This window comes from Stenotrophomonas sp. 05N37, from assembly GCF_056397365.1.
Genome location: NZ_JBFTNG010000005.1, coordinates 227,007 through 282,388, shown reverse-complemented (window position 1 = coordinate 282,388; position 55,382 = coordinate 227,007). Strand labels below are relative to the sequence as shown.

At 67.4% G+C, this 55,382-nt stretch carries 50 protein-coding genes and 1 tRNA gene (2 of these 51 cut by a window edge); 29 read left to right on the top strand and 22 right to left on the bottom strand.

The genetic code is table 11. The annotated features are described in order from the left end of the window. Both AC1DGC_RS15555 and AC1DGC_RS15550 read right to left on the bottom strand, forming a co-directional pair. A protein-coding gene (locus AC1DGC_RS15555; RefSeq protein ID WP_259208865.1) for a peptide MFS transporter crosses the window boundary here: on the bottom strand, positions 1-500 show its 5' portion. The gene continues 1,003 nt to the left of window position 1, outside the view; the window shows 500 of its 1,503 coding nt (coding positions 1-500); the start codon lies at positions 498-500; the stop codon falls past the left edge of the window. Positions 501-741: 241 nt separating this feature from the next. Beyond that, on the bottom strand, positions 742-1,620 hold the full coding sequence (locus AC1DGC_RS15550; protein ID WP_259208864.1) for a tryptophan 2,3-dioxygenase: 879 nt from the start codon (positions 1,618-1,620) through the stop codon (positions 742-744). 335 nt (positions 1,621-1,955) lie between these two features. On the opposite strand from AC1DGC_RS15550, the gene pdhA reads away from it, so the two are divergent. From pdhA to AC1DGC_RS15530, 4 genes are read left to right on the top strand one after another with little or no spacing between them, the layout of a single operon-like run. Next, the gene (gene pdhA / locus AC1DGC_RS15545) at positions 1,956-3,038 is read left to right on the top strand and encodes a pyruvate dehydrogenase (acetyl-transferring) E1 component subunit alpha (protein ID WP_259208862.1); all 1,083 of its coding nucleotides are present in this window, start codon (positions 1,956-1,958) and stop codon (positions 3,036-3,038) included. Next, positions 3,031-4,098, top strand: coding sequence for an alpha-ketoacid dehydrogenase subunit beta (locus tag AC1DGC_RS15540; RefSeq protein ID WP_478048299.1), 1,068 nt, complete (start codon positions 3,031-3,033; stop codon positions 4,096-4,098). Before pdhA ends, AC1DGC_RS15540 begins: the two co-directional genes overlap by 8 nt. Position 4,099: 1 nt before the next feature. After that, entirely contained in the window at positions 4,100-4,453 is a 354-nt protein-coding gene (locus AC1DGC_RS15535; protein ID WP_259208857.1) for an SH3 domain-containing protein, read from the top strand. Continuing rightward, a complete protein-coding gene (locus AC1DGC_RS15530) occupies positions 4,450-5,844 on the top strand; it encodes a dihydrolipoamide acetyltransferase family protein (RefSeq protein ID WP_478048298.1) in 1,395 nt (464 codons plus the stop codon). Before AC1DGC_RS15535 ends, AC1DGC_RS15530 begins: the two co-directional genes overlap by 4 nt. A 247-nt stretch (positions 5,845-6,091) precedes the next feature. Here the strand turns inward: AC1DGC_RS15530 and AC1DGC_RS15525 are convergent, their stop codons facing one another. Next, on the bottom strand, positions 6,092-6,724 hold the full coding sequence (locus AC1DGC_RS15525; protein ID WP_394164773.1) for an NAD(P)H-binding protein: 633 nt from the start codon (positions 6,722-6,724) through the stop codon (positions 6,092-6,094). Positions 6,725-6,874: 150 nt separating this feature from the next. Between AC1DGC_RS15525 and AC1DGC_RS15520 the strand changes: the two genes are divergently transcribed. The 3 genes from AC1DGC_RS15520 to AC1DGC_RS15510 are packed head-to-tail and all read left to right on the top strand — an operon-like array spanning position 6,875 to position 9,677. Continuing rightward, a complete protein-coding gene (locus AC1DGC_RS15520) occupies positions 6,875-8,437 on the top strand; it encodes a GGDEF domain-containing protein (RefSeq protein ID WP_259208848.1) in 1,563 nt (520 codons plus the stop codon). Positions 8,438-8,485: 48 nt separating this feature from the next. Further along, on the top strand, positions 8,486-9,004 hold the full coding sequence (locus AC1DGC_RS15515; protein ID WP_478048297.1) for an RNA polymerase sigma factor: 519 nt from the start codon (positions 8,486-8,488) through the stop codon (positions 9,002-9,004). Positions 9,005-9,014: 10 nt separating this feature from the next. After that, positions 9,015-9,677: a hypothetical protein gene (locus tag AC1DGC_RS15510; protein WP_478048296.1), complete on the top strand. Its 663-nt coding sequence runs from the start codon at positions 9,015-9,017 to the stop codon at positions 9,675-9,677. Between the two features lie 87 nt (positions 9,678-9,764). Here the strand turns inward: AC1DGC_RS15510 and AC1DGC_RS15505 are convergent, their stop codons facing one another. After that, complete coding sequence (locus AC1DGC_RS15505) at positions 9,765-10,703, bottom strand: DUF808 domain-containing protein (protein ID WP_259208977.1); 939 nt, start codon at positions 10,701-10,703, stop codon at positions 9,765-9,767. A gap of 181 nt (positions 10,704-10,884) precedes the next feature. Between AC1DGC_RS15505 and AC1DGC_RS15500 the strand changes: the two genes are divergently transcribed. Both AC1DGC_RS15500 and AC1DGC_RS15495 read left to right on the top strand, forming a co-directional pair. Beyond that, positions 10,885-12,525, top strand: coding sequence for an ABC1 kinase family protein (locus AC1DGC_RS15500; protein ID WP_259208976.1), 1,641 nt, complete (start codon positions 10,885-10,887; stop codon positions 12,523-12,525). 265 nt (positions 12,526-12,790) lie between these two features. Further along, positions 12,791-14,893: a phosphoglycerol transferase I gene (locus tag AC1DGC_RS15495; protein ID WP_394164770.1), complete on the top strand. Its 2,103-nt coding sequence runs from the start codon at positions 12,791-12,793 to the stop codon at positions 14,891-14,893. 72 nt (positions 14,894-14,965) lie between these two features. Here AC1DGC_RS15495 and AC1DGC_RS15490 read toward each other — a convergent pair whose 3' ends face one another. Further along, positions 14,966-17,365: a DUF3772 domain-containing protein gene (locus tag AC1DGC_RS15490; protein ID WP_259208975.1), complete on the bottom strand. Its 2,400-nt coding sequence runs from the start codon at positions 17,363-17,365 to the stop codon at positions 14,966-14,968. A 1,389-nt stretch (positions 17,366-18,754) separates the two neighbouring features. Between AC1DGC_RS15490 and AC1DGC_RS15485 the strand changes: the two genes are divergently transcribed. The 4 genes from AC1DGC_RS15485 to AC1DGC_RS15470 all read left to right on the top strand — a co-directional run bounded on the left by AC1DGC_RS15485 (position 18,755) and on the right by AC1DGC_RS15470 (position 22,048). After that, a complete protein-coding gene (locus tag AC1DGC_RS15485) occupies positions 18,755-19,573 on the top strand; it encodes an HlyD family secretion protein (RefSeq protein ID WP_394164768.1) in 819 nt (272 codons plus the stop codon). 153 nt (positions 19,574-19,726) lie between these two features. Further along, a complete protein-coding gene (locus AC1DGC_RS15480) occupies positions 19,727-20,221 on the top strand; it encodes a lipocalin family protein (protein ID WP_449335444.1) in 495 nt (164 codons plus the stop codon). Positions 20,222-20,224: 3 nt separating this feature from the next. Continuing rightward, positions 20,225-21,436 (top strand): NAD(P)/FAD-dependent oxidoreductase, encoded by a 1,212-nt coding sequence (locus AC1DGC_RS15475; protein ID WP_394164766.1) that lies wholly within the window; start codon positions 20,225-20,227, stop codon positions 21,434-21,436. A 105-nt stretch (positions 21,437-21,541) separates the two neighbouring features. Continuing rightward, positions 21,542-22,048 carry a hypothetical protein gene (locus AC1DGC_RS15470; RefSeq protein WP_259208833.1) on the top strand — a complete coding sequence of 169 codons (507 nt, stop codon included), beginning with the start codon at positions 21,542-21,544 and terminating at the stop codon, positions 22,046-22,048. A gap of 74 nt (positions 22,049-22,122) precedes the next feature. Here AC1DGC_RS15470 and AC1DGC_RS15465 read toward each other — a convergent pair whose 3' ends face one another. Continuing rightward, on the bottom strand, positions 22,123-22,557 hold the full coding sequence (locus AC1DGC_RS15465; RefSeq protein WP_478048295.1) for a PepSY domain-containing protein: 435 nt from the start codon (positions 22,555-22,557) through the stop codon (positions 22,123-22,125). A 139-nt stretch (positions 22,558-22,696) separates the two neighbouring features. Here AC1DGC_RS15465 and AC1DGC_RS15460 point away from each other — a divergent pair, with 139 nt between their 5' ends. From AC1DGC_RS15460 to AC1DGC_RS15450, 3 genes are read left to right on the top strand one after another with little or no spacing between them, the layout of a single operon-like run. Further along, on the top strand, positions 22,697-22,999 hold the full coding sequence (locus AC1DGC_RS15460) for a PepSY domain-containing protein (protein ID WP_478048294.1): 303 nt from the start codon (positions 22,697-22,699) through the stop codon (positions 22,997-22,999). After that, positions 22,999-23,661, top strand: coding sequence for a response regulator transcription factor (locus AC1DGC_RS15455; protein ID WP_449335447.1), 663 nt, complete (start codon positions 22,999-23,001; stop codon positions 23,659-23,661). The genes AC1DGC_RS15460 and AC1DGC_RS15455 overlap by 1 nt, the downstream gene beginning before the upstream one ends. Beyond that, positions 23,658-24,983 (top strand): sensor histidine kinase, encoded by a 1,326-nt coding sequence (locus tag AC1DGC_RS15450; RefSeq protein WP_478048293.1) that lies wholly within the window; start codon positions 23,658-23,660, stop codon positions 24,981-24,983. Before AC1DGC_RS15455 ends, AC1DGC_RS15450 begins: the two co-directional genes overlap by 4 nt. Before the next feature lie 271 nt (positions 24,984-25,254). On the opposite strand, the gene AC1DGC_RS15445 is transcribed toward AC1DGC_RS15450, so the two are convergent. Then, entirely contained in the window at positions 25,255-25,578 is a 324-nt protein-coding gene (locus AC1DGC_RS15445) for a DUF6122 family protein (protein ID WP_259208822.1), read from the bottom strand. Between the two features lie 187 nt (positions 25,579-25,765). Continuing rightward, a complete protein-coding gene (speA, locus tag AC1DGC_RS15440; protein WP_449335449.1) occupies positions 25,766-27,655 on the bottom strand; it encodes an arginine decarboxylase in 1,890 nt (629 codons plus the stop codon). Between the two features lie 190 nt (positions 27,656-27,845). Here speA and speE point away from each other — a divergent pair, with 190 nt between their 5' ends. Next, positions 27,846-28,700 carry a polyamine aminopropyltransferase gene (gene speE, locus AC1DGC_RS15435; protein ID WP_259208819.1) on the top strand — a complete coding sequence of 285 codons (855 nt, stop codon included), beginning with the start codon at positions 27,846-27,848 and terminating at the stop codon, positions 28,698-28,700. A 1,170-nt stretch (positions 28,701-29,870) separates the two neighbouring features. On the opposite strand, the gene AC1DGC_RS15430 is transcribed toward speE, so the two are convergent. Continuing rightward, complete coding sequence (locus tag AC1DGC_RS15430; RefSeq protein WP_394164761.1) at positions 29,871-30,776, bottom strand: aspartyl/asparaginyl beta-hydroxylase domain-containing protein; 906 nt, start codon at positions 30,774-30,776, stop codon at positions 29,871-29,873. A gap of 509 nt (positions 30,777-31,285) precedes the next feature. Here AC1DGC_RS15430 and AC1DGC_RS15425 point away from each other — a divergent pair. Further along, positions 31,286-31,939 (top strand): RIO1 family regulatory kinase/ATPase domain-containing protein, encoded by a 654-nt coding sequence (locus AC1DGC_RS15425; RefSeq protein WP_259208815.1) that lies wholly within the window; start codon positions 31,286-31,288, stop codon positions 31,937-31,939. Between the two features lie 19 nt (positions 31,940-31,958). On the opposite strand, the gene AC1DGC_RS15420 is transcribed toward AC1DGC_RS15425, so the two are convergent. Further along, complete coding sequence (locus AC1DGC_RS15420; RefSeq protein ID WP_259208813.1) at positions 31,959-32,297, bottom strand: P-II family nitrogen regulator; 339 nt, start codon at positions 32,295-32,297, stop codon at positions 31,959-31,961. 125 nt (positions 32,298-32,422) lie between these two features. On the opposite strand from AC1DGC_RS15420, the gene ubiK reads away from it, so the two are divergent. Together ubiK and AC1DGC_RS15410 are read left to right on the top strand one after the other, a co-directional pair. Continuing rightward, positions 32,423-32,683 (top strand): ubiquinone biosynthesis accessory factor UbiK, encoded by a 261-nt coding sequence (gene ubiK / locus AC1DGC_RS15415; RefSeq protein ID WP_449336221.1) that lies wholly within the window; start codon positions 32,423-32,425, stop codon positions 32,681-32,683. Between the two features lie 50 nt (positions 32,684-32,733). Beyond that, positions 32,734-33,150, top strand: a complete 417-nt coding sequence (locus AC1DGC_RS15410; protein ID WP_478048292.1) for a hypothetical protein — start codon at positions 32,734-32,736, stop codon at positions 33,148-33,150. Here AC1DGC_RS15410 and yidA read toward each other — a convergent pair. Continuing rightward, positions 33,133-33,975 carry a sugar-phosphatase gene (gene yidA / locus AC1DGC_RS15405; protein WP_478048291.1) on the bottom strand — a complete coding sequence of 281 codons (843 nt, stop codon included), beginning with the start codon at positions 33,973-33,975 and terminating at the stop codon, positions 33,133-33,135. The two genes, AC1DGC_RS15410 and yidA, sit on opposite strands and share 18 nt — an antisense overlap. A 149-nt stretch (positions 33,976-34,124) precedes the next feature. Here yidA and AC1DGC_RS15400 point away from each other — a divergent pair, with 149 nt between their 5' ends. After that, a complete protein-coding gene (locus AC1DGC_RS15400) occupies positions 34,125-35,627 on the top strand; it encodes a YifB family Mg chelatase-like AAA ATPase (protein WP_478048290.1) in 1,503 nt (500 codons plus the stop codon). A 59-nt stretch (positions 35,628-35,686) separates the two neighbouring features. Here the strand turns inward: AC1DGC_RS15400 and AC1DGC_RS15395 are convergent, their stop codons facing one another. Further along, entirely contained in the window at positions 35,687-36,616 is a 930-nt protein-coding gene (locus AC1DGC_RS15395) for a beta propeller repeat protein (protein WP_478048289.1), read from the bottom strand. A 297-nt stretch (positions 36,617-36,913) separates the two neighbouring features. Beyond that, complete coding sequence (locus AC1DGC_RS15390; RefSeq protein ID WP_478048288.1) at positions 36,914-37,447, bottom strand: hypothetical protein; 534 nt, start codon at positions 37,445-37,447, stop codon at positions 36,914-36,916. Between the two features lie 149 nt (positions 37,448-37,596). Between AC1DGC_RS15390 and AC1DGC_RS15385 the strand changes: the two genes are divergently transcribed. Then, positions 37,597-38,268, top strand: a complete 672-nt coding sequence (locus AC1DGC_RS15385) for a VOC family protein (RefSeq protein ID WP_478048287.1) — start codon at positions 37,597-37,599, stop codon at positions 38,266-38,268. A 7-nt stretch (positions 38,269-38,275) separates the two neighbouring features. Here the strand turns inward: AC1DGC_RS15385 and AC1DGC_RS15380 are convergent, their stop codons facing one another. Then, positions 38,276-39,544, bottom strand: coding sequence for a TPM domain-containing protein (locus AC1DGC_RS15380; RefSeq protein ID WP_478048286.1), 1,269 nt, complete (start codon positions 39,542-39,544; stop codon positions 38,276-38,278). 151 nt (positions 39,545-39,695) lie between these two features. Then, a complete protein-coding gene (locus tag AC1DGC_RS15375; protein ID WP_259208795.1) occupies positions 39,696-39,839 on the bottom strand; it encodes a hypothetical protein in 144 nt (47 codons plus the stop codon). 301 nt (positions 39,840-40,140) lie between these two features. On the opposite strand from AC1DGC_RS15375, the gene AC1DGC_RS15370 reads away from it, so the two are divergent. After that, positions 40,141-40,632, top strand: coding sequence for a GNAT family N-acetyltransferase (locus tag AC1DGC_RS15370; RefSeq protein WP_478048285.1), 492 nt, complete (start codon positions 40,141-40,143; stop codon positions 40,630-40,632). A gap of 29 nt (positions 40,633-40,661) precedes the next feature. Here the strand turns inward: AC1DGC_RS15370 and AC1DGC_RS15365 are convergent, their stop codons facing one another. Further along, complete coding sequence (locus tag AC1DGC_RS15365; protein ID WP_478048284.1) at positions 40,662-41,546, bottom strand: LysR family transcriptional regulator; 885 nt, start codon at positions 41,544-41,546, stop codon at positions 40,662-40,664. A 167-nt stretch (positions 41,547-41,713) separates the two neighbouring features. On the opposite strand from AC1DGC_RS15365, the gene AC1DGC_RS15360 reads away from it, so the two are divergent. Further along, complete coding sequence (locus tag AC1DGC_RS15360) at positions 41,714-42,166, top strand: multidrug/biocide efflux PACE transporter (protein WP_259208788.1); 453 nt, start codon at positions 41,714-41,716, stop codon at positions 42,164-42,166. Positions 42,167-42,270: 104 nt separating this feature from the next. Here AC1DGC_RS15360 and AC1DGC_RS15355 read toward each other — a convergent pair whose 3' ends face one another. Both AC1DGC_RS15355 and AC1DGC_RS15350 read right to left on the bottom strand, forming a co-directional pair. Then, the gene (locus tag AC1DGC_RS15355; RefSeq protein ID WP_478048283.1) at positions 42,271-42,876 is read right to left on the bottom strand and encodes a DUF4304 domain-containing protein; all 606 of its coding nucleotides are present in this window, start codon (positions 42,874-42,876) and stop codon (positions 42,271-42,273) included. 117 nt (positions 42,877-42,993) lie between these two features. Continuing rightward, the gene (locus AC1DGC_RS15350; protein ID WP_478048282.1) at positions 42,994-43,932 is read right to left on the bottom strand and encodes an alpha/beta hydrolase; all 939 of its coding nucleotides are present in this window, start codon (positions 43,930-43,932) and stop codon (positions 42,994-42,996) included. Positions 43,933-44,116: 184 nt separating this feature from the next. Here AC1DGC_RS15350 and AC1DGC_RS15345 point away from each other — a divergent pair, with 184 nt between their 5' ends. Continuing rightward, positions 44,117-44,671, top strand: coding sequence for a hypothetical protein (locus tag AC1DGC_RS15345; RefSeq protein WP_449336207.1), 555 nt, complete (start codon positions 44,117-44,119; stop codon positions 44,669-44,671). Positions 44,672-45,123: 452 nt separating this feature from the next. Here AC1DGC_RS15345 and AC1DGC_RS15340 read toward each other — a convergent pair whose 3' ends face one another. Further along, entirely contained in the window at positions 45,124-45,930 is an 807-nt protein-coding gene (locus AC1DGC_RS15340) for a type I restriction enzyme HsdR N-terminal domain-containing protein (protein ID WP_259208779.1), read from the bottom strand. 631 nt (positions 45,931-46,561) lie between these two features. Between AC1DGC_RS15340 and AC1DGC_RS15335 the strand changes: the two genes are divergently transcribed. The 3 genes from AC1DGC_RS15335 (at position 46,562) to AC1DGC_RS15325 (ending at position 51,776) form a co-directional block, all read left to right on the top strand. Further along, positions 46,562-47,158: a restriction endonuclease subunit S gene (locus AC1DGC_RS15335; RefSeq protein WP_478048281.1), complete on the top strand. Its 597-nt coding sequence runs from the start codon at positions 46,562-46,564 to the stop codon at positions 47,156-47,158. Continuing rightward, positions 47,155-48,678, top strand: a complete 1,524-nt coding sequence (locus tag AC1DGC_RS15330) for an HsdM family class I SAM-dependent methyltransferase (RefSeq protein WP_478048280.1) — start codon at positions 47,155-47,157, stop codon at positions 48,676-48,678. The genes AC1DGC_RS15335 and AC1DGC_RS15330 overlap by 4 nt, the downstream gene beginning before the upstream one ends. Positions 48,679-48,905: 227 nt before the next feature. Beyond that, the gene (locus AC1DGC_RS15325; protein ID WP_478048279.1) at positions 48,906-51,776 is read left to right on the top strand and encodes a type I restriction endonuclease; all 2,871 of its coding nucleotides are present in this window, start codon (positions 48,906-48,908) and stop codon (positions 51,774-51,776) included. A gap of 45 nt (positions 51,777-51,821) precedes the next feature. On the opposite strand, the gene AC1DGC_RS15320 is transcribed toward AC1DGC_RS15325, so the two are convergent. Both AC1DGC_RS15320 and ubiA read right to left on the bottom strand, forming a co-directional pair. Beyond that, a complete protein-coding gene (locus tag AC1DGC_RS15320) occupies positions 51,822-53,213 on the bottom strand; it encodes a short-chain fatty acid transporter (RefSeq protein ID WP_394164784.1) in 1,392 nt (463 codons plus the stop codon). Between the two features lie 651 nt (positions 53,214-53,864). Beyond that, the gene (ubiA, locus tag AC1DGC_RS15315) at positions 53,865-54,758 is read right to left on the bottom strand and encodes a 4-hydroxybenzoate octaprenyltransferase (RefSeq protein ID WP_478048278.1); all 894 of its coding nucleotides are present in this window, start codon (positions 54,756-54,758) and stop codon (positions 53,865-53,867) included. 155 nt (positions 54,759-54,913) lie between these two features. On the opposite strand from ubiA, the gene AC1DGC_RS15310 reads away from it, so the two are divergent. Beyond that, positions 54,914-54,990 (top strand) — tRNA-Arg (locus AC1DGC_RS15310). Positions 54,991-55,368: 378 nt separating this feature from the next. On the opposite strand, the gene AC1DGC_RS15305 is transcribed toward AC1DGC_RS15310, so the two are convergent. After that, on the bottom strand, positions 55,369-55,382 hold the 3' portion of the coding sequence (locus AC1DGC_RS15305; protein ID WP_478048277.1) for a hypothetical protein. 529 nt of this gene lie beyond the right edge of the window; only the last 14 of its 543 coding nucleotides appear in the window; its start codon lies off the right edge, out of view; it ends in the stop codon at positions 55,369-55,371.

The following is a 55,382-nucleotide window of genomic DNA, read 5'->3' as shown; positions in this document are numbered from 1 at the left end:
TTGATGCCCATGTAGAAGATGGTGAAGCCCGAGTCGCGGCGCTCATCCTTCAGGCCGTAGAGCTTGCCGACCATGGTGGAGATGTTGGGCTTGAACAGGCCGTTGCCGATGATGATCGTGGCCAGGCCCAGCTCGAACACTTCCTTGTTCGGCATGGCCACCATGAACAGGCCGGCGGCCATGATCACCGCCCCGGTAAGGATCGAGCGCTGGTACCCCAGCACCCGGTCGGCGACGTAGCCACCGAAGATGGCCGCGGCATAGACCAGCGCCAGGTAGGCACCGTAGGTCCGGCTGGCGGCGGCCTGGCCGGCCGCGTCGCCTTCGAAGAACTGCGACACGATGTACAGCACCAGCGCCCAGCGGATGCCGTAGAACGCGAAGCGCTCCCAGAATTCGGTCATGAACAGCATCCACAGCGGGCGCGGGTGGCCCATCGTGGTCTTGAACTCCGGCAGCGCCGGATCGGGGACGGATTTCGCGGCGGCGTCTACGCTCATGCGGGATTCCTGGGTTCGGTGGAAGACATGCACGTCCGATGTGCGAAACAGCGCGGGAGAATCCCAGACCAACGGCGTTCACGTCAAATACACGCCGATTCCTGCAACTGCCGGCACGGTCGCTGAACTTGCATCTGCAACCACCGGCCGGCCCCGCCAGCGCAGCAACGGCGGGGCCTCTCGCACCGTACGGCGGATGCGCTCGACAAATATGAATAGGCTTATTCGTGCACCGGCCGGATCAGGCGTCCGGCGGCATCGGGTCGTCGTTGCGGATCGTGGTGCGCACCTGGAACAGCTCCGGGAAGAAGGTCAGCTCCAGCGCCTGGCGCAGGAACCCCACCCCGCTGGAGCCGCCGGTACCGCGCTTGAAGCCGATCACCCGCATCACCGTGCGCATGTGGCGGAAGCGCCACAGCTGGAAGGCGGTCTCCAGGTCCACCAGGTCCTCGCACAGGGCGTACTCGCGCCAGAAGCGGTCGGTGTTCTGGTAGATCCGCTCGAAGACCGGGTGCAGGGCATCGTCGGCCACGTGCGGCTGGCGCCAGTCGCGGCCGGTGTACGCGGCCGGGACCGGGTGGCCGAAGCGCGCCAGGTAGCGCAGGAATTCCTCGTACAGGCTCGGCGCGTCCAGCACCTCCTGCAGCTGCGCCTGGCCGGCCGGGTCGTGCGAGAACACCTGCAGCATCTGCGCGTTCTTGTTGCCCAGCAGGAACTCGATGTAGCGGTACTGCAGCGACTGGAAGCCCGAGGACGGGCCCAGCACGTCGCGGAAGCCCATGTACTCCGAGGGAGTCAGGGTTTCCAGCACCGACCACTGCTCGGTCAACTGGCGCAGCACCTGCTTGCTGCGCGCCAACACCTTGCGGCACTGCCAGACCTCATCGCGCTGCAGGAAGCCGATCGCCGCGCGCAGTTCGTGGGCCAGCAGCTTCAACCACAGCTCGGAGGTCTGGTGCTGGATGATGAAGAGCATCTCATCGTGGTGCGGCGGGTTGGACAGCGGCTGCTGGGCGCTGAGCAGCTGGTCCAGCCGCAGGTAGCCGCCGTAGGTCAGGCGCCCCTCCAGATCGGTGTGGATACCGGCTTCGAGGTCGCGTTGGTTCTTCTCGACGGACATGGCGTGGGCCAAATGAGGGGGTCAAAGGGTAGCGCAGAGCATGCGCTCCCGGGCGGCGGGCACCCTACGCCGCCGTGTGGTGCCAGGCCTGGCCGCGATTTCTGCGCGGGCAGGCCGCCCACGGCTGCCGCCTGACCGGCCCCGCCAGCACCCGCTCATGCCCGGTTGCAGCAACTGAATACGTTGCAGTCATTGGCATTTCGAACCCCCGATGGGGTATATCGGCGTAATGTCCACCGGGACACTTGCTGCGCCGCAGGACGGCTTTTTCGTACGCCTTCCTTAACATGGCAATTCATATCATTTGTAACTTCCTGTCGAAGGTGCAGTACGCAATGACGGTTGCCGCTGAGTTCAAGATCGAATACCTCCAGTACCTGGACACGGACGGCATGCTCGTCCGCGATGACCTGCCCGAGGCGCTGCGCGACCCGCGCGCGCTGCTGCCCATGTTCAAGCAGATGCTGTTCGTGCGCGTGTTCGACGGCAAGTCGATCGCGTTGCAGCGCACCGGCAAGCTGGGCACCTACGCCGCCTGCCTGGGCCACGAAGCCGCGCACGTGGGTATTGGCGCCTCGATGCAGAAGGACGACGTGTTCGCGCCGTCCTACCGCGAGTACGGCGCGATGTTCATGCGTGGCGTGCGCCCCCGCGACGTGCTGATGTACTGGGGCGGCGACGAGCGTGGCAACGACTACGGCGGCAACGCGGCCAAGGACTTCCCGTTCTGCGTGCCGATTTCCACCCAGTGCCTGCACGCCGCCGGCGCCGCGCTGAAGTTCAAGCTCAACAACGAGAAGCAGATCGCGGTCGCGGTGTGCGGCGATGGCGGCAGCTCCAAGACCGACTTCTACGCTGCGCTCAACTCCGCCGGTGCCTACAAGCTCCCGCTGATCCTGTGCATCGTCAACAACGGCTGGGCCATCTCGGTCCCGCGTTCGGCCCAGACCGGTGCCGAAACGCTGGCGCAGAAGGGCCTGGCCGGTGGCCTGTTCTGCCTGCAGGTGGACGGCAACGACCTGATCGCGGTGATGGCCGCCATGCTGCAGGCGCGCGAGCGCGCGCTGGCCGGCGACGGTGGCACGGTGCTGGAACTGATGACCTACCGCCTGTCCGACCACACCACCGCCGATGACGCGCGCCGCTACCGCGATGACGCCGAGGTGAAGGATGCCTGGCAGCGCGAGCCGATGCTGCGCCTGCGCAAGTACCTCACCCATGCCGGTGTGTGGAGCGAGGCGGAGGAAGCGGCGTGGACCGCCGAGTGCGGCAAGCGCGTGGACGAGGAAGTGAACCTCTACCTCAACACCCCGGTGCAGCCGGTCGAGGCGATGTTCGACTTCCTCTACGCCGATCCGCCGCAGGACCTGCTGGCCCAGCGTGCGCAGGCGATCGCCCTGGAGCAGCGCCATGGATGAGATCAAGAACGGCGCCTCCGGCGCGCAGACCAACGCCGCCGACAGCGCCGCCGTCGCGCGCGGAGAACAGAGCATGACCACCACCCCGATCACCCTCATCGAAGCCATCACCCAGGCCCTGGCCTGGGAGCTGGAGCACGACAAGTCGGTGCTGGTGCTGGGCGAGGACGTGGGCGTCAACGGCGGCGTGTTCCGCGCCACCGCCGGCCTGCAGCAGCGCTTCGGCGCCGACCGCGTCCTGGACACCCCGCTGGATGAAACCACCATCGCCGGCCTGACCATCGGCCTGGCCGCGCAGGGCATGAAGCCGGTCGCCGAAGCCCAGTTCGACGGCTTCATGTACCCGATGGTGGACCACATCATCTGCCACGCCGCGCGCCTGCGTTACCGCACCCGTGGCCGCCTGCACTGCCCGATGGTGCTGCGCGTGCCGTGGGGCGGTGGCATCCGCGCCCCGGAACACCACAGCGAAGCCAACGAATCGATCTTCACCAACGTGCCGGGCCTGCGCGTGGTGCTGCCGTCGTCCCCGCAGCGTGCCTACGGCCTGCTGCTGGCCGCGATCCGCGAGCCGGATCCGGTGATCTACATGGAGCCCAAGCGCATCTACCGCCAGTACAAGGAAGTGGTCGTCAACGACGGCGAAGCCTTGCCGCTGGACGTGTGCTTCGTGCTGCGCGATGGCACCGACGTGACCCTGGTGACCTGGGGTGCGCAGGTGAAGGAAGCGCTGGAAGCGGCCGACAAGCTGGCCGGCGAAGGCATCAGCGCCGAAGTGATCGACGTGGCCACGCTGCGCCCGCTGGACTTTGCCACCATCGCCGAATCGGTGGCCAAGACCGGCCGCTGCGTGATCGTGCAGGAAGCGCCGAAGACCGCGGGCTTCGGTGCGGAAATCGCCGCGCGCCTGGCCGAGGAATCGCTGTACGACCTGTTGGCACCGGTCGAGCGCGTCACCGGCTATGACACCCACATTCCGCTGTTCCGCCTGGAAATGAAGTACCTGCCCAGCGTGGACCGGATCGTGAGCGCGGCCAAACGCGCCATTGCGGCAGGCTGACGTGCGGGCCCGCCTCCTAGGCCCGTACCGCAGCCAGTACCCCAACCCGCTCCGGTTCCGCACCGGCCAGATCGTCGAACTCGGTGTTCGTGACGAGGAATGGCCGGCGTTTGCCTGGGTACGCACCGATGACGGGCGTGCCGGCTGGGCACCGGTGGCGTGGTTGCAGTTGCTGGACGATGGTCGCGCAGAAGCCCTGCGCGACTATGACGCCCGCGAACTGGACGTGGACAGCGGTGAACTGGTCAAACTGCATCATGAACACGGTGGCTGGTGGTGGTCCGAGCGCGCGAACGGCGCGACGGGTTGGCTGCCGGCCCGCGATCTCGAACTGCTGGAAGAGAACTGCACATGAGTGAGAACAAGAATTTCCACCTGCCCGACCTCGGCGAAGGCCTCCCCGATGCAACCATCGTGGAATGGTTCGTCAAGGTCGGCGACGTGATCGAGCTGGATGCGCCGCTGGTCTCCATGGAGACCGCCAAGGCCGTGGTTGAAGTGCCTTCCCCGTTCTCGGGCAAGGTGCTGAAGCTGGCCGGTGGCGAGGGCGACATCATCCCGACCGGCAGCGTGCTGGCCCAGTTCGAACTGGACCCGAACCTGCCGCAGCGCGCCGATGGCCAGGATACCGGCCACGGCCACGGCCACGCCGCCCCGGCCCCCACCCCGAGTACCGGCCAACCTGCGGCCGCGCACCCGGACAAGGTGGTCGCCTCCGATGACGGTGGCGAGATCGCCAAGCCCGCCGCCGAGCGCGATGACGCCGGCACCGTGGTCGGCGCGATGCAGAGCTCCAACGCCGTGCACGCCGAGCAGGCGGTTGCGGTCGGCGGGGTCAAGGCCGTGCCGGCCGTGCGTGCCACCGCGCGCAAGCTCGGCGTGGACCTCAGCCGCGTGCGTGCCACCGGCGCCGACGGCGCGGTGACCATGGCCGACGTCAAGCAGGCCGCCGCCGATGGCAGCGCGAAGATCGGTGCCGCCCCCGCGCAGGCCGCCGTTGCCGCACCCGTGGCCGCACCGGCAGCGGCTACCCGCCCGTCCGAATCGCGTACGCCGCTGTCGGCAGCCGGCCGCCCGATGCGCACGCAGCCGCCGGGCGTGGTCGCCAAGGGCCAGCCGGAACCGCTCAAGGGCGTGCGCCGCAACATGGCCCGGGTCATGGCCGACGCGCACAGCAAGGTCGTACCGACCACGCTGAACGACGACGCCGACATCCACGCCTGGGTGCCCGGCAATGACGTCACCGCGCGCCTGGTGCGCTCGATCGTGGTGGCCTGCCAGAAGGTGCCCGCCTTGAATGCCTGGTTCGACGGCGACGCGCTCACCCGCACGCTGCACAACCAGGTGGACATCGGCATCGCGGTGGACACCGACGATGGCCTGTTCGTGCCCGCCCTGCGCAATGCCGACATGCTCGACGCGCGCGGCATCCGCGAAGGCGTGAACCGCCTGCGCGAACAGGTGGAATCGCGCTCGATCGCCGCTTCCGAGCTGAGTGGCTACACCATCTCGCTGTCCAACTTCGGCATGTTCGCCGGCCGCTACGCGACCCCGGTGGTGGTGCCGCCGTGCGTGGCCATCGTCGGTGCCGGTCGCGCCCGCCACCAGATGACCCCGGTGATGGGCGGCGTGGAAGCGCACAAGGTCATCCCGCTGTCGGTCACCTTCGACCATCGCGCCGCCACCGGCGGCGAAGCGGCGCGCTTCCTGCGCGCGATGATGGATGACCTGGCGCTGGCCAGCTGATGTGGTAACTGCCGACCACGGGTCGGCAGGCAATGAGGAAGACGACAACGGCCACCGCACGGTGGCCGTTGTCGTTTGCGGACCATGGGCCGCGCTCTCGCGATGCGGCCGCAGCGATCACCGACAACGGCGGTCGATGGGATCCAACCACCCGGCGGGGTGCTTCGACGGCAGGGTCGGATCCCCATCCACCGCCCGTGACCCTCCGTCGCCCGGTAATGCGCGGAACTAAAACGGCGAGGGCGGATCAGGCCAACTGCGCCGAATCGATCACCTGCACGCCCGGACGCGGCTCCAACGCCGCCTCCAGCATCGCCGCGGTGATGTTTCCGGCCGGATTGATCCGCCAGGCGCGCGGCAGCACGGGGCCGAGCGCGCCCAGTACCACGCCGGCCAGGTGTTCGCCCGTGCGCCGCTCGGCGCGCTCGCCGCCGATCAGGCCCGGCCGTACCAGAGTCAATGACGGGTAGCCCAGGCCGCGCAGGTCCTGCTCCAGCCGGCCCTTGACCTGGTTGTAGAAGATCCGCGACTGCGCATTGGCGCCCATTGCCGAGTTCAGCACGAACGCCTGCGCGCCGTGCGCCTGGGCCAGGGTGGCCACCTGCAAGGGGTAGTCGTGGTCGATCCGGGCAAACATCTCGCGGCTGCCGGCCTGCTTGATCGTACTGCCCAGCGCGCAGACCACCGCATCCACCGCCCACCAGTCGGCGTCCACCGGCAGCGCGGCAAAGTCCACCACCGGGTTGAGCAGGACCGGATCGGCCACGGCCAGCGGCCGCCGGGTCGGGGCCACCACCGCATCGCAGCGGGCATCGTCGAGCAGCTGCTGCAGCACCTGCCCGCCGACCAGGCCGGTCGCGCCTACCAGCATCACCTTCATCGCACGCTCCTGCCTTCAGATTGCCTACCATCGTGGCATACCGGCCGTGGCGGGAGGGCGCGTTCAAGCCTGCCTGCGCCGCGCCGATACTGTTCCAACCTCCCTACCGCCCCGGCGACCGACGCCGGTCATCCGCCAAGGACCTGCCGCATGACCGACCCGCACGACGCTCCTCCCAGCCCCGGCACCGCCGTGGGCCGGCTGCTGTCGCGGCGCCAGGCCGATACCCGCGTGATCGATGCGGCGAGCGCGCAGGCGCCCGGCCCCAAGGGCGGCACCAGCGCCATGCTGCAGCGCCTGTTCGCCGGCATCGACAGCCCCGAGCCGCTGCTGGCCGCCTTCGCCAATGGCATGTCCACCCTGCCCGGCGAACTCGGCGACATGGGCCTGCGCCTGCAGTCGGCCCAGCGCAGCGCCGACTGGGTGAGCTACGGCCGGGCCATGCGCCAGCTGATCGACAAGTACATCCGCACCATCGAGCAGGACAGCCCCGACGGCCAGCCCGACAGCGTGCGCCTGCGCGAGCTGCTGCGGCATACCCTCGGGGTGACCGTGGCCAGCCTGCTGCAGAACATGCCCGAGCTGAAGGACGAGCCGGTGCAGATCGCCGCCGAGCTGCGCCATTGGCACCCCGGCCAGCCGCTGCAGCCGCTGGAACTGCGCCTGCGCGAGCTGACCCACCAGATCGGCGTGCGCAGCGATGGCTGGCAGGAACAGCAGGAGCTGCTGTTGAGCCTGTTCGACCTGCTGCTGGACAACATCGGCGAGCTGCTCGACGACAGCAGCTGGCTGCACGGCCAAGTGCATGCGGTGCGCGAACTGATCGGCGGGCCGCTGGACCGCGAGTCGGTCGAGCAGGCGCGGATCAACCTGCGTGAAGTTATCTACAAGCAGGGCCTGCTCAAGCAGGGCATCAGCGAGTCCAAGGCGGCGATGAAGCACCTGATGGGCGGCTTCATCGAACGCCTCGACGGGATGGCGGTCAGCACCGGCGAATACCACGACCGGATCAGCAGCTACGCGTTGGCGCTGCGCGAAGCGCGCAGCATCGCCGACCTCAACCAGCTGCTGCAGGACGTGCTGCAGGACACCACCCGTGTGCAGGAACAGGCACTGCAGGCGCGTGACCACCTGGGCAATGCGCGCCGCGACGTGGAACAGGCCGAGGCCCGCATCGCCGAGCTGGAGCAGGAACTGCGCGACGTCTCCGGGCTGGTCCGGACCGATCCCCTGACCGGCGCACTGAACCGGCGCGGGTTCGACGAGCTGGTGGAACGCGAGCTGGCCCGGGCCGGCCGCCACGCACACCCGCTGGCGCTGGCCCTGATCGACCTGGATGACTTCCACCAGACCAATGCCGCGCACGGCCATGCCGGCGGCGACGCAGTGCTGCGCCACCTGGTCGCGGTGTGCCAGCTGCACCTGCGCAGCACCGATGCGATCGCCCGCCTCGGCGGCGACGAGTTCGTGCTGCTGCTGCCGGAAACCCCCGGCGCGGACAGCATGTCCACCCTGTTGCGCCTGCAGCGCTCGCTGGCCCAGCGCCCGCTGCAGCTGGACGAACAGCGCGTACCGGTGCATTTCAGCGCCGGCGTGGCGCAGTGGCTGCCGGGCGAAAGCGCCGATGCGCTGCTGCGGCGTGCCGATGCGGCGCTGTATGCGGCCAAGCGGGTCGGCAAGAACCGCGTGCAGGCAGCGGACGCGCCGCCATGATCGTCGCTGCGCTGTGATATCTGCAGCGGCGGTGCGAATCATCCCGGTATGCCCATGAAGACCACCGCCGCCGACCCGCGCACCCAGTTCTCCCGCCTGCTCGAGCAGCACCGCGGGATCGTGCTGAAGATCGCGCGCGGCTACTGCGCCCACCAGGAAGACCGGCTCGACCTGATCCAGGAGATCAGCGTGCAGGCCTGGGATGCGTTCGACGGCTTCAACCCGGCCCGCGCACGCTTTTCGACCTGGCTGTACCGGGTGGCCTTGAACGTGGCGATCTCGCAACTGCGCCGCCAGCAGCTGCGCCAGCGCCACCATGCGCCGCTGGACGAGGAGGCGTTGCCGGCCGATGGGGCCGCGCCGGCCGAACAACGGCACGCCCTGCGCCAGCTGGACGCGGCGATCCACGCCCTGCCGCCGCTGGACCGGGCGCTGATGCTGCTGCACCTGGACGACTACGACCACCGCCAGATCGCCGACATCCTCGGCATCAGCAGCGCCAACGTCTCCACCCGGCTGCACCGGCTGCGCCAGCAGCTGCGCGCGCGTTTCGACCCCACCCCCTGAGGACATGCCGATGCAGACCACCGATCCGCTCAAGCAGATGTGGCAGCAGCACGCCACCCGCGGCGATGGCGAGGACGCCGCCGCGCTGGAGGCGTGGCGCCGCCACCGCCAGCACGCCGCGCAGCGCCAGTTGTCCGCTTTCGGGGCGATGCAGGTGATGCGGTTGCTGTTCTGGCTGGCGCTGGCGATCTACTGCGGCAGCATCTGGTGGCCGCGGCCACCGCTGGCGGTCATGCTCAGCGCGATGGCCCTGCATGCCTACTGCGTGGCGGTGATCATCGCCAGCGCGGCACGCTTGCACCTGCGCCGGCAGCTGCATGCCGACCAGCCGGTGCTGGACCAGTCGCGGAATCTGGCGGCGTTGCGCCTGCAGACCGCCGCCGGCGAACTGCTGCTCGGCCTGCCCTGGTGCTGGCTGTGGCTGGCGGTGCCGGTGCTGGTGGCCTGGCAGGCGTGGGGCGTGGACCTGTCGGTGTTTGCCACGCGCTGGTTGCTGATCTCGCTGGTGGCCGGAGCGGCGCTGATGACCGCCCTGCTGGTCCTGGCGCGGCGCTGGCATCGGCGCGCTCCGCAGTCGCCACGCCTGCAGCGCGCCCTCGACGCCTTGTCCGGTCGTCGCCTGGCCCGCGCGCGTGCGGAACTGGATGCAGTGCGGGCCTGGAAGGCCGGCTGACCCGCCGCGCGTGTGGATAGCGTCACCGCGCAACGGCGGCGCGCCACGACGGCCAGCGCCGCCGCGCCAGGCGCGGCGCCGCCACCCTCAATGCGCGGCTTGCTTGCCGCGCAGCTTCTGGATGCCGGTCACCGCGGCCAGCACGATCGCGCCGGCGACCACGCCGACCAGCATGTTGCCCACCGCGTTGACCAGCCAGCCCCAACGGCCTTCGCCACCAAGTTCCAGCACCAGGTGGTGCAGGGCCGGCACGTTGTGCACCAGGATGCCGCCACCCACCAGGAACATCGCCGCCGTGCCGGCCACCGACAGGAATTTCATCAGCCACGGCGCGGTCACCAGCAGCCCACGGCCGATCGCCGCCAGCGCCGCACCCTTGCGCGACAGGTACAGGCCGACGTCGTCCAGCTTCACGATACCGGCCACCAGGCCGTACACGAACACCGTCATCGCCAGGGCGATGATCACCAGCGCGGTGACCTGGTTGAGGAACGGCGACGCGGACACCACGCCGAGTGACAGCACGATGATCTCGGCCGAGAGGATGAAGTCGGTACGCACCGCGCCCTTCACCTTGTCCTTCTCCCACGCGACCATGTCCACCTTTTCATCGGCCAGCGCCTTGAGCCGCGCGGCCTTCTGCTGGGCATCTTCTTCCTGCGAATGCAGGAAGCGGTGCGCCAGCTTCTCCACGCCTTCGTAGCAGAGGAACGCGCCGCCGATCATCATCAGCGGCACCACGATCGGCACCGGGTAGCCCTTGCCGCGCAGCCAGGCCTCCAGCGCGCTGATCGCCAGCGCGGCCGGCACCAGGATCGCCTTGTTGACCAGCGAGCCCTTGGCCACCGCCCAGACCACCGGCAGTTCGCGGTTGGCGTTGACCCCGGTCACCTGCTGCGCGTTCAGCGCCAGGTCGTCGCCGAGCACGCCGGCGGTCTTCTTGGCCGCGACCTTGGTCAGGACCGACACATCGTCCAACAGCGCGGCAATGTCATCGAGCAACGCAAACAGGCTGGCACCGGCCATGGCAATCCAATAGATCAAGCGGGAGCGTGGATTCTGCCCGATCCGGGGTATGGGGCGGTAGCGGCCGGCGGATTCACCGGCCCACCACCCCCTCCCGGCGACACTGCCGGTGATCCCTTTGCTGGAGCCCTGCTTGAATACCACGCCTGTCGCCCCCGGTACGCCGTCGCTGGTCAAGGGCATGAACCGCCGCAGCCAGATCCTGCGCCTGCTGCTGCGGTACCGCCATTCGGGGGTGTTTTCGGGTATGAACCTGGATGCGCGGGCGATGCAGGACCTGCCGCCGGAGGGCAACCCGGAGCAGTTCGTCACCGACCTGGAATCGCTGGGCCCCACCTTCGTCAAGCTCGGCCAGATGCTCTCCACCCGCCCGGACATGGTGCCGGTGGAGTTCGCCACGGCGCTGGAGCGGATGCAGGAGAAGGTCGCGCCGATCCCGGTCGAGCGCATCTCCACCATCATCGAACAGGAACTGGGGGCACCGGTCTCCAAGCTGTTCGCCAGCTTCGACCCGGTGCCGCTGGGCTGCGCGTCGATCGCCCAGGTGCACCGCGCCCAGCTGCATGACGGCCGCGAGGTGGCGGTCAAGGTGCAGAAACCGGAGGTGGCCGCCCAGCTGCGCTCGGACCTGGAGGTGCTGCGCAGCTTCGCGCTGGCCGCCGACCACCTCACCCAGGTCGGCCGTCGCGTGCGCCTGCGCGACTGGCTCAACGAGTTCGCCAAGACCCTGATGCAGGAGCTGGACTACCAGGCCGAGGCCGAGAACCTGCAGCGCTTCGGCCAGCACCTCAAGCCGTTCAAGCCGCTGTGGGTGCCGCAGCCGATCTGGGACTACTGCAGCCACCGCGTGCTGACCATGGAGCTGGCCCACGGCGTGCGCGTGGACATGATCCCCGACGTGCGCCGCACCGAGCAGCCGATGGCACCCCTGGCGGCGGCGCTGATCCGCGGCTATGTCGACCAGATCTTCGTGCACGGCGAGATCCATGCCGACCCGCACCCGGGCAACCTGCGGGTCACCCCGGAGGGGCGCCTGGCGATCTTCGACCTGGGCATGGTCGCGCACATGCCGCCGCGGCTGCGCGAGCGCCTGCTCAAGCTGCTGTTCGCCGCGGTGGACGGGCGCGGCGAGGAAGTGGCCGATGAGATCATCGGCATCAGCACGCGGCTGGAATCCTTCGACGAGGAGCGCTACCTGCGCGAAACCGGGCAGATGATCGCCCGTTACGCCGCCAACACCAGCTACTCCGAAGGCCGCGTGGTGCTCGACCTGGTCCGCATCGCCACCGCCAGTGGCCTGCGCACGCCGCCGGAGCTGAGCCTGCTCGGCAAGGCCCTGCTCAACCTGGAAACCGTGTGCCGGCTGCTGTCGCCGGACCTGGATACCCGTCGTATCGTGGAGAAACAGCTGCAGCACGTGATGCGTGCGCGGCTGAAGAAATCGTTGTCGGCGGCCAACCTGGCCAGCGAGGCGATGGAGATGCAACAGCTGCTGCGCGAAGGCCCGCGCAAGATGTCCGACATCCTCGCGCTGCTGGCCGAGAACCGCCTGCAGATGAAGGTGACCGGGCTCGAAGAATCGCGGTTGATGGAGAACCTGCAGAAGATCGCCAACCGCGTGTCTGCCGGCATCGTCACCGCGGCGCTCATTCTCGCCGCGGCGATGATGATGAAGGTGGAGACAGGCTGGCACCTGTTCGGTTATCCAGCCATTGCCTTCATGCTGATGTTCATCGGGGTCTTCCTTGGCCTCGGCATCGTGCTGAGCGCCTTGATCTTCGATCGTCGCGCACGTTCGAAGGAAGAGCGCGGGCACCGCTGACGCGCAGCGCGCGCATTCACCTCCTGCATCGATTGCCGCTGCTGCGCTGCAAGAACGCGGGTCTTCCTTCACGCTCGTTTTACACCTTGAAACACGGTGTGTTGTAACGCATCGGCGGTGTCGCCAAACAAACATTTCAGTCAGGTTCGTGCATGCATGATCGGGTCATCGGCTTGTCATGCAGGTGTGGTTGGACAGCCGGTCGGATGGGAAATACGTCGTCATGGCGTCCATCACCAACTGTCCTTCGCTACCGATACCGCCGATGCTCTGGATCCTGCTGCTGTCTCTGTTGCTGCTCACCGGGTTGCTGCTCGCCTCGCGCAAGTGGATATGGTGGAAGGCCAGCCTGATGTCGCTGCTGCTGGTGCTGCTGAGTTCGTGGTGGTTGATCAACAAGCTGTCCGGCGATGGCCTCAACGCCGCCACGCTGTACCACCTCGGCGCGGACATGGAAGGGGCCGGCGTCGCCGACTTCAAGGGCTACATCGCCGCCTACATCGCGCTGCTGCTGGTCTCGCTGCTGCCGCTGGCGCTTGTTCGCGTGCAGCGCTGGCGCCGCATCGAACACGGCAAGGCGGTGTTCGGCGGGTTCATCGCGATGTGGCTGGTGGCAGTGCTGGTGAGCCCGCTGTACAGCGACGGGCAGCGGCTGTACCAGCAGACCCGTCCGGTCGATTACAGCGTCATCGCGCCGGAATACCGCGTGCCGCAACAGGCGCTGGCCAAGCCGCGCAACATCGTGTGGATCTACGGCGAGAGCCTGGAGCGCACCTACCTGGATGCGTCCACCTTCCCGGACCTGATGCCCAACCTCAACCGCCTCGCCGGCCAGGCGCTGGATGTGCGCGGCCTGGTGTCGGCCGAGGGCGGCGGCTGGACTATCGCCGGGCTGGTGTCGTCCATGTGCGGCGTGCCGCTGACCACCGCCAAGGACGACGAGAACAGCATGGGCCGCATGGGCAGTTTCCTGCCTGAGGCGGTCTGCCTGGGCGACTATCTCAAGCAGCAGGGCTATACCAACCACTACATGGGCGGCGCCAACGGGCAGTTCGCCGGCAAGGGCCAGTTCCTCGCCACGCACGGCTTCGATGCGGTCGACGACCTGGCCTGGTTCAAGCAGCAGAAGGTGGCACGCTCGCACTTCTCGCCGTGGGGCGTGCACGACGACGTGCTGCTGGACAAGGCCTACGACCGCTTCGTGCAGCTCTCCAAACAAGGCCAGCCGTTCATGCTGACCACGCTGACCATGGACACCCACCACCCGGCCGGGCACCTGCCCTCGGCGTGCAAGCGCACCCGCTACCAGAGCGAGTACGGCAACATCGGCATGCTCAACGCGCTCAAGTGCACCGATGGGCTGATCTCCAAGCTGGTCGACCGCATCCAGGCCAGCCCGTACGGCGACGACACGCTGATCGTGATCGCCTCCGACCACCTGGCCATGCCCAATGATCTCAGCCACATCCTGGCCAAGCAGAAGCGCGAGAACCTGCTGCTGTTCCTGGGCAAGGACATCGCACCGCGCCAGTTGGCCACCACCGCCGGCTCCACGCTGGATTCCGGTGCCACCCTGCTGAGCCTGATCCAGCCGGACATCAACGCCATCGGCTTCGGTCGCTCGCTGCTGGACCCCAAGCGCACCGACAGTGCCAGCGCGGCCGCGCTGCGCGACAACGGCAAGGACTATCCGCGCTACCTGGCCTTCTCACGCTCGCTGTGGCTGGGCGACAAGACCCGCCAGCTACGCATCGACGACGACAACCAGGTGGTGATCGGCCTGCAGCACGTGCAGCCGCCGGTGCTGCTGGAGTACGACAAGCAGTTCGACCTGAAGTCGGTGTACCTGGAAAACACCTCCAAGCAGTTCGACCTGGCCGACCCGGCCAACACCCTGGCCTACGTGGACCGCTGCACGGCGTTCGAGGACGGCTCGGCCGACGGTGACTGGTGCGCGATGCTGGTCAACCGCGACAAGGGCATCAAGCTGTACCGCGACGACGCCCTGCGCGACGGCTTTGCGGTGGATGGCCCGCTGGAGCCGTTCAGCGGCCCGCGCCCGAGCATCCGCCAGGCGCACATGATCACCCAGAAGGGCCGCCGCACCCGTGCCGGCCAGTACATGCTGCAGTTCGTGGCCAAGCAGTCGCCGGACCGTGGCTTCTGGATCGAGGCGGTGTCCTCGCAACGCAAGGTCGTGGTGGCCCAGCAGTGGGTGCAGCCGGATGCCGAAGGCCGCATCAGCGTGCCGTTCGGCCTGGACCATGAAGTGGACGACCTGGAGATCCGTGCGTGGTTGAACCACGCCGAGAAGCTGGCGGTGGACAACGTCGCCCTGGTCCCCTCGCGCCGCGGCAACCGCGGCTGATCGTGCGGCGCGAGTGCCGGCCAGCGGCCGGCACCCCGCGCGTGCGGTCGCGACCGATGGCCGGTCGACCGCTTACGCCTCCGGTTGCGGCGGCGCGGTGGGATCGCGGACGAGGTGGATGTCGGTCGGCGAAGACAACGCGATGCCGGCGGCGGCGAACTTCTGCAGCATGGTGAAGTACAGGTCGCTGCGTACGCCGTACACCGCGCGCGGGCCGGAGACGTAGGCGAAGCTGTTGATCGCGATCTGGCCGTTGGCGATCGAGTCGATGAACACCGACGGCGCCGGTTCGGCCAGCACCGCCACATGCTCGGCGTAGCTGTCCAGCAGGATCTGCCGCACCGAGGCCACGTCGGTACTCAGCGGCACCGAGAACTGGATCTGGATGCGGCCCTGCGCATTGCCCATCGTCATGTTGCGGATGGTCTTGGTGATCAGTTCGGAGTTGGGCACGATCAGCGTGGACTTGTCGCCCACCTGGATCTCGGTGGAGCGCACGCTGATCCGCTTGATGTCACCTTCCTGGTCACCCAGCTTGACCCAGTCGCCGATCTTGACCGGCCGCTCGGCCAGCAGGATCAGGCCGGAGACGAAGTTCTGGGTGATCGCCTGCAGGCCGAAACCAATGCCCACCGACAGCGCGCTCACCACCAGCGCCAGCTTCTCGAAGCCGATGCCCAGCGCTGTCAGGCCCCACAACACGGCTGCGATGATGCCCAGATAGCGGGTCACGGTGCTGATCGAGTTGCGCGCGCCAGCGTCCAGGTCGGTCTTGGGCAGGTAGGTGTTGGTCAGCCAGTTCTGGAAGGCCTGCATCACCGCCCACACCACCAGGAAGGCCAGCACGGCGTACACCACGCTGCTGGGCCGGAGTGTGGTGGTGCCGATGGTCAGCCCGTTGGACAGCGAGTCCATCGCGCCGAAGAACGCGTTGAGGTTGCCGAACGGCGCGGTCAACGCCAGCACCGCCAGCAGGATCACGCCGATGCGTAGCACCGCCGACAGCAGAACGCCGGCTTGCTCCACCTTGGCGTCGTTGAGCCCGGTGGTCAGCACGATGCTCTGCCCCACCCGGCTGGTGGGCGACAGCACCCACAACGACAGATCGTCGGCGAACTTGAGCAGCAGCGACGCCGCCAGCAGCACCACCGCGCCCCACACCAGCTGCTGGGCCACGAACAGCGCCAGGTTGAGGTAGCCCAGCAGCGTGGCGATCACCGCCGCGGCCACCACGATGTGGCCGGCCAGGCGTGCCAGCACGATCCAGCCACTCCTGCGCACCGGGGCCTTGGGTTGCTTGGCGCCGGCATCGGCCTGCGCGTCCAGCTTGGCCTGGGCCTCGTCGGCCTGGCGCCGGTGCAGGCGCGCCAGCGAGACCAGGATGGCAATGATCAGCGCCATGTAGGTGATCGCGATCAGCCCGTCCACCGCCACCGTGGTGATCTCGCTGGTGCGCGAAGCGCGGTTGATCTCCACCAGCAGGATGCTGAGGAAGGTCAGCCCGGCGGCGCCCCAGGCGTACTTGCGCAGGCGCCAGGCCGCGCTGTCATCCAGGCTGAGCAAGCGCCACGACGGGCGCTTGGGTACCAGCAGGCAGGCGCTCAGCGCAGTGATGAAGGCCGCCACGAAGGTGGCCACCTGGAAGTGCAGGGCCAGCTGTTCCAGCCGCGGCGGGATCGCGCCGATGTTCTCCAGCGAGGCCACCAGCACGACCGCCGCGAAGCCGGGCAGCAGCGTGCCCACCGCCAGCAGCCACACCGCCAGCCCGGAACGGCGCAGGCGCCCGTCCGGCGCGCGTTCGGAGGCCGCATAGCGGCGCCCGGCCGCACGCAGCCACAGCCGCAGCGGGAAGAACATCAGCAGGGCCAGCGCCAGCCCGGTCAATGGCGCCGCCCAGCCGTGCTCGGCGATCGCCTTGCGCGCCGTGGTTTCACCCTGGCGGTACAGCGATGCCAGCCGCCCGAGGTCGGCCGGCACATGGGTGGCGAACTGCCGCCACAGCGACGGCGACAGCGGCGAATTGACCTTGCGCGCCAGTTCTTCGCTGAACTGGCTGACCCGCATCTTCTCGATGTCCGCGCCCAGCTGCCTGGCATCGCCGGCCAGCAGCTTGGCCCGCGCGATCGCCGAGGCGATGTCGCTGCGCTGCTGGTTCAGGGTCTTGCGCTGCAACGCGATGTCGCGCGCCTCGACGGTGCCCTCGGGCACATCGCCGAGTTGCGCCACGCGTGCGTCCATCTGATCCAGTTGCGGCTGCAATGCGTTGCGTGCGGCATCGGCATCGCGCTGCACCGCCAGTGCGCGGTCGGACAGCGTCTTGAGCGTGTCGCGGGTATCGGCATCGTCCAGCGACGCCTGGATCTGCTTGAGGTCCTTGCCGGCCTGCGCCAGCTGCGCGATCGGGTCCGCATCGACCGCATCGTCGCCTTGGGCAAGCGCGACCGGTGCCATGCCCAGCCAGGCATACACCATCAATCCGGCCAGCGGCCGCAGGAAGGAGGGAAAAAGACGGGAAGACAAAGCCGGCACACCACGGGGTTCGCGCGGACCACCGCGCCTGCGCGAACTATAAACCGGGTGATGTTCAAAGAGAGTGTGGATAACCGAGGACAATCATCCCTGCCCGTGACGATCAGCAAGCTTCAACCATCCGCACCTACCGGGAAACATATCGAGACGATTTAAATTTACCAGGAGTGCGCTTCTGGATGGCAATCTGTACCAGCTATCGCAATCAATTTATAGATAGCCGCCAGCATGACGCCCAGGAACTCCGATATTTCCCCAACTCGCCTGAGCATGCTCAATATTGCGCACCTGGTCGATCGATACGCCCATTTACGTCACCGCTACGCATAGAAGTACAGACCTGAGATCTCCAGAAATTTCCACGCGACGGCCCGATATCTGTGCCCATTCAACCATGCATGGCCATTTGCGACAGAGCAACGCCCGCCACGTTCGCTTGACCAAATAAAAATTCCGCTGATAGACACGATTGAGCGCGACGCTTGACGGCAACGCGCCAGCCCCACAGCAACAAGTTGATGGGATCTATGGAGTAGCAACATTCGATAAAAGAAGGAATTTGAAAGAATGAACTAACCGTGGAAGAGGCGAATGAAGTGTCGGGAGGCGTACTCCCATACGTCGCTGTACTTGCATTTGTCTACTACGAAAGGAACGAAATCAGGGATTTCGTTGGCGGAGTACTAGATGGCTTCAATGGAACAGATTACATGAAGCCGGACTGAGCAGAATTTCCAGATGAAAGAACTAGACCAGATGGAAACCACCCTAGTCTCCGGAGGAGATGGAGAAACGTATAACTGGCGAAAAATGATTGGCGACGGACTCAAATCGGCATGGGAGTCAATGAAAGACTATGCCACGTCAGATGACTCCTCCAGAGACGTAATCGTCTAAGAGCCAGCATCCGATCCATCAGGGTGTCGGGGCCAAGCCCCGACACCCTTTGACTCAGCAGCGAGTAGACAGATGGAAGAAAACAATCAGAACCCAGACAATCGCAATGACCACTACACGATCAGAATTAGAAAACGCACATTCTGGCCCACCCTCGCGATCATCGCGTTCTGGTTCCTATGGAGCCAATGGGGCGAGATCGCCGACCTATTTGAGGCCCTGCTTGACTCAATCGGCCTATAACAAGTGCATCGATCACACTGGACGGATCAATGGCTGTACGCAACACGCCTAGCGCGCAATTTTTTTAAATGATCGCACATCCGCGGAGGGGCCCCTACTGCACTCCAATATGGTTAAAGCAACTTTAGAGGCGTGCCAGCAGAGTGCTATATCTATCAGGTAGCCGCACCTGACACGACCTTGCTATCAGGATTGGAAGATCAACGTCGAGCTCTGCGTAGAGAGCTGGCCCACATTGAGGAGGAGATACAGAGCCGAACAGAGCAGGTTCGTATCGGCCGCGAGGTGGTGCGGCGCTACCACCAGGTTGCTGATCAGCGCTACGTCAGCTTGGTTCAAGTCAGTCAACAGGAGCAGGCGGTTCTTGACCTCTTGATTGCTCAACAATCTTTGCAGCGTCAGTCAATCAGTCTGCGCAGAAATCTATCCCAATTGGAGCAAACGCTTAAAGAGCTGCCACTGCAACTGAAAGCAGCCGGCGCATCCTCCGACCGTGAATTGGCTGTACTCAACCAGGAGGCGGTAAGGATGGAGGCCGACGGGGAAGTTCTGCTCCGCGCGCCAGTTGCCGGATTGGTCGCCCATCGATTCGTTGAGGTCGGACAAGCGGTACAACCAAACCAGCCGATTCTGAGCATTCTTCCGCTTGGCTCATCACTTCACGCACAACTAATGGTTCCAAGCGCTGCAATCGGCTTCGTCAAACCGGGCGACCGCGTGCTGCTGCGCTACCAAGCATATCCGTATCAAAAATTTGGTAGCCACGAGGGCAAAGTGCTTCGAGTATCTCGCAGTGCCACCCCGCTCCCGAATAGTGCCGGCGCTAACAGTGAGCCCATGTATCGGGTTCTGGTGTCACTTCATCAGCAAAGCGTACAGGCCTACGGGCACCCGGAGGCTCTTTTGCCGGGGATGCGGCTGGAGGCGGATGTCATGGGAGAGCGTCGACGCTTGTTCGAGTGGGTGCTCGAGCCACTGTACTCAGTAACTGGGCGCACGGGCGGAGGCTAATCCGCACTTGTATCCCGCGACCACCGGTATGGCGGCGCTGGTTTCGGCCTTCTTGAGCCTGCCGGGCGTTCTCGACACCGCCATCGCCCCGGCTTCACCCGCCCGTGGCAGGGGCCCCGGCATGGTTGGGACCTCTTCCACCGCGCGCCTTCGATGAACACCCACGCCGACCTCAAAACCGTCCCCGATCTCAAGCTGCCGCGCTATCTGGGCACGTGGTACGAGATCGCCCGCCTGCCGATGAAACACGAGCCGGAGGACTGCACCGATGTGTCGGCGCATTACAGCCTGAAGGAAAACGGCCACGTGGCCGTGCTCAACCGCTGCCGGCTGGGTGACGAGATCGAGGAAGCCGAAGGCGAGGCCTGCGCGGTCGACAACGACAGCGCGCGCCTGGAAGTCAGCTTCCTGCCGCGCGGGCTGCGCTGGATTCCCTTCACCAAGGGCGACTACTGGGTGATCCAGGTCGCCCCGGACTACAGCGTCGCGCTGGTCGGCAGCCCGGACCGCAAGTTCCTCTGGCTGCTCTCGCGCACGCCGACGCTGGATGCGACCGTGCAGGAGCACTACCTGGCCCAGGCGCGCCAGCAGGGGTTCGACCTGACCCCGCTCATCCACACGCCGCATACCGGCCGGCCCACGGCCTGACCCATGGACCTGAAAAGCGGGTATCCGTTCTGGGCCATACGCAACGGCCTGATGCACGCCTTTCCGCCCCTGCAGCAGGACCTCCACTGCGAGGTGCTGGTGGTCGGTGGCGGGATCAGCGGCGCCTTGATCGCCAACGAGCTGTGCGCCCATGGCCACGACGTGGCGGTGATCGAGCAGCGCGACGTCGGCTGGGGCAGCACGGCGGCCAGCACCGCGCTGCTGCAGTACGAGATCGATACCCACATGATCGACCTTGCCCGGCAGTACGGCGAGAACGCCGCGGTGATGGCCTACCAGGCCTGCGCCGATGCGATCCCGGCGCTGCGCGCGGTCGCCGGGGCCTTCTCCGGCGTGGACTGCCAGCGCATGCAGAGCCTGTACTACGCCAGCAAGCGCGGCCACCATGCCGTGCTGCATGAGGAATTCCTGCTGCGCCAGCGGCATGGGTTCGACGTGCGCTGGCTGGAGGCCGACGAGGTGCAGGACGCGTTCGGCATCCGCGCACCCGGCGCGATCCTCAGCGCACTTGCCGCGCGCGTGGACCCGTACCGGCTGGCCTATCGGCTGCTGATGCGACTGCAGAAGCGCGGCTGCGGCGTGTACGACCGCACCGTGCTCGATACCCTCACCCCCACCAGCCGTGGGGTCACCGCGCGCACGCCCGAGGGCGTACAGATCCACTGCCGGCATGTGGTCATGGCCGCCGGGTATGCCAGCCAGCACTGGCTCAAGCCGTCGGTGGCGCGCAACCGCAGCAGCTATGCCTTCATCACCGATCCGATCGATCCCGACCAGTTGGGCCCGCTGGCGCAGACCATGCTGTGGGAGTCGGCCCGGCCGTACCTGTACCTGCGCGCCACCGGCGACCATCGCCTGCTGGTGGGCGGCGAGGACGATGCGATCGACATCCCGGCCCGGCGCGACCGCCGCGTCCAGGCCAAGGCCGGCACCCTGCTCAAGCAGGTGGCCAAATTGTTCCCGCACCTGCCGCTGCAGCCTGCCTTCTCCTGGGCCGGCACGTTCGCCGAGACCAAGGACGGCCTGCCGTTCTTCGGCGCGCACCCGCAGTGGGGGCCGCGGGTCCTGTTCGCGATGGCCTACGGCGGCAACGGCATCACCTACTCCATGATCGGCGCGGGCTTGTTGCGCGCCCAGATCGAACGCCGCCGGCATCCGCTGGCGGCGCTGTTCGGGTTCGGACGGCTGGAGTAAAGTTCCCCCAGGGTCGGTGCCATGACAGGCATCGTTCAAGCGGCCGGTGCTAGCGTCAGCGCTGTCGGCCGCACTGCCTGCCGCCAGCCCGTTCCGGAGCCCCACATGATCCGCTCGCTATCGCTGCTGCTGTGCCTGCTTGCCCCCGGCGTCGCCCTGGCCCAGTCCGCGGCCGGCGCGACCGGCCCGCAGTCGGCCACCGACCTCAACCTGGCCCTGCCGCAGGCGCCCATGCAGTACCTCGGCGATGCCTCGCTGCGCGGCGACCCGCCCGGCACCTTCTATGGCGACAAGAGCGGCCGCCGCCTGAGCGATCGCGGCGCCGCCAACGGCATCGCCGAGGTCACCGACGACAAGCTGCGGGTCAACGGCAGCCTCACCACCGGCATCGGCTATTCCAAGGAAGGCGGCAACTCGCACTACAACGCCGCCGAGATCAACCTCAACAAGAACTACACCACCGACGAGGGCAAGACCCACAACATGAACCTCAACATCCGGGTCAGCGAGGGCAAGGGCCCTGGCTTCTATGGTCCGTATGGCGGGTATGGTGGGTATGGCTACGGCCCGGGCCCGGGTTATTGGGATTATCCGCCGCGCGGCGGCTGGTAACCCGCACCCGCGGTGCATCCCGCAACGGCCGGTCTACCGGCCGTTGTCGTTTCCGCGCGCCGGGTCGGGCGCGCTCAGTCCCACCAGCCGTCCCGCTTGCTCGACAGCACCCGGCCGTCATGGCCGCTCATGCGCACGTCCACGCGCTGGTTGCGCGCGTTGCGGGCTTCCAGCGTCCAGGTCGCACCATCGCGCTCGAACGACTCGATCTGGCGGAAGCCGGCCTTCTCGGCCAGGGCCAGCACCTGCCCGGCATCCAGCAGGGCGCGGTCGCTGCGCGGGTCGAAGATCTCGCCGCTGGCCGGATCGATGATCACGTCTTCGACGCTGCCGTCGGCGCGGCGGACATCGGCTTCCCACAGGCCGTCGTCGCGCTCCAGTTCGAGCACCTGGGTGTAGCCGGCGGCGTGCAGCTTGGCCTGCACCTGGGCAGCGCCGAGTTCGGCGGCGAAGGCGGGGGCGGCCAGCAGCGTGGTGGCCAGGGTGGCGGTCAGGATCAGCTTGTTCATCAGGGGGCTCCAAAGAGGGCCGGTCGTTCCCGGCGTCGCCAGTCTGGCAAGCGCGCTTAAGCGGACCATGAGCCCGGTTGTTAGCCACTGTTTAAGCAACCGGCGTATACCGTTGGCATCCCCCATGAGCCCGTCGCGCATGCCCATCGCCCCCACCCTGCTGCTGCCTCTGCTGCTGGCGCTTACGCCACAGGCACCCGTGCACGCGCAGGAAGGCGGCAGCCGGCAGCAGGAGGCCGTGCGCCAGGCGGTGCGCCAGGGCCGGTGGGTGCCACTGCAGCAAGTGGTCGCCGACGCGTTGCGGCGCTACCCCGGCAAGCTGGTGGAGGTGGAGCTGGAGGATGGCAAGTACGAGATCGAAATCCTCGGCCCCAACGGCGTGGTGATGGAGCTGGATTACGATGCAGCCACCGGCCGCCTGCTGAAGATGGAAGAAGATTGATGCGCATCCTGCTCGCCGAAGACGACGCGCTGCTGGCCAGCCGCCTGCAGCAGCTGCTCGAAGAGGCCGGCTACCTGGTGCTGCACGCCGCCGAAGGCCGCCTTGCCGAAGAGTTGGGGCAGATCGAGGACATCGCCGCGGCGGTGGTCGACCTCGGCCTGCCCGGGCTGGACGGCCTGAGCGTGATCGAGCGCTGGCGCCAGGCCGGGCGCGGCTTTCCGGTGCTGGTGCTCACCGCGCGCGCCCGCTGGCACGACAAGCTGGCCGGCTTCGATGCCGGCGCCGACGACTACCTGACCAAACCGTTCCAGCCCGAAGAGCTGCTGCTGCGCCTGCGCGCACTGATCCGGCGCAGCGCCGGCCACGCCAGCCCGCGCCTGCAGTGCGGCCCGCTGCTGCTGGACGTCAACGCCGCGCGTGTGGAACTGGATGGCGAGCCACTGCACCTGAGCCCGCAGGAATACCGCATCCTGAGCTACTTCATGCACCACCCGGACGTGGTGATCAGCCGCTCGCGGCTGGGCGAGCACGTCTACGACGCCGGCTTCGACCCGGACTCCAACACGCTGGACGTGCTGATCGGGCGGATCCGCCGCAAGCTCGGCAGCGAGCTCATCCACACCCATCGCGGGCAGGGCTTCCGCCTGTCGGCCCAGCCATGAACACCAGTTCGCTGCGTACCCGCCTGCTGCTGGCCGGTGGCGTGGGCCTGGTGCTGGTGTCGGCGCTGGCCACCTGGTGGCTGGGGGCGATGTACGAGCGCTCGGCGCGCACCGCGATGGACCAGCGCCTGGGCAACGAGCTGATCGCCGTGCTCGCCCTGGCCGAGAGCGATGCGCAGGGCCGCCTGCAGTTGCGCCGCGACCTGTTCGACGAGCGCTACCAGCGTGTGTTCTCCGGTGCCTACTGGCAGGTACAGGACGCCCACGGCCGGCCGCTCGGCCAGTCGCGTTCGCTGTGGGACGAAACCCTGCAGCTGCCCGCGGCGCTGCACACCGGGCCCGCGCAGGGCTATGACACGCGCGGCCCACTGGATACGCCGCTGCGCGCGCTGGTCCAGCAGGTCACCCTGCCGCGCGTGCCGACGCCCTTGCGGGTGGTGGTGGCCACCGACCGCAGCGACCTGGACGCGCAGGTCAGCGCCTTCCGCCAGCGCACCGCGCTCGCCCTGGCGGTGCTGATCGCCTTGTGGTTCGCGGTGCTGGTGACCCAGGTACACTACGGCCTGCGCCCGCTGGCCGAGCTTGGCCGCATCGCCGGCCAGGTCCGCAACGGCGAGAACGTGCGCTTCCCGCAGCAGGGCCTGGTCAAGGAAGTGGCCCCGCTGGCCGCGCAGCTCAACGACCTGCTCGATCACCACCAGCGCATGGTGGTGCGCGCCCGACGCAGCGCCGAAGACCTCGCGCATGCCCTGAAGACGCCGCTGACCGTGCTGGTCACCGAGGCCGACGGCGATGGCAGCGACTGGCGCCAGACCCTGCGCAGCGAGACCGCGCGGATGCAGGCCAGCATCGAGCGCTACCTGGCCGCCGGCATCGGCGCCGACAGCCAACAGCGCACCGCCGTCGCCCCGGTGATCGATGCGCTATGCACGCTCATGCAGCGGGTGCACAACGAGCGCGGCCTGGTCTTCGCCCAGGACCCGGATGCGCAGGGGCTGTTCGCCGGCGCGCGCGAAGACCTGGAGGAGATGCTCGGCAATCTGCTGGACAACGCGGGCAAGTGGGCCGCCCACCGCGTGTCGATCCGTGTTCGCCATATCGACGCCACCTTGCGCATCGAGGTGCAGGACGATGGCCCCGGCCTGCCGGATGCCGACCTGCAGCGCGTGCTCGAACGCGGCGTGCGCCTGGACCAGCGCGCGGCCGGCAGCGGATTGGGTCTGGCGATCGTGGCGGACATCGCCGAGAGCCATGGCGGCACGTTGGTGCTGGCCAATGCCGAACCGGGACTGCGTGCGACGTTGACGTTGCCGGCAGGATGATAAAGGCCCCGTAGAGCCGACCGTTGGTCGGCTACCGCCGCCTGCGAGCGACTTGACGTTGCCGACAGGATGACAAACGTCCGGTAGAGCCGACCGTTGGTCGGCTGGCACGCACAGCGTGTCTGGTTTTTCGCCAACGGCAGCCGACCAACGGTCGGCTCTACGGGGAGCCAACGGCAGCCGACCAACGGTCGGCTCTACGGGGAGCCAACGGCAGCCGACCGACGGTCGGCTCTACGGGGAGCCAATGGCAGCCGACCAACGGTCGGCTCTACCGGGCGTGGTGCATCCACCAGCAATCCAGCGCATCGAGCACGATGTGCACGATCAGCCCGATGCCGAACAACCGCGTCTTCTTCGGCACGCACAGCCCGGCATACACGGCGATCGCCGGCGCCGTATGCAACGGATGGAAGCCGATGCTGCAGCGGTTGGGCGCGTAGATCGGATCGGCCAGCAGGTGGTCCAGGTCGATGATCCAGCCCAGCAGCAGCAGCGCCCAGGCCGACAGGAACCGCTTGCGCCAGAACATCCAGGCCAGCAACGCCGGCACCGCTGCATGCAACACGAGATGGAACACCGCCCGCGCGCTCATGCCGACGAGCAATGCCGAAGAACAACCGCCCGGTAGTGCCGAGCCATGCCCGGCACCGCCCTATGTGCCACGCCCAGCCACACGTCAGGCCACACGGGATACCCGCCCTTCCAAGCCGCTTCCCCCGCAACACGGCAGGCAACGTCGGCAACGGCACCCGCCGTCGCCTTCGTCACCTGCCCGCCCCTCACGCCAGCGGCTCGTCGGACAGGTACGTGTACCCGGTCAGCCCCGCTTCCAGCGCGTCGGACAGTTCCTGCGCACGCGCCGGCGACAGATCGGCGGCGGCCACGCGCTCGGCGTAGCTCGCGCGAAGGTCGGCCAGGCTGTAGCCCACGTAGTCCAGCATCACATCGGTGGTATCGCCGCGGCGCTGCTGGGTGATCGCGTAACCATCGGCGTCGGCCACCACTTCCACCGCGTCGGTGTCGCCGAACAGGTTGTGGATGTCGCCCAGGATTTCCTGGTAGGCCCCCACCATGAAGAACCCGATGCGATAGCTCTCACCGGACTTCAGCGCATGCAGCGGCAGCGAGGTATCCAGGCTCTCGTTCTCGACGTAGGTCTTGACCATGCCGTCCGAATCGCAGGTCATGTCGGCGATGATGCCGCGCCGCTGCGGCTGCTCGTCCAGGCGCTCGATCGGCACGATCGGGAACACCTGGTCGATCGCCCACGCATCCGGGATCGATTCGAACACGCTGAAGTTGACGAAGTACTTGTCGACCAGGCGCTCGTTCAACTCGTCCAGCGCCGGGCGATGGCTCTTCTCGTCGTAGCTCAGGCGCGCACGCACGGCATGGGCGATGGCGTAGAACAGGTCGTCGATGCGCGCACGCTGCGGCAGGTCGATCTGGCCCAGCGCGTAGCTGGACAGGCCTTCGGCATGGAAGTGCTGCGCCTCCTGGAACAGCTCCACCGCCGGGCGCTCGTCCAGCTCGGCGTGGATCTCGCGCAGGTGGCGGATCGCGGCCGGCTCGTCATCGTGCTGGTCCGGCACGCGGCCTTCCTGCGCTTCCTCTACCTCGGACACGTTGGCGATCAGCACCGCGTGGTGCGCGGTCATCGCGCGGCCACACTCGGTCACGATCCGCGGCGGGGTCAGGCCGTGCTCTTCGCAGGCATTGGCCAGCGGCTGCACGATGTTGCTGGCGTAGGAGTTCAGGCCGTAGTTGATCGAGCAGAAACTGCGCGACCGGGTGCCTTCGTAATCCACGCCCAGGCCGCCGCCCACGTCCACGTGGGTGATCTTCGCGCCCAGGCGCGAGAGCTCCACGAAGTAGCGGGTGGCTTCGCGCATGCCGTTGGCGATGTCGCGCACGTTGGAGATCTGCGAGCCCATGTGGAAATGCAGCAGGCTCAGGCAGTCGGCGTACTCGGTGTCGCGCAGCGACTTCCACAGGTCCAGCAGCTGGCGCGGCGAGAGGCCGAACTTGGCCTTGTCGCCGCCGCTGTTCTGCCACTTGCCCGCGCCCAGCGAGGCCAGGCGCATGCGCACGCCCAGGCCCGGCTTGACGTCCAGCGCCTTGGATTCCTCCAGCACCAGCTTCAGCTCGGAGGGCTTCTCGATCACGATGAAGGTCTGCAGGCCCAGCTTGCGGCCGATCAGGGCCAGGCGGATGTACTCGCGATCCTTGTAGCCGTTGCAGACGATCAGCCCGCCCGGGCGCGACAGCGCCAGCACGGCCATCAGCTCGGGCTTGCTGCCCGCTTCCAGGCCGAAGCCCTCGCCGTGGTGGCTGGCCAGGGTGCCGGCCACGCCGCGGTGCTGGTTGACCTTGATCGGGTACACGGCCGTGTAGCCGCCCGGATAGTCCCAGTCGGTCTGCGCCTGGGCGAACGCGGCCTGCAGCTTGCCCAGGCGCTGGCCCAGGATGTCCGGGAAGCGCACCAGCAGCGGCAGCTTGGCGCCGGCCGCGCGTGCGGCGTCGACAATCGTCGGCAAGGACACCACCGGGCCGTCCTGGCCAGTCGGTCTCACCACCATGTGTCCTGCCTGATCCACGTCGAAGTAGCCATCCGCCCAATGCGGAATCGAGTAGGTCTTGCGGGCTTGGTCGAGGGACCAATCGGTCATTTCAGTGGGCCTGGTTGGTAAAAAAGGGGGTGCATGATAACGCCTATATGGCGACAGCTCCGTTATCATGCGCGCCCGCGCCCGTACTCAGGCCCCCAACCTGAACAGGCCAACCCGTCCGGATGTGGCTAGTGCCACGCGGCCCCCGCCGCCCGCCCGGCTCCAACACCCCGAACAGGACTGTTTCTCCATGACTGACAACAACAACTGGTACATCGAGCACTTCGAGCGCACCGGCTCGGCCATTGGCTACCGCCTGAAGGGCAAGCTGGACGAAGTGCAGTCGCCGTTCCAGAAGATCGAGATCTTCGCGACCACCGATTGGGGCAACCTGATGACCATCGATGGCGCCATCATGCTCACCAGCAAGGACAACTTCTTCTACCACGAGATGATCAGCCACCCGGTGCTGTTCACCCACGCCGCGCCCAAGCGCGTGGTGATCATCGGTGGCGGCGACTGCGGCACCCTGCGCGAAGTGCTCAAGCACCCGGGCGTGGAGAGCGTGACCCAGTGCGACATCGACGAGCAGGTCACCGTGATGGCGCGCAAGCACTTCCCGGAGCTGTGCGAGTCCAACGATGACCCGCGCGCCGAGCTGATGTTCGACGACGGCGTGGCCTACATGGCCAACTGCCCGGCCGGCAGCGTGGACGTGGTGATCGTGGATTCGACCGATCCGGTCGGCCCGGGCGAGGGCCTGTTCAACAAGGCCTTCTACGAGAGCTGCTTCAAGGCCCTGAAGGACGACGGCATCCTGGTGCAGCAGTCCGAATCGCCGCTGATGCAGCTGGACCTGATCAACGAAATGCGCACCGAGATGGGCAAGGCCGGCTTCGGTTCGTTCAAGACCCTGCCGTTCCCGCAGCCGTGCTACCCGACCGGCTGGTGGAGCGTCACCCTGGCCCGCAAGGGCGAGAGCAGCTTCGACTTCCGCCAGGCCGATTCGGCCGCCAAGTCGTTCGACACGCTGTACTACACCGCCGCCCTGCACACCGGCGTGCTGGTGACCCCGCCGTTCGTGGCGGCGGCCCTGAAGGGCTGATCGGGTAATCGCTGCGCGGCGATGGGAGAGGGGCGTAGAGCCGAGCCATGCTCGGCTGCCTTCGGCCCGATGTAGCGCGAGCGTCGCAGCCGAGCATGGCTCGGCTCTACCTCGCCGCCAGGAAAAGACCCGCGCTGGCAACAGTGCGGGTCTTTTTTTGGGGTTCGTGCCAGCCGACGGGTCGGCACCTGCGCGCGTAGACCCGAGCCATGCTCGGCTGCCTTCGGCCGGATGTGTCACGAGCGCCTCAGCCGAGCATGGCTCGGCTCTACCTCCCAGCCAGGAAAAGACCTGCGCCGGCTACAGTGCGGGGGATTTTTCCGGGTTCGTACCAGCCGACGGGTCGGCACCTACGCGCGTAGAGCCGAGCCATGCTCGGCTGCCTTCGGCCCGATGTATCGCGAGCGCCGCAGCCGAGCATGGCTCGGCTCTACCTTGCAGCCAGGAAAAGACCCGCGCTGGCAACAGCGCGGGTTTTTTTGTTGGGGTTCGTGCCAGCCGACGGGTCGGCACCTGCGCGCGTAGAGCCGAGCCATGCTCGGCTGCCTTCGGCCGGATGTATCGCGAGCACCGCAGCCGAGCATGGCTCGGCTCTACCTCGCGGCCAGGAAAAGACCGGCGCCAGCAACAGTGCGGGGGATTTTTCCGGGTTCGTACCAGCCGACGGGTCGGCACCTACCCCTGTAGAGCCGAGCCATGCTCGGCTGCCTTCGGCCCGATGTATCGCGAGCGCCTCAGCCGAGCATGGCTCGGCTCTACCTCGCAGACAGGAAAAGACCCGCGCTGGCAACAGCGCGGGTTTTTTTGTTGGGGTTCGTGCCAGCCGACGGGTCGGCACCTCCGCGCGTAGAGCCGAGCCATGCTCGGCTGCCTTCGGCCTGATATATCGCGAGCACCGCAGCCGAGCATGGCTCGGCTCTACCTTGCAGCCAGGAAAAGACCCGCGCTGGCAACAGTGCGGGTCTTTTTTTGGGGTTCGTGCCAGCCGACGGGTCGGCACCTGCGCGCGTAGAGCCGAGCCATGCTCGGCTGCCTTCGGCCGGATGTATCGCGAGCGCCTCAGCCGAGCATGGCTCGGCTCTACCTCGCAGACAGGAAAAGACCCGCGCTGGCAACAGCGCGGGGTTTTTCTCAGGGTTCGTGCCAGCCGACGGGTCGGCACCTACGCGCTCACAGCGCCCAGATACCCGCGATCACCGCCAGCACCAGGCCCCACTTGATCACCTGGTAGGCCACCACGCTGCGCTCGCGCAGCGCCTTGGCCTTCAGGCGCACCTTGTAGACGCTGCCGAAGGCCTTGTTGACGCCGCCGGTGCGGTCGCCCGGCAGGTTCGGCGATGCCCCGCCGGCCAGCAGCGTGGACGCCACGGCGCGGTTGAACAGGCCCGGCAGGCCGAAGCGCAGCGGGCGGGCGATGTCGCAGAACAGGATCACCCGGTCGTCGGGGGTCTCGTTGTGGGCGTGGTGGATATAAGTCTCGTCGAACATCATCCACTCGCCATCGCGCCAGCTCTTCTTGATGCCGTCCACTTCGATGTAGCAGCCATCGTCGTTGGGCGTGGCCAGGCCCAGGTGCAGGCGCAGCGAACCGGCGAACGGATCGCGGTGCGGGCGCAGCTCGCTGCCCGAGGGCAGCTGCGCGAACATCGCTGCGCGCACGTCCGGCAGCGATTCCAGCAACGCGGTGGTCTTCGGGCACAGCGCCTTGGCCGACGGGTGCGACGGGCCGTACCACTTCAGGTAGAAACGCTTCCAGCCGCGGCGGAAGAACGAATTGAAGCCGGCATCGTTGAACGTGCTGGACGCGGCGATCTTGTCCGCATCGCGCAGGGCCAGGGCTTCGTCGCGGATCATCTGCCAGTTCTGGCGCAGCGGCTCCAGCTGCGGGAATTCCTTGCCCGGGTCCAGGAACGGCGTGGTCGGCACCTTGGAGAACGCGTACATGACCACGTTGATCGGGGCCATGAAGCTGGAGTGGTCCAGCAACTGGCGCGACCAGCGCGCGCGGACCTTGCCGCGGTAATGGATGTACAGCACGCAGGCGACGAACAGCACTGCCAGCACGATCTTGATCATCAGTCTTCCTCCGGCAGGGCCGGAACCGAAAGGGTGGGGGCGATGCACGGCGGAAGCCGGCACCGATACGGCGGCAGGGGGCGGGGACGTGCCGGGGAGGGGCGGCCGCCAATGTCGCAAGCAACAGCGTATGGTCCGCAGCCCCCGCGCTGGGGTCAAGCTGCGGGCCGGTCATGTTCATCCGGCCACCGTCGCTGTGCCCGGCCCCCGGACCGCGCGGCGAGGGGCCTGCGGACGCGGATGTGCCGCACGCACGCCTGGCCTGCACCGGCCGCACCGGCACGGGCTGCGCTGGCAAACGGCTGATTTTCAACGAAATACCTACGAGTGAGACGAGATTGTCCGATTCGGCATGACGAACTGTTCCACGGCCGGCTACGACATTTCTCCGACAAACTCTGGATTGGTGTACCGGCGAGTACTAAAATTAACGAAATCTTAGTAATCACCCATCAGCAGCACCGGTACGCCTGACGCATTGCGCCGACCGCCGGGTCGCAAAGACCCCTATGAACACTATCGTTGCCTCGTGTGTCGATGACACCGCCCCCGCCGAGCTGCTCAAGCGCGGCGAACGCCTGCTTGAACCCGATGTCTACCGGACCTGCCTCAACGGCCAGCCGGCGGTGGTCAAGGACTACACCCGTTATCGCGGCACGCCGCTGTCGCCGGTCGCGCGCCTGCTGGTGCGCCGCGAAGCGCGCATCCTCGAGCGCCTGAGCGGCTGGAAGCACGCGCCCGCCCTGCTCGGCACGATCGGCGGCCTGGCCCTGGGCATGGAGTTCATCCCCGGGCAGACCCTCAGTGCCGCCCAGTCGGTGGGGGTGGAGGTGTTCGAACAGCTGCAGTTCGCCCTCTCGCGCCTGCACGCGGCGGGCATCACCCATAACGACCTGCACGGCACCAACGTGATGGTCAGCGGCGGCGTGCCGGTGCTGGTGGATTTCACTTCGGCCTGGCGCAGCCCGCGCTGGCTGCCGGTGCACCCGGTCTCGCGCCAGTTGCGCCGCAGCGACATGAAGAACCTGCTGAAGATGCGCCAGCGCCTCACTGGCGAGCGCCCCAGCGCCCTGGAGGCTGCCCAGGTGGCCGACCCGCGCTGGGTGGCGGCCGTGCGCGTGGGCTGGAAGCGCTTCTACCGCTGGTTCAAGGGCCACGCCTGAGCATGGCCGGCCGGCGCGCTCAGAGCGCGTCGGCGTCCAGTTCGCCGGTGCGGATGCGCACCACGCTGCCCAGGTCGTACACGAACACCTTGCCGTCGCCGATCTTGCCGGTGCCGGCCGCCTTGACGATGGCCTCCACCACTTCCTCGACCTGGCCGTCGGTGACCGCTACCTCGATCTTCACCTTGGGCAGGAAGTCGACCACGTACTCCGCGCCCCGGTACAGCTCGGTATGGCCCTTCTGCCGCCCGAAGCCCTTGACCTCGGTCACCGTGATCCCGGTGACGCCGCGCTCGGCCAGCGCTTCGCGCACGTCGTCGAGCTTGAACGGCTTGACCACCGCCATGACCATCTTCATCCGTCTGCACTCCTGTGTTTCAGGCTGCGAGGATAACGCCTGTCCCCCGGTGAACGCGATGCGCGCGGCCCGTGCCGGCAGCGGCCGCGGGGATTATCCTTGGCGCATACCCCGCGGAGCACAGCATGATCGACCTCAACCACCTGGATGACCTGGCCCGCCGCCTGAGCGACATGGTCCCGCCGGGCCTGCGCCAGTCGCGCGAAGAGCTCCAGGCCACCTTCAAGACCGCCCTGCAGGCCGGGCTGGGCAAGCTGGACCTGGTCACCCGCGAAGAATTCGACGTGCAGCGCGCGGTGCTGCTCAAGACCCGCGAGAAGCTGGAGGCGTTGGAGAAGGTGGTGGCAGAGCTGGAAGCGCGTGGGAGCGATAGGCCGGCACCGTAAAGCAGGGTGGCGGGCGGCGCCAGCACACTAGGTGACGAAAAGGAATTCGCATGTCTGAACAAGGATCGCAGATGCTGCTGGTGGCCGGCGCCAGCATTGCCGCGGTGATCATCGCACTGTGCCTGATGCGCCTTATCCGCACTGACGATGTGGGCCTGCGCAAGATCTACCGCGTTGTGTTCTCCGCACTTGCCGCGCTGCTTGCCCCCACTCTGGTGGCAGCAGGCCATGGCGTGCTGCCCATTCCGTTCGTCGCCGGCATCCCCATCCTCGCCTACAACCTGGTCTTGTTTGCCGACATGGAGGTCTATTGGCTGGGATTGCTTGGTCTGGGTGCCGGGAAGGGCACAGGCAATGCGGTGGTCTTCACCCTGCCCAGTCTGCTGGTCTTCACCGCAGTCCTGTTTTCGCCGTGGTCACGCGCGCGGCTGCTTACCACCCGCGCGCCGTCAGACGTTCCCCGCTAGCACAAACCGCTCGATCGCCAGCGCCACGCCATCCTCGGCATTGCTCGCCGTCTCGAACCGAGCGGTCTGCTTCACCCCCTCGATTGCATTACCCATCGCCACGCTGGTGCCGGCGAACTGCAGCATGGTCAGGTCGTTCTCCTGGTCGCCCAGCGCCATCACGTTGGCGCGATCCACGCCGAGGTGTTCGGCCAGCTTCTGCAGGCTCGGGCCCTTGCCGGCACGGTGGTCGAACACCTCCAGGAAGAACGGTGCGCTTTTGAGCACCGCGAAGCGATCGGTCAGTGCGGACGGCAGCCGCGCGATGGCAGCGTCCAGCACGTCCGGCTCATCGATCATCATCAGCTTGATGAACTGCATGGCCGGGGCCATGTCTTCCACGCGCCGGTAGGACAACGGCACGTGTGACAGGTGCGAATCGGCCACCGTGTAGATGCTGATGTCCTGGTTGGGCGTGTACATGCGTCGGCCATCGAGCGCCTGGAAATGGATGCCCAGTTCACGCGCGACCCGCTCGCAGAACAGGAAGTCCTCGAAGCTCAACGGGTACTCCACCACGCGCTGGCCAGTGCCGATGTTTTCCACCACCGCACCGTTGCAGGCGATGCAGAATTCCGCATCACCCTCGATCCCCAGCTCGTCCAGGAACGGCGCAAGCCCGGACACCGGCCGGCCGCTGGCCAGCACCACCCGCACGCCCTGCGCGCGGGCGGCGGCAATGGCCTGCTTCACGCGCGGGGTGAGTCTGTGGGCGGGGTTGAGCAGGGTGCCATCCATGTCGATGGCGATGAGCTCGACCGGGGCGTGGGGGCGGTGCATATCCATGAGGTTCAACAGGGCGTACGCGTGGGGGTAGCCAGTCTAGCGGCAGCGGGCACTGGAACCTCCGACCGCAGCTGAAGGACTTGGCCTACAGACCCACACGCCGCAAGTGAGCATCATCAAGCGCTCCATCGACCCCCTCGGGAACCTGCATGAGCCTGGCGCTGGTCCACAGCCGTGCCCGCGCCGGCGTCAACGCGCCCGCCGTCCGCATCGAAGTACTGCTCTCCGGCGGGCTGCCGCACACCCAGATGGTGGGCCTGCCGGAGACCGCCGTGCGCGAATCGCGCGACCGTGTACGCGCGGCCATCGTCTGCTCGCAGTTCGAGTTTCCGCAGCGGCGCATCACCATCAACCTCGCCCCGGCCGACCTGCCCAAGGAAGGCGGCCGCTTCGACCTGGCCATCGCGCTGGGCATCCTCGCCGCCAGCGGGCAGATCGATGCGCAGGTGTTGTCGCGCTATGAATTCCTCGGCGAACTGGCGCTCACCGGCGAACTGCGCGGCGTGAACGGCGTGCTGCCGGCGGCGTTGGCCGCCGCCCGGCTCAACCGCACCCTGATCGTGCCGCCGGAGAATGCGGCCGAGGCCGGGCTGGCCGGGCACGCCGACGTCCGCGTCGCCCGCACCCTGCTGGAGGCGTGTGCCGGACTGGGCGAGCGCGTGCTGCCGCAGGCGATGCCCGCCGAGGTGGCGGCGCTGCCCATGCCCGACCTGCGCGATGTCCGCGGCCAGCCGCAGGCGCGGCGCGCGTTGGAGGTGGCCGCTGCCGGCGGCCACCATCTGCTGTTGATCGGCACGCCCGGCTGCGGCAAGACGCTGCTGGCCTCGCGGCTGCCCGGCATCCTGCCCGACGCCACCGACCTGGAAGCCCTGGAGACCGCCACGGTCGCCTCCTGCACTGGCAGCGGGATCGACACGGCACGCTGGCGACAGCGGCCCTACCGCTCGCCGCACCACACCGCCAGCGCCGTGTCGCTGGTGGGCGGCGGCGCATTTCCGCGACCGGGCGAGATTTCGCTCGCGCACAATGGCGTGCTGTTTCTCGACGAGCTGCCCGAGTGGAGCCGGCATGCGTTGGAGGTGCTGCGCGAGCCTCTGGAATCCGGCCAGGTGGTGGTCGCGCGCGCCTCGCGCACGGAAGCGTTCCCCGCGCGGTTCCAGCTGGTGGCCGCGATGAACCCCTGCCCCTGCGGCTGGGCCGGTGATCGCAGCGGGCGCTGCCGTTGTGCGCTTGAAAGCGTGCAGCGCTATCGCGGCCGGGTTTCCGGCCCCCTGCTGGACCGCATCGACCTGCACGTCGAGGTCCCTCGACTGGATCCCCATGAACTGCGCGACGACACGCCCTACGGGGAGGACAGCGAGGTCGTACGCCGCCGTGTCGTCGCCGCGCGCGACCTGCAGCTGGCACGCAGCGGCAAGCCGAATGCGCAGCTGGGTCCTACGGATCTGGCCCTGCATTGCCGGCTGGCCCCGGCCGACCGCCAGCTGCTGGAGGACGCCGTGGAGCGGCTGCAGTTGTCGGCGCGGTCGATGCACCGCATCCTGCGCGTGGCTCGGACGGTGGCGGATCTGGACCGCAGTGAGGCGATCACGACCGCGCATGTGGCCGAGGCGATCGGGTATCGGCAGTTGGATCGGGGTGGGGGCGGCTGATCCCGTGCCTGGCTACCGCGGAGAGCCAGGCCGACACAGGCGGCCCGCCCCCGCAGCGCTCACGGGCAGATGAAGCGCTCCCATGTCGCACCATCAAAGCGCAGGATCGCGTCATCGCCGACGGTCCACATTGCACCGTCAGTGGCAGAGGCGCTGTAGTAGGCCAGGTGGCCTTCCACGGGCACGTCCACCCTCGTGACCTGATCGCCCGACAGCGCCAGCAACTCCCGCTGCGCGCACAGATACAGCGTGCCCTGGAACAGGCACGCACGCTCGACACTGAGATGCTCGAATGCCGGCGCAGTCAGCATGCGCCAGCCTTCCAACCGATTGCCTCGGAACACCGTACCCGCATCGCCCGCCAGCACCACGCTGCCATCGCGCATGCACTGCACCACCCGGATCGCCAGGGTGGTGGGCGACACCAACGGGCGCCATTGCCGGCCATCCCAATGCCACAGTGCGCCACCGTCGCCGGCGGCATAGATGTCGTCCGCGCCGAATCCATCCATCGCGTTGAAGCAGCAGGTCACCTGGTCCGCCAATGGCACGTGGCAGCCGTCGTCCATCCGTCGCCAGCCGTCGGCACCGCGATAGTGCACCTGCCGCTGCGTGCCACACGCGTACAACTCGCCTGAGATTTCTTGCAGATGCATCAGGTACGCATTGGGCAGCGCCAACGTTTCATCCCAGGGTGCCTGCCCGGTGGGGTTGATCCGCAGCAGGCCACGCCGGCCCAACATGGCAAGCGCGAACGGCCGCTCGTCGGTCGCCGGCAGCAACGTGGCGCCGTAAATGATGTCGGGCAGGTCGTAAACGAAGTAGAACGTGCCATCGCGTACCACCATCACCCGGGTGATGCTGGGTTCGTGGCCCTCCACGTACAGGTGGCCCAACAGCAGCGCGACGTTGGGCGCGCCGGAGATGACATGGGTGAAATAGAGGTCGGTGTCGCGCCGGCCGTCTGGCCGGTGTCCTTCACTGCTCATGTGCATCCTTTCAAGGGCGGGTACCGCGTGGCGCATACAGTGTGCCTGGGAACAGGACATTCATTTATCCACTCTCACGTGATGGCAACAGCGCAGGCTTTCCCTTGCATCTCACGTCGGATCGCGTCGATGCCAGTCTCTTGAAGCGGGTCTGACCGGCCTGCTACACGCACGCCAATCGAGCCCAGGTTCCACATCGCACACGCAGCCCGGGCCAGCCGCGGCGAGAGCCGATCCACGCACGGACCCAACCCCACCCCTGCGCGGTGATGGGGCATCGCGTCCATCAACGCGCCCTCAGATCGCCTCATCCACCTTCCGCACCAACTGCCAGCACGGCTTCTGGGCGAAGTAGTAGGTCTGCTGGTCACTGGTATCAGGGGTGAGGATCTGTACGGCCATGCTGCCATCGGCCTCGGCGGTCACCTTCAAGTCGCGCCCCACCTTGTGCAGCGTGTTCGTGTTGGGCATCACCGGCCAGGTCACGTCGCGCAACGCGATCTTCTCGGAGACCATGCGTGGCTCTGGCTCGGCGGCCATATCCACGCTCTCGCTCACCAGGGGATCGGCGACGGACGTCTCCTGCAGCGTGATCTCACGACTGAAGTGACTCAGGAAGGTATCGAACTCCGGATGCGGGCAGGTCGGCGAGACGGCGGCGCCGGGATCGGCCGTGGCGACGGACGCAGCGGCGGCAGCTGCAGGACTCGCGGCAGGACGCGTTGCACTATCGGGCGTTGCGGTGGGCGCCGGCTGCGTTGAAGGCTGGCAGCCGGTCAATGCCAGGCCGAGTGCAAGGGCAGACAGCGGCAAGCGGGAACAAGTGTTCAACGGATCCTCCTGATCGCGTCATGGCATACCGGGCGGCACGCCAGCGGGCACAGCATAGCCAAGCTGCGCGGCGTGCACACGCCGTTGGGGCGGGTGAACAGCCCCTCGCGCCGCTGGACGCCCCGATCCCACCACTGCACCATGCACCCATGCGCATCGAACACCTGCTCCTGCCCGCTTCCGATCCGGCCGTTGCCGTGGCGTACTTCGGCGACGTCCTGCAGCTGCCGGTGGCCGATGACCACGTGCAGATCGGCTGGAGCACGCTGCAACTGGCGGACGCCGGCGCGCTGCCGGTGGGCGGCGTGCACCTGGCCTTCAACGTGCCGCACGATCGATTCAGCGAGGCGACGCGCTGGCTGGACGCGCGCGCCGAGCGCCAGCGCGATGCCGAGGGGCGCGAGCACTTCAGTTTCGAGGGCCGCTGGGAGGCGGAGTCGATCTATTTCACCGGGCCCGATGGCCTTATCCTGGAGTTGATCGCGCGCCGTCGCCTGCCCGCCTCCGGGCGCAGCGGCAGCTTCCACGGCAGCGAGATGACCTGCATCAGCGAGGTGGGCATTCCCGCGGTGTCGGTGGCCGCCACGCAGTCCCGGCTGGAGGCCGCTTTCGGCGTGGCCGCGCTGTCGCCGCCCACGCCGCACTTCACGCCGCTCGGCGACGACGAAGGGCTGCTGATCGTGGTCGATGCCAGTCGCCGCTGGTTCCCGGAGCAGCGCTCGCTGCCCAACGCCCAAGGCCTGCGCGTGCGGCTTGGGGATGTGCATGCCGGTGCGGTCGTGGAGGACGCCGCGCTGGGCTGGCACGCGCGGACCGGCTGAGCCGGCGCTACCAACTGCCGGACGCGCCACCGCCGCCGCTGCGTCCCCCGCCACCGGACCAGCTGGACGAACTGGAGGAGCTGCTGGAGGACCCGCTGCCCGAGTCGTGGTCGTCGCGCCGCCGGCGCCGCTCGCCCTTGCGCGCGCGGCGCGTTTGCGGACGTTGGTGCAATCCCATCACCAGCGCCCAGGCGATGTAGAGGAAGAAGCCGCCGGCGATCAGCATCACCGTCCCGGGGTCGTGGCCGTACTGCGCGTGAGTGCGGTGGACCAGCCAGGCGTAGACCGCCGACAGCCCGCAGAGAAACACCAGCCGCACGAAGAAACCGAGCCGGCCGGTCCGCCAGCTGTTGCGCAGCGCCGCCACCCAGAGTGAGATCAACCCCACCGCGATGGCCAGCACGGTCACCAACAGCAGGTGCAGCGCCAGGCTCGGCACCGGCTTGCCCTTCCACACGCTCACCGCGCTGGCCACCACGGCGGCAGCCAGCAGGAACGACAGCACCCAGCGCGCCCTGCGGCTGTCCACCCACAGCCACCCCAGCAGCGTGGCGATCGGAACCAGCATGCCCATGGCGATGGCCAGGGCCGCGGTCGCGCCTGGGGTGAACACCGCGCAGGCAGCCGCGGCCACGCCCACCACCGCCAGCATCTGCACCGGGCGGTGCCACCAACGGCTGACCACGCCGCGCTGCGGTGCACGGCGCGCCCAGGTGCCCAACAGGAACCCCGCCAGCAGCGCCAACCCGACGATGCTGTCACCGCGCCGCCAGTCCTGCGGCATCCGCACCACGCCGGGCTCGTCATCCACGGGCGGCAGCGGCTCACCGTCGATGAGGCCGACCAGCAGGCCACTGCCGTCGATCAGCGCCTGGCCGGGCTTGCCCTGGCGCAGCTGCGGGACCATGGCCTGGTCGATGATGCGCTGGGCGTAGGCATCGGGAATGGCACCTTCCAGCCCATAACCGGTCTGGATGCGCACGCGCCGGTCGCCCATCGCGAGCACCAGCAGCACGCCGTCATCCACATCCTTGCGGCCAATCTGCCACTGGTCGAACACGCGCTGGGCGTAGGCCTCGATGCCGTCATCGCCGGTGCTGTCCACCACCAGGATCTGCAGCTGGGCGCCGTGCCGGGCCTGCAGGTCCAGTGCCTGGGCACGGAGTTGCGCGGCTTGCTCGGTGGAGAGGACCGGCACGGTATCCACCACCGGGTCGTGCAGCGGCGGGATCGGCGTCGCTGCTGCCCACGCCATCGCAGGCAGCAGGAAAAGCATGCACAGCCATCGGCCTGTCCGGGTCATCCTTGCCTCGCTCGCTGCGGTCCGTTGCGTCTGTGGCCGATGCTACGCCAACCCCGCGCCACCGGCTGAAACGAAGAAGCCCCGCGTCATGCGGGGCTCCCGGATGCGGCCTGCTCGAGCGGCCTCACTCTTCCTCGTCCTGCCACCCCTGCTGCTGGTTCTGGTTGCGCTGCGGTTGTTCCTGCTGCTGTTGCTGCTGCTGATCGCGCCCGCGTTCCTGCTGCTGGCCGCGTTGGTGCTGGGAATCCTGCTTGCGCTGCTGGGTCATGGGGGTCTCCGGGCCGCCGGCGGAGTGCCGGGGTGGGGCCATGCTGTGCACGGGCAGGTTAAGCGCGCGTGGGAGAGTACTCAGAAATTCGTCAAGGCCGGCGCGGCACCACGCGTGCATGCCGGCACGTGCCTGCAATACCGGGCTTTCGCGCCCAAGCCCAGCGCATATGCCGATGGGTAATGGCTACATTCCGCATGGCCCGCCTTGCCAGGTCAGGTGCCTGAATTGCTGGCTGTGCAGCGTCGTGGATGCGCTCTATCATCGCCGCCACCGTCGCCGTGCACGGAAAAGGATGTCCATGCGAGGACTCACGCTCGCCGCAGCGTCGGTGGCAGACACCGATGTGTTGTTCCAGCTGTTGCAGTTCTATTACTTCGAAGCCTCCGCATGGAGCGGCGAAGAAATCGCCGCCGATGGCACCTTCGACTGCGCACGCGCCGACGTGGACGCCAACCTCCGCGCGCAACCCACATGGGCCCGGCTGCTGTGGCTCGATGGCGTGCTGTGCGGGTTCGTGCTGGTGGACGAGGTGGAGTTCCAGGGCGAGCGCATCCCCGAATTGGCCGACCTGTTCGTGCTGCCCAAGCATCGCGGCAAGGGCATCGCACGCGCCGTTGTCGGCCAGCTCGTAACCCCGGGCAGCGGTCGCTGGTTGCTGGCCACGTTCCGCAATGACACGGCCGCCCATGCGTTCTGGAGCAGGCACCTGCCCAGCATGGGCCTGACCATCGAGGTGCCGGCGGCGCCCGACGATTCAGACTTCCGCCTGTTCCTCATCAGCGCGGCATAGCCGTCGCCGGCGGCGTGCCGGGCGGGCGGTTACCCGCGCGCGGCCAGCGCATTGAGCCAGGCATGCTTGAGGAAGTCGCGCACCGCCTGGAAGCGCGGCGTGTCGTACAGCGAGCGGTGCGTCCACAGCCACACGTCCTGGGTCAGTGCCGGTGCATCGCGCACGCGCACCAGCCCGCCCACGTGTTCGGCGACGGTGCGCTCGATCACGCCCAGCCCGCCACCGGCGGTCACGCCATCCAGCACGCCCACCGAGTAGTTGCAGCGCAGCCACGGGCGGTTGGCGCCGGGCAGCGTGCGCAGCCAGCGCTCCACCTCGAACTCCACGCGTGGCTCGTCCAACCCTACAAATTCCAGTTCGTGCCACGCCTGGTTGGCGATGGCCGCCTGCCGCCGCGCGGCATAGGCCTGGTTGGCATACAGGGCGTACTCCACGCGGCCCACGCGGTCACCGCGCAGGTCGGTCGTGTCTGGCGGGCCGTAGCGCAGCAGGGCATCTGCCTCGCGGCGGGCAAGGCTGTAGGGCTCGCGCGAAGTGAGCACCTCCACGCCCAGGCCGGGGTGCAGGCGGTTGAGCCCGGGCAGCAGGGTGATCAGCAGGAAGCTGGCCCATTCGTCGGCATTGATCCGCACTGTGCCCACCAGTTCCTTGGGCGTATCGGCCTCGCGCGCGATCTCGTCGGCGGCCTCTTCCATCTGCTCGGCCAGCGCGAAGACCCGCTGCCCCAGCTCGGTAGGAATGCAGCCGGTGGACGTGCGCTCCACCACTTTGCCGCCCAGCCGCTCCTCGAGCGCATCCAGCCGGCGCGACAGCGTGGCCGTGCTCATCCGCGCCGCCTTGGCGGCCTCGCGCAGGGTGCCGCCGCGGACCACGGCCAGCAGCACCATCAGGTTGTCCCACGGAAAGTGTTTCATATTTGAAACGGCCGCCTACGATATTGGAGGTTCTTCTCCATTTTTGAAACTTATATCATGGCCGCCGGGCGCGCTACGAGCGTTGATCGCCGCCCCCTTTCCCCTCCCCCTCGATCCGCTCCCCTCTCCGCCAGGCCCTGCCGGCGGCGAACATCAGGTGTTGCCTCATGAAAGCTGAAAAGACCCTTTGGGACCGCGTCGTCCATGCCGTGCTGTTTGAAGGCATCGCCCTGTGCCTGTGCGCGCCGGTGATGTCCTACGTGCTGGGCAAGTCGCTGTTCGACACGGGCGTGCTCACCATCGCCCTGGCCACCTGCGCCATGCTGTGGAACATGCTCTACAACGCGATGTTCGAGCGCGTGGAAAAGAAATTCGGGTTCAAGCGCACCGTGCCGGTGCGTATCGGGCACGCGGTGGGCTTTGAAGGCGGGCTGGTGCTGGTGGTGGTGCTGCTGGCCGCGTGGTGGCTGTCCATTTCCTACTGGGAGGCGTTCCTGCTGGAGATGGGGCTGATCGCGTTCTTCCTGCCTTACACGTACGTGTACAACCTGGTGTATGACAAGGTGCGGGAGCGCTTGGTGCGGCGGGCGCAGGCCGGACGGGTAAGCGAGGCGGGGTGAGGTTGGGCAACGTCACCCAAGATTGAGCAGCGCTGTGGCGTCCAATCCTCAAGGACAAGGAGATTGGACGTGAAGAAGCACTCTGCCGAAACACAGGCCATTTGCTACGAGCGCTTCAGGATGTCCCTGAGCGCTTTCTTCGGCCCAACCGCCAGTCCAGCGAGCTTCAATCCAATTGTTGCCGTTTCCACGCAACGATCATGATTCCCGGCGTGTTCGTGCAGTCGGGCAAGGAGAAGACATGCTCGAACCTTGGTCAGAGACCCAAGAAGACCGGGCTCCCCACGCTCAATGTCTTTTCCATCCATCGCAGCGATCGGCCCATCTAGACGATACGCATGAAACAACTGCATGCCGCGCCCCATCACCACGCCAGCGACCGCATCGACGCCTGAGCTGGACATCGGCCACCATTGATCACGTGTCCCAGACGCATCCGTCAGGCGCGACTTCACCTCACAATCGTGTATGTCGATCTGATCCCTATCCAGTGGCGCTTCTGTCCCGGCCTTCGGCAAGAACGCGTAGTGAACGCCAAGGTTCACGCAGAATGACTGCTCTACGCTGTGTGGCTGCAACTGGATGAGGTTCAGCTCATCACCACGTCGGCGGCTCCAGGTCCCCGCCGCGATTCGCCGGAATCCTGATCCCTTCAGCGACTCACCCATTGCGGCGTCTTCGGCCTTTTTCAGTTCGGCGAACTTCATCATTGGCGTCATTCAACGATAGTAACCCCGAGTTTATTCAACGTGGCGGCTACGGTGGCAAAATGCACATGGTTGACGTGGGCCCGCCTCAACAGATCAGCTGAAGACGGGAAGAGTGGTTCAGAGGACGTTGATCTCTCGCAACCACCGCATGGCATCGTCCGTCCACCGGTCGGCATCCTTGCCCTGCCTGCGAACCCCAAAGGCATGTCCTCCCGTTTCGTAGAGATGGACTTCAACGGGGGCACCCACCTTCCGAAGCTCCCGCGCGTACACCTCGGAGTAGTAGGCCGGGTCCATCGGGTCGTCTTTGGCATGTATCAGCAGCGTCGGAGGAACCTCCCTGGAGACCACGATATCGGTGTTCAGCTGCTGCGCCGCCACGGACCTGGGCGTCGTGTTCTTGTGCTCCATCGTCAAGTGCCCCGGGTAGACGGGGATGGCAAAATCGGGACGACTACTGACGCGGTCTATCGCATCCATTGGCTCATAGACGCGCGCGCCGAACGACGTGCTGGACAATACGGCAAGGTTGCCACCCGCCGAGAATCCCATCACGCCGATCTTGTCCGGATCGATGCCGTACCTGGCCGCATCAAACCGGACCATCGACACTGCCCGCTGCGCATCTTGCAAGGCCATGGGTACGCTGGGACTTTCGTGCCGTCGCGTTTCACTGTTCCAGTTGCAGCCAGTATTGGGAACGCGGTACTTCACCAGGATGCAGGTGATTCCCCTGTCGGTCAGCCATCGACAGACGTCGGCTCCATAACGACCCAGCGTGCTCTTAGGGCCAATCCCCAGTGCCTTGTAGCCGCCTCCCGGGAAAACAAGGATCGCGGCCCGCACCGAGGTTGCCCGCGGGCGATAGACCAGCAATGACGGATGGGTGAGCGCCCACTCCTCGCCAGCCAGTTCCTGGATTCCGATCCGCACAACCTGCGCATCTTCTGGCCATAGCGGAACTTCCTCCGAATAGGCCGTCTCCGTCGCAGCAACCCGCGCGGGGAGAGCCAGGAGACAAAATGCCGCCAGTGCCGCAGAACAAACGGTGCGCATCCAGGCTGACTCCTGTCAGGGCGGCCCCCGACAGGCCATCGCCGGAGTCTAGGACGGCTCTGCCGGGTCGACAACCGGGCAGACACCTCGATACAGGCAGAATGCAAAGGTTGCGTGCCGCCGGTGAGTTGTGGGCAGAGGGTTGCGTGTGTAGTTTCTATCGACCATGGGACGGAGATGGCGGATGCGCACGGTTGCTTTAGTCGTTTCACTGGGGATCACAGCAGTCTCCGCGGCGGGCGCTGGACAAACCGGCGACCCCGCAAAATCTACTTCGATGGCAGTTGCGAGCGCGCCGCCTGCCGCACTCAACGCACCACCTGCATCCACCAGCGGTCCGTTCGCCGGCGCCTGGTCGTCCTGTGACGGCGCGACGTCGCCTGATGAGTGCAGCCGCTACCTTCTGATCCAACGCGGTGAGCGCATCTGCGGGACCTGGTCGTATCTCGCCTCCGGCCAGACCTTTGAAGGCAGGCTGGTTGCGCATGCGACGTCTGAAACGAAGGCGCGGCGTACCCAGGTCTGTGGCCGCCCGGGTTCAGAGACCGATACCGAATGCGCGGATGGCTGGCAGAACGTTGACGCGCCCTTGCGGCTCTGTGACGGCAAGCTCAGCGATCTGGCCGCGACAAACGGTGCCTGCCTGGGCGTCTACCAGGCAGCGCCCGTGCTGCCGGCCGAACGTGCGGCGTTGGAAGCGCAGCCGTGGATGGCGGCCTGTCTCGCGGCCCCTCTTTGAATGATCCGGTCAGCACGCGAACATTCCGCCGAGGCCAGAGCTGCGCCCGCACCTCTGGCCAGAAGCGGTATTTCCGTTCGAACCTCTGGAATCCGAATACCCACTGGAACGTCGTCCCTCTCCAGTCCGGGAAGGTAGACGATCAATCGGTAGCCAACCGGTCGGAGGTGCTCCACGCTGAACCGCGCGGCTGTAGGGAGATTCCCGCCGTCAGGCCGCTCGAGCATGACCATGCATGTCGTCGAGGCCCTCGAATGGGGCAATGGAAGATCAGGCGCCAGCGCCAAGCCGCGGCCCGAGATTGAAAAACCTGTCTTCTACAACCAGGAGGACGTTCATGCTCCCAAACTAGGCCAGAACCTGGGCTCGCGCCGTTGGGTCCACTTTCGGCCTTGGATTCAACCAAAGCTGTGTCCGCAGCACCGAGCCCATCCGCTCTCTTCGGCGCGCCGTCAAGCGACAGGTGCTCCATCTGAGAGTTGCACGCGAGCGCTTTCGGCGTCCTTCTTAGCTAGCACCTTTGCACTCTTGGACAGCGCCTTTCGTATGCGCTGCTGGGCATCCTTGACCTTCTCCCCATCAAGCACCTCCCGCTTGAGTATCTCGTTATTGAGCAACTCAACGATAGCCTCCGACTCAATCTTCAGCTCAGGGAACAAGCGACGCAGCTCACGGCGTACCACGGATACAACCGACTCTCCCAAAATGACCTGTGCCACGGTGAACTTGTTGAGTACGGAGATGTGCTGATGGTAGAGACCCATGGCATCGGAGGTAATACCCTCTCTGCAAAGAAGGAAGAGACGACGCTGATCCTCCTCATTCTTCAGATTGATGTCTGCGATGCAGAATGAAGAGACAAGTTCATATTCGATCGGCTGTCCGAACTTTATTCGGTACAGGCGCCACTCCAACGCATTCGTGAGAACGATCCACTCAATGCCCTCGTGCGCGCCATAGTTGATGGCCTGACGAAGATGTGTCTCGTTGAGAGCTATCGCAGCAGCTTTCACCTCGATCAGAACGCGAATCTTGCCGTCGATCTTCACCGCAAGATCGCAGAACGTGCCACGAATCTGCTGCTCACTGGTCAACTCATTGTATTTGTCATAGCCGAATACCTCAGCGAGCATGTCTTTGACGAGAGTCACCGTGTCGGCCTCCGACACATCCCTAGTCTTGTGGGAAATCGCAACAGCGACCAGGGATTTCACCGTAGCCGGCCAGCGATCCATCACCTTCTTCGGAATCTTCAACATAGCCCCCCCTTTCCTTGGCAGTTTCCACATATTGGCCGCTTGCCGGGCTTCCCGCAACCGCCCCAAGGAAATCGGACCGGCCCATTGGTCGAGGCACGAAGTCTCGTTTTGTTCGCGCTTCCGCCTTCCCAGCGCCCCGGCGGGATTTAAGGCAAGTCAGCCAGTAGGGGAGCGCGCTGCCTCTCCCTGACAGAAGTGAGGAATCTCGGGATTTTGAATAACCGAATCTGCGCAGTACGGTCGGTCCGGAAAGGAGGACCCTCATGCCCATCAAGAGCTTCGAGTTACCTTTCCTGTCCGCTACCCGAGCGGCATGCGTCAGCACCTGCGACAACACCGAGATCCCGGCCATCATCCTTTGGTTGGCATCCGGCCATTGGACAGCGTATGTCAGGGCCGCATCGGTTCACAGCACCGCCACAGCTACCACCAATCCGCGCAACCACCACCCCGCCATCACTCCCACCTCTCCAATCCCCCAACTCCAGTTGACGCCATCGTTCGCACCAGCTGCGACCCCCTGCGAGCTTCATCCCACTTCCGCACATCCACCGCGCTCCATTGCGCATCATCGCGAATGCTGCGTACCTGTTCGGTTGACCCTCTTCCCACCCGAACGCATGGTGCACGCATGAACACTCTCACGCGCATCGCCCTGCTTGGCGACGTGGCCAATATCCGCCAGGGCCATCCCTTTCGCGGTGCCATCGCCGCCGTGCCGGAGGGCCCGGTGCAGGTCATCCAGTTGAAGAACCTCGGCGCCGATGGGCTGCAGGAACGCGAGCACCTGCTGCGCACCGCGCTGCGCACACGCAAGCCGCCCGATTGGGTGCAGGACCAGGATGTGCTGATCGCCGCGCGCGGCAACCATGCGCTGGCGATGCTGCTGCACAACCCGCCGGAGAGCACCGTGTGCAGCCCGCACCTCTACGTGCTGCGGGTATCCACGCCGGACCTGCTGCCCGCCTTTCTGGCATGGCAGTTGAGCCAGCGCGCCGCCCAGGCCTACCTGCGCCAGCAGGCGGCGGGCTCGCGCCAGCAGAGCCTGCGCAAGACGGCGGTGGCACAGTTGCCGGTGCATGTGCCGCCCGTGGTCCAGCAACGCCGCATCGTGAGCATTGCCACGGCGGCGCTGGCCGAGCGGCGCTGCCTGGAAGGCTTGATCCAGATTCGCCAACAGGAGATCGCCGTGGTGGCCGAGCAGATGTTGCAGGGAGGCGGCGCATGAACCGGATGGCCGCCCTGCCCGGCGCGCATGCCACGCATGCCGCGCTGAACGCCGCCCGCGAGACCCTCGCCGATGCGGCCGATGCCGGCGCCGCCACCTACCTGCTGTTGGCGCTGCTGCTGCTCAAGATTGCCAGCGATACCGACGCCGCCGCGCAGGACCCGGACGGCGCCTACGGCGCGCCGCTGGACTGGCCGCCCACCGCGCCGGGCGCGCAGCTGCTGGTGGTGCCGCCGGAGGCACGCTTCGAGCTGCTGTATCGACAGCGCTTCAGCGGTGACAACGAGCGCCGCATCATCACCGCGCTGCAACGGCTCACCCAGGCCAACCGCGCCACGCTGGCCGAGGTGTTTGATGTGCTGCGCCTGCACGATGGCTGGCCACGGGATGCTGATCGCCGCGACGTCGCGCTGTCGCGCCTGCTGGGGCGGCTGAGCGTGCCGGCGCTGGATTTTCGCAGCCTGCGTGGCACGTACCGCGCCGACATCGGGCAGGCGGTGGACCGCCTGCTGGAGCGCAGCCAGCCGCGCCGCAGCCCATCGGCGGTGGCCCATGTGCCCGATGCGTTGGGTTGGCTGATGGCGGGCCTGATGGACCCCGGCGAGGACGAGACCATCTGCGACGTGGCCTGCCATAGCGGCAGCCTGCTGCTGGCGGCCAGTCGCTGGGCACGCACCGCCCATGGCGCACGCCGGCACCAGCTGCTGGGGCAGGAAGACGACGACACGGCCTGGGCGTGTGCGCGCCTGCGCCTGCTGTTGCACGGCGAAGACAACCACGCGCTGCATGCGGGCACGCCGCTGCTGCACGACACGCTGGTGCACCCGAACGGCCAGTTGCGGCGCTTCCACGTGCAGCTGACGCGGCCGCCATTTGCGCTGGCGTGGTCGCCCGAGCGCGGCATGCGCGATGTGCACCAGCGCTACGTGCATGGCTTTCCACCACGCCAATGGGGCCACCTGGCGTTGTTGCAGCACATGCTCAAGGCGATGGACCCGCACACTGGCCGCATCGCGGTGGTCGTGCCGCACGGGGTGCTGTTCCGCGATGGCGAGGAGGCGCTGATCCGCCGCAGCCTGCTGGAGGCCAACCTGATCGACGCGGTGGTGGGCCTGCCGGACCGGCTGTTTGCCGGCAGCCCGGTGGCCACGGCGCTGCTGGTGCTGCGCGCGATGCGCACGGACGAGAACGTGTTGTTCGTGGATGCGCGGCGGTTATCGGTGGCCACCCGCCGCGGCCCGCGGCTGGACAGCGCCGCCGCCGAGCAGGTGCTGGCGCTGTGCCGTGCGCGCGCCGATGTGGCCGGCGTGGCGTGCCTGGCCTCCCCGCAGATGCTGGCCAGCCAGGCGGGCAACTTGAGCGTTGCGCGCTATGTGCAGCCGGATGACCAAGGGCAGGTGCCCACGCTGGACGTTCTGCGCAGCCAGCGCGCCCGGTTGCGCGCGCGATTGAGTGCATTGGAACAGGCGTTGGAAGGCGATCTGGCCCAGTTGGCGGAGCGGCCGGCCAAGGCCGGCTGAGCCTCGGGTGCGGTCGGGTGTGATGGGTTGATTGGCCCACGCTATCTGCTGGTGGCGAGGCATTGAAAATGTTCACCGCGCGGTGCAGGCATCGTGCAGGAAACGGAATGGTGCACACGGCGGGGCGTGTGATGGCTGCGCCAGACTGCGGGAATGACGTGTCTTCTTCCCGGTTCACCCACCCTGCCGCTAGCGGCCTGCCCACCTGATGCGCGAGGCGCGCCGCCATGACGCGCGCACCCGTGCACGGCGTGGTGACGCGATCAGCATTGGGATGGCTGCAGCGGTTGGGCTGGCAATACCTGGCCCCGAACCGACGCTGCGCCCTGCGTGGCGATCCGCGCAGCGCATTGCTGGAAGGGCGTTTGCGCGAGCACCTGCAGCACGTACGGTTTGAAGCCCATGGCGAACACTGGCCGCTGGATGCGCACGGTATTGCACAGGTGCTGGCCATGATGGCGAACGGCGCGTGGCGGCGCGGCTCGCAGGCCGGCAACGCTGCCCTGCTGACGGTGTTGCAGGAGGGCGTGTGCGTGCCGCAGCGGCTGCCGGATGGTCGTGCCGTGCAGGCCAGGGTGCCGCTGGTGGACTGGGCCGCGCCGTCCAACAACCGGTGGGACATTGCCAGCGCGCGTGAGGAGGGCCAACCGGCGCTGGACGCAGTGCCGCGCGTGGATGCGCTGGTGGGGTACGTCAACGGCCTGCCGCTGGTGCGCCTGCTGTGCGTGGAGCGCGATGCGCAGGGCCGCTGGGGCCGCGATGGCGCCGCGATTGCCATTCACCACCAGCAGCTGGCCGCCGATACCCCCGCGTGCAGAGCGCCCTTGCTATTGGCGCTGGACCGGCGTGGCGGGCGCTATGCCTGGCACGGCACACCGGCCGAGGGCTGGGTGCGGTGGCGCGAGCAAGGCTGGAGCGCGGCTGCCGCGCAGCGGTTGCGCCTGTCCCTGCCCTCGCCTGGATCAGGTGCACGCGCCGGCGACGGCCACGTGTTGCGGGCGGTGCACGCGCCGTTGCTGGCCGGGGTGGCGGCGCCCGGCCGGCTGTTGGCGCTGCTGGGGGGCTTTGTGCACACCGGCGCCGATGGCCGCCAGCGGGTTGCGCGTGCCGCGCAGTTCTTCGCGGTGCAGGCCGGGCTGGCTCAGGTGCGGCGCATCGATGCCGACGGACGCCGTGGGAGCGGACACCTGCAACTGGCCGCCGGTGCGGGCATGGCGCTGACCTGGCACTGGCTGGTGCGACACCTCCGCCGCGATCCGTCATTGCGCCATTGCCGGGTACTGCGGGTGCAGTCGCGCCCTGCCAGCGCGCCGGCGTCGGCCGGCCCTGGCCTCGTCGCGTTCATGGCCAACGGGCGCGGCACCACGTTGCAGACCACACCGGGCACGCTGCAGGCCTGGCTGCGGCGCCGTGACGCCGGGCATGCCGATGACGAGCTCATCGTGCTGATGGACGCGCACCTGCTGGCCGGGCAGCCGGCGTGGCTGGAACACGCGCGCCAACGGCTGCCGCGCGCGGGCTGGCTGTGCCTGGGCAGCGGACCGCTGCCCGCGGCAGTGCCAGCCGATGCGATGGGCCCGCTGCTGTATGCCTGCACCAACGCCGATGCCCTGGCCGATGGCCTGCTGGTGCCGGTCTACCACCACCCGCTGGTGCCTGCCGCGCCGCGCCCGCCGCTGCCCATGCGCACGGCCACGGACGCTGCCGAGCCAGCCGCCGCGCCGGCAAGCCGATGGGCATCCACCATTGCCCAGCACCTGCGCGACGCACTGCTGCATACCGAGCGCGACCTGCGCGCGTTGCTGCTGGTGGCCGATGCGGAGGCGATGCGGCGGCAACAGCGCGCGTTTGCCAGGGACGAGGCGCTGCACAGCGCGACGATCGGCCCCGCTGCCGAGTGCACACCTGCAGAACAGCAAAAGGCGCAGTTGCTGATCGCCAGCGACCTGCACGCATTGCCCTACCTGGATGCGCGGCTGGCGCTGGTGTACCTGGACACGGCGGTGGATGGCCCAGCGTTGGCGCGGCTAGTGGCGCTGCTCAACCGCCCGCACCCGCACAAGCACTGTGCGTGGCTGGTGCATCTGCCGGGCGTGCCCGCCCCTTGGCAGGACGCTGCGGCGGATGGGTGGGCGCCGCAATCGCTGCAGGCGCTGCAGGCCGGGCTGCCGGGCCAGCACCGCCGATTGCGCGCCGTGCTACCGCCCACTGGCAACCTGGACTTCCATGCCTGCTGCGATTACCTGGGCCCTCGCTGGAGCGTGGATGCGCGCGGCCAGCAGCGCGACCTGCACCGCCTGCGCCGGCGGCGCCTGCAGCATCGGGTGACCGGCTTTGGCCAGCAGTTGCAGGCGGCCTTGCTGGCGCCGCCTGCCGATGGCGGCAGTGGCGAGGCCGACACGCCGCCGCAGCGCTATCGGTATGACCTTCACTTCTGCTCCCTGCTGCGTGACGTGGTGAGCACCGACGCGTGCGAGCAGCACCTGGGCGTGGCCGAAGACGTGCGCATCCGGCATTGGGCGCGCGAGCGGGCTCCGGAGGTGCGCGATGCCGGCTGGGACTACCTGCACACGGCTGCCAACACACCGGCCAATCCACGCCGGGAAGCGGACGCCCTGCACAGCCAGCTGCGTCATCGGCTGGACACCGGCACGACGGCGGGCGCCGCGCGGCTACAGCTGCAACGGCACCTGCGATCTCTGTTGGTGGCGCCGGGCGCCCCCACGGAGCGGTTGCGCCAGTTGCAGGGCCTGCTGGCACGCCAGCAACTGCGCGACCGCCCCGTGGAGCAGGCCCCCGCGCTGGCCGATGCCCCGCCGCTGGTGGTGGCGTGCCACGCCGCCATTGAGCGCATTGCAGGCGCACCGACCGATGCGCCGCAATGCCGGTTGCACCGCGCACTGGCTGAGCGGCTGGCCGCGGCCATCGGCACAGCCCATGCCGCACACCCGCGCGCACCGCACCTGGGGCTGGCCGACCTGCAACGACGATTGCGGCCGGCACTGGCGGCGCTGTTGTTGCCCGCGCAGTGCGAGGCGCTGCTGGCGGAACTGCCAGTGCTGCTGACCACCGCCCCGACCGGCGACGGCGCGCCCTGAGCCAGCGCCGTCGGCGCGCGGCGCGGCGGCGCTACCGTGCGGGGGTTACGGCATCACCGGCGGCACGTAGGTGAGGGTCATGCCCAGCAGCCACAGCAGCCCCAGCACCAGCGGGATGTGCACCAGCAGCTGGATGAACGTGAAGCCGACGATGTCGCGCGCCTTCAGCCCGAGCACGCCCAGCAGTGGCAGCATCCAGAACGGGTTGATCAGGTTGGGCAGGGCTTCGGCCGCGTTGTACACCTGCACGGCCCAGCCCAGGTGCGCCTTGAGCTCGTTGGCGGCCTGCATCACATACGGCGCCTCGATTATCCACTTGCCGCCGCCGGAGGGCACGAAGAAGCCGAGCACCGCCGAGTAGACGCCCATGACCAGGGCAAAGGTATCGGTGGTGGCGATGTGGACGAACAGGCTGGACAGGCGGTGCGCCAGGGTTTCGTCGCCGCTGCCCACCGCATGGGTGAGGATCATGGCGATGCCGCCGTACAGCGGGAACTGGATGAGCACGCCGGTGGTGCTGGGCACCGCCTTGGCCACCGCGTTGAGGAAGCTGCGCGGGCGCCAGTGCAGCAGCAGGCCCAGCGAAATGAACAGGAAGTTGTAGGTGTTGAGGTTGGCGATGGCGCTGACCAGCGGCTTGCTGGCGAACTCGCCGAACAGCCAGCCGAAGGCCAGCAGCGAGAGCAGCACGGTGAGCAGCGGGCTGTATTCCAGCCATTCGCCCGGGCGCGTGCGCGGCTGCAGCGGCGGCGGCTCGGCCTGGGCGGCGCCGTCGAAGTCGCGGGCGGTGCGCGCCGTGGCCGGGCCCGGCGCGGTGAGCCAGGCGATGAGCAGCGAGACCAGGATGAGCGCGGCGGTCAGCGCGATGGACTGCCACAGGAAGATGGTTTCGGTGAAGGGCAGCACGCCGGTGATCTCCACCAGCCCCGGCGGCATGCTGGCCGGGTTGGCCTGCAACTGCGCGGCCGACGAGCTCAGGCCCATGGCCCAGACCGCGCCCAGGCCGAGATAGGCCGAGGCGCCGGCGGCGCGGTAGTCCATCTTGAGGTCTTCGCGGCGGGCCAGCGCGCGCACCAGCAGGCCGCCGAACACCAGCGAGAAGCCCCAGCTGAGCAACGAGGCCAGCATGCTGACCAGCCCCACGTAGACCACGGCGCCGCGGCCGGTGCGCGGCACCCGCGCGAGCTGGTCGATGAAGCGCGCCACGATCGGGGCGGTGGCCAGGGCATAGCCGCCGATGACCACGAAGGCCATCTGCATGGTGAAGGGGATCAGGCTCCAGAAGCCCTCGCCGAAGGCGCTGGCGGTGGCCTGTGGGGTGGCGCCGAAGCCCATGGCAGCGCCGGCCACGATGATGACGCCGAGGACGGCGAACACGTAGGCATCGGGGAACCATTTTTCTGCCCAGGCGGCCGAGCGCAGCGCCGCGCGTGCCATGAAGCCGTCCCGAATCGTTGTCGACGTGGCCATTGGCTCTCTCCCGGAGCGTTCAATGGGGGGATTCTGTGGGTTGGCGGGCGTGCTGTCAGTCGCCTATTGGTCTTAGGGGCCAGTATTGGGTGCGCGGCGCTTGGGCAGGAGCCGCCCGCCGGCCGGCACTACCGGTCATGATCCTGCCGGGTTACGGGCTGCCGAGCGTGGCTCGGCACTACCGGGTCATGACCCTGCTGGGTTACGGGCTGCCGAGCGTGGCTCGGCATTACCGGTCATGATCCTGCCGGGTTACGGGCTGCCGAGCGTGGCTCGGCACTACCGGGTCATGACCCTGCTGGGTTACGGGCTGCCGAGCGTGGCTCGGCACTAGCGGTCATGATCCTGCTGGTTTGGGGGCTGCCGAGCGTGGCTCGGCACTACCGGGTCATGACCCTGCTGGGTTACGGGCTGCCGAGCGTGGCTCGGCACTACCGGTCATGACCCTGCTGGGTTACGGGCTGCCGAGCGTGGCTCGGCACTACCGGGTCATGATCCTGCTGGGTTACGGGCTGCCGAGCGTGGCTTGGCACTACCGGGTCATGATCCTGCTGGGTTACGGGCTGCCGAGCGTGGCTCGGCACTACCGGGTCATGAGCGGTTGGCCGCGGCCTGCCTTCAATGGAACGCCAGGGCGGCGGCGATGCCGGCGAACAGCGTGGCCCCCACCCAGTTGTTGTGCAGGAAGGCCTTGAAGCAGGCGTCGCGCTCGCGCTTCTGGCAGATCATGAATTCGTAGACGATCAGCAGCGCGGCCACGCCGAGCGACAGCCAGTACGCGCTGCCCAACCCGGCGCGCATGCCGACCAGGCCCATGGTGCCCAGGAACAGGGCGTACAGGATGCCCTGGATGACCAGGTCCAGGTCGCCGAACAGGATGGCGGTGGAATGCGAGCCCATCGTGAGGTCATCGTCGCGGTCGACCATGGCATACCAGGTGTCGTACGCGGTGGACCACAGGATGTTGGCGCCATACAGCAGCCAGCCGATCACCGGCACCTCGCCCTGCACGGCGGCGAAGGCCATCGGGATGCCCCAGCCGAAGGCCATGCCCAGGTAGACCTGGGGCAGATGGGTGTAGCGCTTGAGGTAGGGGTAACTGGCGGCCAGGAAGATGCCGATGAAGCTCATGCCGATGGTCAACGCGTTCAGGGTGAGCACCAGCGCGAAGGCGACCAGCATCAGCACCGCAAACAGCACCAGCGCCTCGCGGCCCTTGACCCGGCCGCTGGCCAGGGGGCGGTCCTTGGTGCGCTTGACGTGCGGGTCCAGCCAGCGGTCGGCGTAGTCGTTGATGACGCAGCCAGCCGAACGCGTCAGCCAGACCCCGGCGCTGAACACGAACAGGATCCACAGCGGCGGCAGGCCGCCGGCGGCCAGCCACAACGCCCACCAGGTGGGCCACAGCAGCAGCAGGGTGCCGATCGGGCGATCGGCGCGCATCAGTTTCCAGTACTGGCCCCAGCGCGATGGTGCACCGCCGGCGGGGACTTCAAAACGTTCGTAAGCCATCTGCAAAGGATACCGCCCCGGCCGGCGACCGGCGTTGCCCTGGCGGGGAATTGGAAGGGGGGCAGACCTGCGCCGCGTTTGCGGCTAGAATGCTCGTCCCCGCGCCGCCAAGGCGAAGTGGTGGCCCACACAGGCACCCGGGATTGCAGGACAACGCGCTCGTAGCTCAGCCGGATAGAGTAGTGGCTTCCGAAGCCATTGGTCGGGGGTTCGAATCCCTCCGGGCGCACCATCCTTGCCTTCGCGGTATTCAGCCGCCTTTTCTGCCGGAAATCTCACCTGCATCGCAGTCATTGCGATCCCGGTGCCACAGGATCAATCCGCCGACCTCCCTGCCTTGTTGGCATTGAGTGGACCCGCGCCATGGGCATCGCCGTGCCAGCACGGCACACCTTCGGTCTCGGCCTGTATTCCGCTGATACCGATGCTGCACGCTTCATTGGTGGCCGCCTCGCAGAGCTGCGTCGCGGGTTGAAAGGCTTCAGCAGGCGCAACGGTGGTGCCGGCGCACAGAGACGCAGGGGATGGAGACGCGACACTCGACGCCAACGGTCGAGGCTCGAATGCCCACCACTTCCGCAAGGGCCGGCGACGTGCCGGCCGGGGGGCTTCAGCGCTGACGCG

What these genes read in the sequence shown, in the direction of transcription:
- AC1DGC_RS15550 (WP_259208864.1), bottom strand. Translation starts at nt 1,620, where the DNA reads ATGTCCGTCGAGAAGAACCAACGCGACCTCGAAGCCGGTATCCACACC.
- pdhA (WP_259208862.1), top strand. Translation starts at nt 1,956, where the DNA reads ATGACGGTTGCCGCTGAGTTCAAGATCGAATACCTCCAGTACCTGGAC.
- AC1DGC_RS15540 (WP_478048299.1), top strand. Translation starts at nt 3,031, where the DNA reads ATGGATGAGATCAAGAACGGCGCCTCCGGCGCGCAGACCAACGCCGCC.
- AC1DGC_RS15530 (WP_478048298.1), top strand. Translation starts at nt 4,450, where the DNA reads ATGAGTGAGAACAAGAATTTCCACCTGCCCGACCTCGGCGAAGGCCTC.
- AC1DGC_RS15525 (WP_394164773.1), bottom strand. Translation starts at nt 6,724, where the DNA reads ATGAAGGTGATGCTGGTAGGCGCGACCGGCCTGGTCGGCGGGCAGGTG.
- AC1DGC_RS15520 (WP_259208848.1), top strand. Translation starts at nt 6,875, where the DNA reads ATGACCGACCCGCACGACGCTCCTCCCAGCCCCGGCACCGCCGTGGGC.
- AC1DGC_RS15515 (WP_478048297.1), top strand. Translation starts at nt 8,486, where the DNA reads ATGCCCATGAAGACCACCGCCGCCGACCCGCGCACCCAGTTCTCCCGC.
- AC1DGC_RS15510 (WP_478048296.1), top strand. Translation starts at nt 9,015, where the DNA reads ATGCAGACCACCGATCCGCTCAAGCAGATGTGGCAGCAGCACGCCACC.
- AC1DGC_RS15505 (WP_259208977.1), bottom strand. Translation starts at nt 10,703, where the DNA reads ATGGCCGGTGCCAGCCTGTTTGCGTTGCTCGATGACATTGCCGCGCTG.
- AC1DGC_RS15500 (WP_259208976.1), top strand. Translation starts at nt 10,885, where the DNA reads ATGAACCGCCGCAGCCAGATCCTGCGCCTGCTGCTGCGGTACCGCCAT.
- AC1DGC_RS15495 (WP_394164770.1), top strand. Translation starts at nt 12,791, where the DNA reads ATGCTCTGGATCCTGCTGCTGTCTCTGTTGCTGCTCACCGGGTTGCTG.
- AC1DGC_RS15490 (WP_259208975.1), bottom strand. Translation starts at nt 17,365, where the DNA reads ATGGTGTATGCCTGGCTGGGCATGGCACCGGTCGCGCTTGCCCAAGGC.
- AC1DGC_RS15480 (WP_449335444.1), top strand. Translation starts at nt 19,727, where the DNA reads ATGAACACCCACGCCGACCTCAAAACCGTCCCCGATCTCAAGCTGCCG.
- AC1DGC_RS15475 (WP_394164766.1), top strand. Translation starts at nt 20,225, where the DNA reads ATGGACCTGAAAAGCGGGTATCCGTTCTGGGCCATACGCAACGGCCTG.
- AC1DGC_RS15470 (WP_259208833.1), top strand. Translation starts at nt 21,542, where the DNA reads ATGATCCGCTCGCTATCGCTGCTGCTGTGCCTGCTTGCCCCCGGCGTC.
- AC1DGC_RS15465 (WP_478048295.1), bottom strand. Translation starts at nt 22,557, where the DNA reads ATGAACAAGCTGATCCTGACCGCCACCCTGGCCACCACGCTGCTGGCC.
- AC1DGC_RS15460 (WP_478048294.1), top strand. Translation starts at nt 22,697, where the DNA reads ATGCCCATCGCCCCCACCCTGCTGCTGCCTCTGCTGCTGGCGCTTACG.
- AC1DGC_RS15455 (WP_449335447.1), top strand. Translation starts at nt 22,999, where the DNA reads ATGCGCATCCTGCTCGCCGAAGACGACGCGCTGCTGGCCAGCCGCCTG.
- AC1DGC_RS15450 (WP_478048293.1), top strand. Translation starts at nt 23,658, where the DNA reads ATGAACACCAGTTCGCTGCGTACCCGCCTGCTGCTGGCCGGTGGCGTG.
- AC1DGC_RS15445 (WP_259208822.1), bottom strand. Translation starts at nt 25,578, where the DNA reads ATGAGCGCGCGGGCGGTGTTCCATCTCGTGTTGCATGCAGCGGTGCCG.
- speA (WP_449335449.1), bottom strand. Translation starts at nt 27,655, where the DNA reads ATGACCGATTGGTCCCTCGACCAAGCCCGCAAGACCTACTCGATTCCG.
- speE (WP_259208819.1), top strand. Translation starts at nt 27,846, where the DNA reads ATGACTGACAACAACAACTGGTACATCGAGCACTTCGAGCGCACCGGC.
- AC1DGC_RS15430 (WP_394164761.1), bottom strand. Translation starts at nt 30,776, where the DNA reads ATGATCAAGATCGTGCTGGCAGTGCTGTTCGTCGCCTGCGTGCTGTAC.
- AC1DGC_RS15425 (WP_259208815.1), top strand. Translation starts at nt 31,286, where the DNA reads ATGAACACTATCGTTGCCTCGTGTGTCGATGACACCGCCCCCGCCGAG.
- AC1DGC_RS15420 (WP_259208813.1), bottom strand. Translation starts at nt 32,297, where the DNA reads ATGAAGATGGTCATGGCGGTGGTCAAGCCGTTCAAGCTCGACGACGTG.
- ubiK (WP_449336221.1), top strand. Translation starts at nt 32,423, where the DNA reads ATGATCGACCTCAACCACCTGGATGACCTGGCCCGCCGCCTGAGCGAC.
- AC1DGC_RS15410 (WP_478048292.1), top strand. Translation starts at nt 32,734, where the DNA reads ATGTCTGAACAAGGATCGCAGATGCTGCTGGTGGCCGGCGCCAGCATT.
- yidA (WP_478048291.1), bottom strand. Translation starts at nt 33,975, where the DNA reads ATGGATATGCACCGCCCCCACGCCCCGGTCGAGCTCATCGCCATCGAC.
- AC1DGC_RS15400 (WP_478048290.1), top strand. Translation starts at nt 34,125, where the DNA reads ATGAGCCTGGCGCTGGTCCACAGCCGTGCCCGCGCCGGCGTCAACGCG.
- AC1DGC_RS15395 (WP_478048289.1), bottom strand. Translation starts at nt 36,616, where the DNA reads ATGAGCAGTGAAGGACACCGGCCAGACGGCCGGCGCGACACCGACCTC.
- AC1DGC_RS15385 (WP_478048287.1), top strand. Translation starts at nt 37,597, where the DNA reads ATGCGCATCGAACACCTGCTCCTGCCCGCTTCCGATCCGGCCGTTGCC.
- AC1DGC_RS15380 (WP_478048286.1), bottom strand. Translation starts at nt 39,544, where the DNA reads ATGCTTTTCCTGCTGCCTGCGATGGCGTGGGCAGCAGCGACGCCGATC.
- AC1DGC_RS15375 (WP_259208795.1), bottom strand. Translation starts at nt 39,839, where the DNA reads ATGACCCAGCAGCGCAAGCAGGATTCCCAGCACCAACGCGGCCAGCAG.
- AC1DGC_RS15370 (WP_478048285.1), top strand. Translation starts at nt 40,141, where the DNA reads ATGCGAGGACTCACGCTCGCCGCAGCGTCGGTGGCAGACACCGATGTG.
- AC1DGC_RS15365 (WP_478048284.1), bottom strand. Translation starts at nt 41,546, where the DNA reads ATGAAACACTTTCCGTGGGACAACCTGATGGTGCTGCTGGCCGTGGTC.
- AC1DGC_RS15360 (WP_259208788.1), top strand. Translation starts at nt 41,714, where the DNA reads ATGAAAGCTGAAAAGACCCTTTGGGACCGCGTCGTCCATGCCGTGCTG.
- AC1DGC_RS15355 (WP_478048283.1), bottom strand. Translation starts at nt 42,876, where the DNA reads ATGATGAAGTTCGCCGAACTGAAAAAGGCCGAAGACGCCGCAATGGGT.
- AC1DGC_RS15350 (WP_478048282.1), bottom strand. Translation starts at nt 43,932, where the DNA reads ATGCGCACCGTTTGTTCTGCGGCACTGGCGGCATTTTGTCTCCTGGCT.
- AC1DGC_RS15345 (WP_449336207.1), top strand. Translation starts at nt 44,117, where the DNA reads ATGCGCACGGTTGCTTTAGTCGTTTCACTGGGGATCACAGCAGTCTCC.
- AC1DGC_RS15340 (WP_259208779.1), bottom strand. Translation starts at nt 45,930, where the DNA reads ATGTTGAAGATTCCGAAGAAGGTGATGGATCGCTGGCCGGCTACGGTG.
- AC1DGC_RS15335 (WP_478048281.1), top strand. Translation starts at nt 46,562, where the DNA reads ATGAACACTCTCACGCGCATCGCCCTGCTTGGCGACGTGGCCAATATC.
- AC1DGC_RS15330 (WP_478048280.1), top strand. Translation starts at nt 47,155, where the DNA reads ATGAACCGGATGGCCGCCCTGCCCGGCGCGCATGCCACGCATGCCGCG.
- AC1DGC_RS15325 (WP_478048279.1), top strand. Translation starts at nt 48,906, where the DNA reads ATGACGCGCGCACCCGTGCACGGCGTGGTGACGCGATCAGCATTGGGA.
- AC1DGC_RS15320 (WP_394164784.1), bottom strand. Translation starts at nt 53,213, where the DNA reads ATGGCACGCGCGGCGCTGCGCTCGGCCGCCTGGGCAGAAAAATGGTTC.
- ubiA (WP_478048278.1), bottom strand. Translation starts at nt 54,758, where the DNA reads ATGGCTTACGAACGTTTTGAAGTCCCCGCCGGCGGTGCACCATCGCGC.